The sequence below is a fragment of the Paenibacillus sp. S29 genome (assembly GCF_049319765.1).
In the GTDB taxonomy this organism is placed as follows: Bacteria; Bacillota; Bacilli; order Paenibacillales; family Paenibacillaceae; genus Paenibacillus; species Paenibacillus polymyxa_B.
Genome location: NZ_JBMOUI010000008.1, coordinates 230687 through 278651, shown reverse-complemented (window position 1 = coordinate 278651; position 47965 = coordinate 230687). Strand labels below are relative to the sequence as shown.

General features: G+C 41.8%; 39 protein-coding genes, 6 pseudogenes and 1 riboswitch (1 of these 46 only partly in view). Of the genes and pseudogenes, 35 read left to right on the top strand and 10 right to left on the bottom strand.

Going from position 1 to position 47965, the window contains the following annotated elements:
* Both ACL9RM_RS16150 and ACL9RM_RS16145 read right to left on the bottom strand, forming a co-directional pair.
* Positions 1–706, bottom strand: a pseudogene (locus ACL9RM_RS16150) (transposase); the annotation flags it as partial.
* Between the two features lie 116 nt (positions 707–822).
* Complete coding sequence (locus tag ACL9RM_RS16145; RefSeq protein WP_250261353.1) at positions 823–1467, bottom strand: YczE/YyaS/YitT family protein; 645 nt, start codon at positions 1465–1467, stop codon at positions 823–825.
* Between the two features lie 114 nt (positions 1468–1581).
* Between ACL9RM_RS16145 and ACL9RM_RS16140 the strand changes: the two genes are divergently transcribed.
* From ACL9RM_RS16140 to ACL9RM_RS16125, 4 genes are all read left to right on the top strand, one after another.
* The gene (locus ACL9RM_RS16140) at positions 1582–2034 is read left to right on the top strand and encodes a MarR family winged helix-turn-helix transcriptional regulator (protein WP_250261352.1); all 453 of its coding nucleotides are present in this window, start codon (positions 1582–1584) and stop codon (positions 2032–2034) included.
* A 25-nt stretch (positions 2035–2059) separates the two neighbouring features.
* Positions 2060–2578 carry a GNAT family N-acetyltransferase gene (locus tag ACL9RM_RS16135; RefSeq protein WP_250261351.1) on the top strand — a complete coding sequence of 173 codons (519 nt, stop codon included), beginning with the start codon at positions 2060–2062 and terminating at the stop codon, positions 2576–2578.
* 82 nt (positions 2579–2660) lie between these two features.
* Positions 2661–2759: riboswitch (guanidine-I (ykkC/yxkD leader) on the top strand.
* A gap of 93 nt (positions 2760–2852) precedes the next feature.
* Positions 2853–3194, top strand: coding sequence for a DMT family transporter (locus tag ACL9RM_RS16130; protein WP_250261350.1), 342 nt, complete (start codon positions 2853–2855; stop codon positions 3192–3194).
* 3 nt (positions 3195–3197) lie between these two features.
* The gene (locus ACL9RM_RS16125) at positions 3198–3512 is read left to right on the top strand and encodes a DMT family transporter (RefSeq protein ID WP_235309833.1); all 315 of its coding nucleotides are present in this window, start codon (positions 3198–3200) and stop codon (positions 3510–3512) included.
* Between the two features lie 102 nt (positions 3513–3614).
* Here ACL9RM_RS16125 and ACL9RM_RS16120 read toward each other — a convergent pair whose 3' ends face one another.
* Both ACL9RM_RS16120 and ACL9RM_RS16115 read right to left on the bottom strand, forming a co-directional pair.
* A complete protein-coding gene (locus ACL9RM_RS16120) occupies positions 3615–4796 on the bottom strand; it encodes a PucR family transcriptional regulator (RefSeq protein WP_250261349.1) in 1182 nt (393 codons plus the stop codon).
* 38 nt (positions 4797–4834) lie between these two features.
* A pseudogene (locus tag ACL9RM_RS16115) lies at positions 4835–5743 on the bottom strand (IS110 family transposase); the annotation flags it as partial.
* Between the two features lie 179 nt (positions 5744–5922).
* On the opposite strand from ACL9RM_RS16115, the gene ACL9RM_RS16110 reads away from it, so the two are divergent.
* The 4 genes and pseudogenes from ACL9RM_RS16110 to ACL9RM_RS16095 all read left to right on the top strand — a co-directional run.
* Positions 5923–7017, top strand: a complete 1095-nt coding sequence (locus ACL9RM_RS16110; RefSeq protein ID WP_250262075.1) for a major royal jelly family protein — start codon at positions 5923–5925, stop codon at positions 7015–7017.
* A 576-nt stretch (positions 7018–7593) separates the two neighbouring features.
* Positions 7594–8433 (top strand): alpha/beta fold hydrolase, encoded by an 840-nt coding sequence (locus ACL9RM_RS16105; RefSeq protein WP_250268353.1) that lies wholly within the window; start codon positions 7594–7596, stop codon positions 8431–8433.
* 1 nt (position 8434) lies between these two features.
* Positions 8435–8902 (top strand): PAS domain-containing protein, encoded by a 468-nt coding sequence (locus tag ACL9RM_RS16100; RefSeq protein WP_069291945.1) that lies wholly within the window; start codon positions 8435–8437, stop codon positions 8900–8902.
* A 1247-nt stretch (positions 8903–10149) separates the two neighbouring features.
* A pseudogene (locus ACL9RM_RS16095) lies at positions 10150–11154 on the top strand (glycosyl hydrolase); the annotation flags it as partial.
* Positions 11155–11630: 476 nt separating this feature from the next.
* Here ACL9RM_RS16095 and ACL9RM_RS16090 read toward each other — a convergent pair.
* The 3 genes and pseudogenes from ACL9RM_RS16090 to ACL9RM_RS16080 form a co-directional block, all read right to left on the bottom strand.
* Positions 11631–11876 carry a hypothetical protein gene (locus ACL9RM_RS16090; protein ID WP_250268354.1) on the bottom strand — a complete coding sequence of 82 codons (246 nt, stop codon included), beginning with the start codon at positions 11874–11876 and terminating at the stop codon, positions 11631–11633.
* Positions 11877–12255: 379 nt separating this feature from the next.
* Positions 12256–12799: pseudogene (locus ACL9RM_RS16085) on the bottom strand (AAA family ATPase).
* 554 nt (positions 12800–13353) lie between these two features.
* Positions 13354–14114, bottom strand: a pseudogene (locus tag ACL9RM_RS16080) (LysR family transcriptional regulator).
* Positions 14115–14251: 137 nt separating this feature from the next.
* Here ACL9RM_RS16080 and ACL9RM_RS16075 point away from each other — a divergent pair.
* Positions 14252–15400, top strand: coding sequence for an epoxide hydrolase family protein (locus ACL9RM_RS16075; RefSeq protein WP_250268355.1), 1149 nt, complete (start codon positions 14252–14254; stop codon positions 15398–15400).
* Between the two features lie 307 nt (positions 15401–15707).
* On the opposite strand, the gene ACL9RM_RS16070 is transcribed toward ACL9RM_RS16075, so the two are convergent.
* The gene (locus tag ACL9RM_RS16070; protein WP_069291950.1) at positions 15708–18557 is read right to left on the bottom strand and encodes an alpha-amylase family glycosyl hydrolase; all 2850 of its coding nucleotides are present in this window, start codon (positions 18555–18557) and stop codon (positions 15708–15710) included.
* A gap of 738 nt (positions 18558–19295) precedes the next feature.
* Between ACL9RM_RS16070 and ACL9RM_RS16065 the strand changes: the two genes are divergently transcribed.
* The 9 genes and pseudogenes from ACL9RM_RS16065 (at position 19296) to ACL9RM_RS16025 (ending at position 30785) form a co-directional block, all read left to right on the top strand.
* A complete protein-coding gene (locus ACL9RM_RS16065; RefSeq protein ID WP_250268357.1) occupies positions 19296–19487 on the top strand; it encodes a hypothetical protein in 192 nt (63 codons plus the stop codon).
* Between the two features lie 1020 nt (positions 19488–20507).
* A complete protein-coding gene (locus ACL9RM_RS16060) occupies positions 20508–20711 on the top strand; it encodes a hypothetical protein (RefSeq protein WP_422759381.1) in 204 nt (67 codons plus the stop codon).
* Between the two features lie 611 nt (positions 20712–21322).
* The gene (locus tag ACL9RM_RS16055; protein WP_061828417.1) at positions 21323–23029 is read left to right on the top strand and encodes a sensor histidine kinase; all 1707 of its coding nucleotides are present in this window, start codon (positions 21323–21325) and stop codon (positions 23027–23029) included.
* 2 nt (positions 23030–23031) lie between these two features.
* Positions 23032–24438 carry a response regulator transcription factor gene (locus ACL9RM_RS16050; protein ID WP_250268361.1) on the top strand — a complete coding sequence of 469 codons (1407 nt, stop codon included), beginning with the start codon at positions 23032–23034 and terminating at the stop codon, positions 24436–24438.
* A gap of 48 nt (positions 24439–24486) precedes the next feature.
* Positions 24487–26145: an extracellular solute-binding protein gene (locus ACL9RM_RS16045; protein WP_250268362.1), complete on the top strand. Its 1659-nt coding sequence runs from the start codon at positions 24487–24489 to the stop codon at positions 26143–26145.
* 324 nt (positions 26146–26469) lie between these two features.
* On the top strand, positions 26470–28206 hold the full coding sequence (locus tag ACL9RM_RS16040; protein WP_323873178.1) for a sugar ABC transporter substrate-binding protein: 1737 nt from the start codon (positions 26470–26472) through the stop codon (positions 28204–28206).
* A 32-nt stretch (positions 28207–28238) separates the two neighbouring features.
* On the top strand, positions 28239–29153 hold the full coding sequence (locus ACL9RM_RS16035) for an ABC transporter permease (RefSeq protein ID WP_250268366.1): 915 nt from the start codon (positions 28239–28241) through the stop codon (positions 29151–29153).
* Positions 29154–29166: 13 nt separating this feature from the next.
* Positions 29167–30060, top strand: coding sequence for a carbohydrate ABC transporter permease (locus ACL9RM_RS16030; protein ID WP_250268367.1), 894 nt, complete (start codon positions 29167–29169; stop codon positions 30058–30060).
* A gap of 65 nt (positions 30061–30125) precedes the next feature.
* Positions 30126–30785, top strand: a pseudogene (locus ACL9RM_RS16025) (alpha-amylase family glycosyl hydrolase).
* Positions 30786–31091: 306 nt separating this feature from the next.
* Here the strand turns inward: ACL9RM_RS16025 and ACL9RM_RS16020 are convergent.
* Positions 31092–31637, bottom strand: a complete 546-nt coding sequence (locus ACL9RM_RS16020; protein WP_165179876.1) for a TetR/AcrR family transcriptional regulator — start codon at positions 31635–31637, stop codon at positions 31092–31094.
* Between the two features lie 304 nt (positions 31638–31941).
* On the opposite strand from ACL9RM_RS16020, the gene ACL9RM_RS16015 reads away from it, so the two are divergent.
* The 6 genes from ACL9RM_RS16015 to ACL9RM_RS15990 all read left to right on the top strand — a co-directional run bounded on the left by ACL9RM_RS16015 (position 31942) and on the right by ACL9RM_RS15990 (position 37043).
* Positions 31942–32991 (top strand): NAD(P)-dependent alcohol dehydrogenase, encoded by a 1050-nt coding sequence (locus ACL9RM_RS16015; protein WP_250268368.1) that lies wholly within the window; start codon positions 31942–31944, stop codon positions 32989–32991.
* Positions 32992–33196: 205 nt separating this feature from the next.
* The gene (locus ACL9RM_RS16010; RefSeq protein WP_069291961.1) at positions 33197–34399 is read left to right on the top strand and encodes a multidrug effflux MFS transporter; all 1203 of its coding nucleotides are present in this window, start codon (positions 33197–33199) and stop codon (positions 34397–34399) included.
* Positions 34400–34577: 178 nt separating this feature from the next.
* Positions 34578–35366 carry a carboxymuconolactone decarboxylase family protein gene (locus ACL9RM_RS16005; protein ID WP_069291962.1) on the top strand — a complete coding sequence of 263 codons (789 nt, stop codon included), beginning with the start codon at positions 34578–34580 and terminating at the stop codon, positions 35364–35366.
* Positions 35367–35466: 100 nt separating this feature from the next.
* Positions 35467–35841, top strand: a complete 375-nt coding sequence (locus ACL9RM_RS16000) for a cyclophilin-like fold protein (protein WP_414126400.1) — start codon at positions 35467–35469, stop codon at positions 35839–35841.
* 80 nt (positions 35842–35921) lie between these two features.
* Positions 35922–36317 (top strand): cupin domain-containing protein, encoded by a 396-nt coding sequence (locus ACL9RM_RS15995; RefSeq protein ID WP_250261329.1) that lies wholly within the window; start codon positions 35922–35924, stop codon positions 36315–36317.
* 162 nt (positions 36318–36479) lie between these two features.
* The gene (locus ACL9RM_RS15990) at positions 36480–37043 is read left to right on the top strand and encodes a DUF3737 family protein (RefSeq protein ID WP_250268371.1); all 564 of its coding nucleotides are present in this window, start codon (positions 36480–36482) and stop codon (positions 37041–37043) included.
* A 362-nt stretch (positions 37044–37405) separates the two neighbouring features.
* On the opposite strand, the gene ACL9RM_RS15985 is transcribed toward ACL9RM_RS15990, so the two are convergent.
* Positions 37406–37618, bottom strand: a complete 213-nt coding sequence (locus tag ACL9RM_RS15985) for a hypothetical protein (protein ID WP_250268373.1) — start codon at positions 37616–37618, stop codon at positions 37406–37408.
* Positions 37619–37639: 21 nt separating this feature from the next.
* On the opposite strand from ACL9RM_RS15985, the gene ACL9RM_RS15980 reads away from it, so the two are divergent.
* The 11 genes from ACL9RM_RS15980 to ACL9RM_RS15930 form a co-directional block, all read left to right on the top strand.
* Positions 37640–37903, top strand: a complete 264-nt coding sequence (locus tag ACL9RM_RS15980; RefSeq protein WP_250268374.1) for an SDR family oxidoreductase — start codon at positions 37640–37642, stop codon at positions 37901–37903.
* A gap of 295 nt (positions 37904–38198) precedes the next feature.
* The gene (locus ACL9RM_RS15975) at positions 38199–38474 is read left to right on the top strand and encodes an alpha-amylase family glycosyl hydrolase (RefSeq protein WP_322161107.1); all 276 of its coding nucleotides are present in this window, start codon (positions 38199–38201) and stop codon (positions 38472–38474) included.
* Between the two features lie 100 nt (positions 38475–38574).
* A complete protein-coding gene (locus ACL9RM_RS15970) occupies positions 38575–39558 on the top strand; it encodes a LacI family DNA-binding transcriptional regulator (RefSeq protein WP_061828412.1) in 984 nt (327 codons plus the stop codon).
* Between the two features lie 199 nt (positions 39559–39757).
* Positions 39758–40993 carry an MFS transporter gene (locus tag ACL9RM_RS15965; protein ID WP_061828411.1) on the top strand — a complete coding sequence of 412 codons (1236 nt, stop codon included), beginning with the start codon at positions 39758–39760 and terminating at the stop codon, positions 40991–40993.
* 11 nt (positions 40994–41004) lie between these two features.
* Entirely contained in the window at positions 41005–42486 is a 1482-nt protein-coding gene (locus ACL9RM_RS15960) for a glycoside hydrolase family 32 protein (RefSeq protein WP_250268375.1), read from the top strand.
* Between the two features lie 913 nt (positions 42487–43399).
* Complete coding sequence (locus ACL9RM_RS15955) at positions 43400–43486, top strand: hypothetical protein (protein ID WP_322161105.1); 87 nt, start codon at positions 43400–43402, stop codon at positions 43484–43486.
* Positions 43467–43619 (top strand): hypothetical protein, encoded by a 153-nt coding sequence (locus ACL9RM_RS15950; protein WP_322161070.1) that lies wholly within the window; start codon positions 43467–43469, stop codon positions 43617–43619. The genes ACL9RM_RS15955 and ACL9RM_RS15950 overlap by 20 nt, the downstream gene beginning before the upstream one ends.
* Positions 43620–43630: 11 nt before the next feature.
* Positions 43631–43945: a hypothetical protein gene (locus ACL9RM_RS15945; protein WP_061828409.1), complete on the top strand. Its 315-nt coding sequence runs from the start codon at positions 43631–43633 to the stop codon at positions 43943–43945.
* Positions 43863–44042 carry a hypothetical protein gene (locus tag ACL9RM_RS15940; RefSeq protein WP_250262070.1) on the top strand — a complete coding sequence of 60 codons (180 nt, stop codon included), beginning with the start codon at positions 43863–43865 and terminating at the stop codon, positions 44040–44042. Before ACL9RM_RS15945 ends, ACL9RM_RS15940 begins: the two co-directional genes overlap by 83 nt.
* 131 nt (positions 44043–44173) lie before the next feature.
* On the top strand, positions 44174–47602 hold the full coding sequence (locus tag ACL9RM_RS15935; RefSeq protein WP_250268376.1) for a GH32 C-terminal domain-containing protein: 3429 nt from the start codon (positions 44174–44176) through the stop codon (positions 47600–47602).
* Positions 47603–47689: 87 nt separating this feature from the next.
* A protein-coding gene (locus ACL9RM_RS15930) for a hypothetical protein (RefSeq protein ID WP_061828408.1) crosses the window boundary here: on the top strand, positions 47690–47965 show its 5' portion. 195 nt of this gene lie beyond the right edge of the window; 276 of the gene's 471 nt are visible here — the first part of the coding sequence; it begins with the start codon at positions 47690–47692; the stop codon falls past the right edge of the window.

Here is a 47965-nt window from a genome sequence, read left to right as displayed (position 1 = left end):
TACTTCATATCCACTGTGCGGTGGTCCAGATAGAAGAAGCCTTCAGGCTTGCCATCACGGATCATATAGCCGCTGTCTGGGTCTGTTTTGCTCACTTTAATTTCTTTTTCTTCGTTCACTTCCTCTCGGGATTTTAAGGCTTTTTTCCGTGGCTTTTCCGGTCCTCCTTCACCGCTTCGTTAAGCTCGTCCATATAGTCTTTGGTATTCTGCAACACTTGTTCTTTGGTGTACTGGTGTCTGTTAGCATTGGCTTTGACGTGTGTGGAATCGGTGACGAGAACACGCCCACCCACCATTCGGTGAGAGATCGCCTGCAGCACAATTTCATCGAAGATATCTTGAAAGATCGTGGTGTCTTTAAAGCGAGTGCGACGATTCCAGCTAATCGTCGTATGGTCTGGAACCTTATCCGTTAAGCCCAGCCCCAGGAACCAGCGATAAGCCAGGTTCGTCTGAATTTCACGCTCGAGTTGTCGTTCTGAGCGAATGCCATAGAAATAACCGAGAAAGATCATTTTAAACAACACGGTAGGATCAATGGCAGGACGCCCGTTGTCTGCACAATACAGCGGGCTTACCTTCTCATGAATAAAGGAGAAGTCTATATATGTATCCACTTTACGAAGCAGATGATCTTGTGGTACCAGTTCTTCCAGAGAAACCAATTCAAAAGATTGTTGTTGGTCTCGATGAGGTCGCAGCATATCAACACCGTCCGTTCTACAATAGTTACCTATATTATACAACATTAACGCGGTGTCGTCTTAAATAAAATGAACATAAAAAAAGCTGTCGAGACTTTCTCGACAGCCTGAGCATTCTATATAGAATGCTTTTTATCTTTCTCATGATTTAGTGATGTATGAGAGTGTGTTAATATGCGGTCAAGTACTTTTTTAGTAAGTGGCATAAAGTAATTGAGTATTAGCCCCCCTAAACAAACGGTTAACAAAGTTCCAATGCCAATGGGTCCATTTAAAATGACTGCTATGATCAAGAATATAAGGTAGATGAATGTTCTCGAAAAAAATAGATTTGTTCTAGTAAATTCTTGTACGATCAATGTTAATCGGTCAACTGGAATTGGTGCAAAATTTGTCTGTAAATATGTTGCAGTTCCTAATCCTACAACGACTAAACCAATTCCAAAACAAACAACTTTGCTGTACCATAGTTCAGGTGTTATCAAATTGTGTAATAAAAAAAGCCACATATCAATTCCAATACCCGTTATAAATGCCGTTAACAACCCCAAAACTTCTGGTCTTTGTCTTTTTAAAAGCGAATTACAACATATCAATATTATAGCTATTATGATTTCCCAACTTCCCACAGTAAGCCCCACATTTATGGACAGTCCTACCAAAAGTGCATCAAAAGGTGAAGTCCCAAGGTCTGATTGTATAGTGAACGAAATTCCAAGGGATAATATAAAAATTCCTAATACGAAAAAAACATATCTCACTTTACTCGACCTCTTTAACATAATTTTATGTTGCAAATGCAATAAAAATAAGGTAAATTCAATATATATCATTTTTATTGCATTTGCAATAAAATAGGTGCGAAGGAGTTAACTATGAAGGAAGTACTTCGTGAAATTGGAATGATCGCAAGGGCATTAGATTCTATAAGTAATATAGAATTTAAAGATTATGACCTTACAAAAGGGCAGTATTTGTACCTTGTGCGAATATGTGAAAACCCAGGAATCATTCAAGAAAAGTTAGCTGAGATGATAAAAGTAGATCGAACAACTGCATCTCGTGCTATAAAAAAACTTGTAATTAATGGCTTTATTGAAAAGAAAGAAGATAACCATAACCAAAAAATTAAAAAACTCTTTCCAACAGATAAAGGGAACAATGTTTATCCTTTTATAAAAAGAGAAAATGATTATTCCAATAACGTTGCATTAGAGGGGTTTTCGGAAAGAGAAGTAGAAACCATTTTCAATCTTCTTCAAAGAGTGAGAGAAAATATAGGGAAAGACTGGGAATTTGTGAAAAAAGGGAACAAAAGAAATTATTGATTTACATGAAGGAGCGATACATTAAGTGACTGTAAAAATAATAAAGTGCAGCCGTGAAGATTTACAAATACTCCAAGAAATAAGTATTGAAACATTCAACGATACTTTTAAAGATCAGAATTCACCTGAAAATATGAAAGCCTATCTGGAAAGAGCATTTAATTTTCAACAGTTGGAGGATGAATTATCTAACGTCTCTTCAGAAATCTTTTTCATCTATTTCAATGAAGAACTTGCTGGATATTTAAAGGTAAATATGAATGACGCCCAATCTGAAAAAATGGGTGATGAATCGCTCGAAATTGAGAGGATTTATATAAAAAACAAATCTCAAAAACATGGGCTTGGTAAATATCTGTTAAATAAAGCTAAGGAAATTGCGATGGAGCATAATAAAAAGAAAATCTGGCTCGGCGTATGGGAAAAAAATGAAAACGCCATTGCTTTTTATAAGAAAATGGGGTTTGTTCAAACTGGCACACACTCTTTTTATATGGGTGATGAAGAACAAATTGATTTCATAATGACCAAAACAATGATATAAGTTTAGGATGATATACGGATTCTTATTATTTTATATTGTTATTTATTCACTAATGTGTATAATGTTAACTAAAATTGAATTCAAAAATGTTTTCTAGGGTTCCGCGATGTAATATCGGCTGGTCCGAGAGAAAACTCACAGTCGTCGTACTGTGCCACGGAGGGATAAAAGCCTGGGAGAAAAACTGCTATATGCAGTATTCTCTCAGGTTTTTTTATTGCTGCTATAAATCCATACTACATTTGCAGCATTATCAAAAAGGAGGAAGCACAAAATGAACAAGACATGGTTATCTGTTGTAGTTGCGGCATTATTCGAAGTTGGATGGGTCATCGGCCTGAAACATGCCAGCGGCTGGATAGAGTGGGGGGGCACTTTAGTTGCCATTTTAGTAAGTTTCATACTCATGATTATGGCTTCCCGTACGCTTCCGGTAGGTACGGTGTATGCAGTATTTGTCGGGTTGGGAACGGCCGGCACTGTATTAGCAGAAATTTTGTTGTTTGGTGCTGAGGTACAGGGATCTAAATTGTTGCTAATTGGGGTGCTTCTGCTCGGAGTTGTAGGGCTCAAAATACAGAGTAAAGAGAAGAAACAAGGAAAAGAGGTGGACTGACGTATGAACTGGGTATTTCTAATTTTGGCAGGCCTATTTGAGATGATGGGAGTTCTCATGATTAATAAGCTCCATAAAGACCAGAATTTCCTGTCTGCTTTTTACCTGCTTGCAGGCTTTGGATTGAGCTTCTTGTTTCTATCCCTGGCCATGGAAACACTACCAATGGGAACGGCCTATGCTGTCTGGACCGGTATTGGAGCTTCTGGCGGTGCCATATTGGGCATGATCTTTTACAGTGAACCGCGTAATACCGCGAGAATTCTGTTCATCGCGATGGTACTCGGTTCAGCAGTTGGCCTAAAGCTGGTAAGCTGAATAATGATAGAATTGGAAAAATTAAAGAAAATAGATAGAGAAGACCAGTATGCAGACAAAGTATCGATAAGAAATTTTGTCTGCATGTTTTTTTGCATTTTCTTACCCTTCTATACTCTGATCTTTAGGATCGTCGCGTTGTGTTTTCAGTTTTAGAAAATGAAGAGTCAATTGAAGTTTCAGGCGAATATCACCATCGCTTAGATCAATCTCAAAAAGCTCACGTATCCTGTTGATTCGATAGAACAAAGTATTTCTATGAATAAAAAGTGTTTTAGCAGCAATATTTGGAGTGTCCACATATTGAAGATAGGCTTCAAGGGTAGGCAGCAAACTTGTTTTGTGGGCATTGTCATAAACAATTAACTTTTGGATAACCGGATGGCAGAAGTCAGCGAGATCATTCTGTTCCGATATGATCTTTCCAATATGTTCGCAGAGATAGTCCTCATACATATACACTGGCTTGTTAGAATTAAGTTGGAAACCAATCTCGATGGCAGTTAGGCATTGCTTATAATATTTTCGCAAAAAAGTTAAATGACTAAAGCAGTCACTCAGCGAAGCAGTTAGTCCGTTTACTTGGAGAAATTCCAGAATTCGTTTGTCTTTAGCAATGATTTTACAGGATGAATCAACAAGGGAAATGAGAAATACAATACGTCCCTGATACACGATCCAACGGCTATCCGGCAGTAATTGGATCATATGCTGTGCAACCAGCTGAACTTTCCCGTCAAAAAAGCCGTTCTTCAAGTCTGTCAAGGTCCTCACTCTCAGGTAAGGTGTAAGCGTCCATTCCAGATGAGTCAGTCGCATTGCGATAATATTAGCATCATTGAGCTCGCCTGTAAGCAGTTCGGAAAGCAAAAAACTATGCATCATTCCTGGATTGCAATTATAAAAGTTGTTCTTTTGCAATTCTACCGAAACCAGCTCACAAAGAAATTGTACGAGTTCAAAATCAATATCTGTAAATTTGCGAAGCTCCATAACACTGACCTGCGCGAATTCTATACCATGTACGTACACAAAAGCTGTTATCCAACAGTCGTTGGTCTCGGGATCACGTGAATAATAAGGAATAAGAGCCATACGGGTCAGTTCGTACAGATTGGATTTCTTCATGCTCTCAATATTACTGTCAAGAATATAGCCCGAATTTCGCTGCTGTTCGATATCAGGTCGGCTGGGGATAGGGGCTTGACACATAGCGAGTAACTTATAGCCTGCGTCGACAATGATTACCGGATTACCATAGATGCGGGAGGCCTCGTTTGTCAAGTTCGTCCACCCTTATGGCTGCAGGAATGGTTCCTTGTATCGCTGCGCGTGAGGAGATGGTAAACAATAGTCATGATGGAGTGGGCGACCGCCACGGCCACTCGGTTTCTGCCTTTTCAGCCTCGGTACTGAACACCCGGGTAATTGTCGGATCTGCATACGGAATGGGCAACTTCAATGAGTGCCGAACAAAGGTATTTGTTGCCTTTGCGAGAGTCTTGGAGGATATTCGTTTACCACTTTCGTTCTGCCTTGGAACTAGACCTATCCACAAACAGAGATGAGTGTCGGAGGGGAAACGCGCACCAATGTCGGTCCCGACTTCGTGCAGAATTTGTTCCACGGTGGTGTTGCGATCCCCGGGATCGTATCTAGCCTTCTTCAGCGTTCTTCGGGCGAATGCAGCCAGCTTTTCCGTACCTTCTTCACCCTCGATCAGGGCATACCATCATGTCGCGGCTGCTCCCCCCATGATGTCGGAGACAACGGCAGCTAGTTTAATGTTGGCTCCTTCCAGCACTTTTTGGCCCGGTTGTGTTCGCGGGACCGTCTCTGACGGTAACGAACTAATTCGCGCAGTTCTCTTAGGTTCCGGTCTGGGATGTAACTGAGTTTCAGCAGACCGTAGCGGAGCAGATTACAAATCCATTCTGCATCTTTTACGTCCGTTTTCCTGCCGGGAACGGCTTTGATGTGCTGGGCGTTAACAACGAGGAACTGAATTTCTTCAGCTTCAAGCAAATTAACGATCGGTTTCCAGAACACACCGGTACTTTCCATGGCCACATGAGTGCAGCAATGTTGCTTGATCTAGTCGATCAAATCAAGCAGGAAAACCGTGTAGGTATGAAACGTCTTAATCGCTTTCCTTCGGGAGTTACGACACATGCGGTAATGGACTTCTTGTGAACATCCAAACCGCAAGCTCGCTCGATCAGGACATCCATAACATTCACCTTTCTACGGCAATTAAAATTGAGAACTGGCGCAACAACCAGCAAAGGGTTACTCTCCCCAGCGTGCTTCTATGTTTCGGTTAGAAAAGAATCATTAAGAGGCAGGCATTAGAAAAAGTTTTTAAACATATTATAGGTAATATCCGTTCAAATATGTTGGGGAGGATATCATAAAACCTATGTTACCTATGGAAGAATATTTCGGTAAGTTAGAACACGTTTATTCATTTTATAGGGCTATGCCTACAGGCGTTAGTGTATCAGAAACCGGGCGTATCTTCATTTGCTTTCCGAAATGGGGAGATGACGTTAGATTTACGGTAGCGGAAATTGTTGAGGGTCGGTTGCAGCCTTATCCTAATTTAGAAACGAATTTGGTAAATCCTTTGAATATCACTATGTCCTTCATCAGTGTCCAAAGTGTAATTGCTGATGGAAGGGGAACCCTGTGGGTACTGGATACAGCTGCACCAAATTTTTCTGAGCCTATTAAAGGAGGGGCAAAATTAGTCGCTGTAGATTTAAAAACAAATACAATAAGAAAAGTATACACGTTTGCAGAAGATGCAATCTTGCCGACAACGTATCTGAATGATGTCCGATTTGATTTTCGTGTTGGTAAATCAGGTTACGCATATATAACGGATTCTTCTTCCAAAGGTCCAGGCGCTATTATAGTCGTAAATTTAGAAAATGGAAATGCGTTTAGACGGTTAAATGGAGCAAATTCAACTTCACCCGATCCGTATTTTTTACCGAAAGTGGAAGGTGAAATTTTGATGAATCGAAACACAGATGGTTCGACATCTCCCTTACGATTGGCCTCTGATGGTATAGCCATTTCCCGTGATGGAAAAATGTTATTCTATTGTCCATTAACCAGTCGTCATCTATACTCGATCTCAACAGAAGCCCTAAGAGACAGAACGATACCGGATTTCAACTTACGTTATCATGTGCAGTATTGGGGAGAAAAAGGTGCGTCTGATGGATTGATAACCGATGCAAAAGGAAACGTTTACGCTGGTGACTATGAAAACGATAGTATTCGAAAGATATTTCCGAATGGAATAATGGAAACCATCGCACATGATCCGAGAATTTTATGGCCGGATACTTTTTCTATTGGTCCAGATCAATACTTATATGTTATTGTGAACCAATTACATCGGCAGGCAAGATTTCATTATGGAAAAGACCTGCGACAAAAACCTTATAGTTTACTTCGTATAAAAATTGATGAATTACCTGCTCCCACCTTTTAATAAATATTCACTTTACAAAGTTGACTTTATTTGAATAGAAAATGCATTTCATAACCAATGCATGCTGCCACACAATTAGTAGCGGCATGTATTATTAATTTGAGCAATTCCAGGGAAGCTCTACATATTCTTATGTATACTTAAATTAGAACGTTTACGTTTTTTGAGAAATTGGAAATCAAATAGTTTTAATCGGTATGCTAGCTGCTGTTATTTTTGATCTTAAGCACTACACTACATTGTAGACTATCGGTACTCTGTTAAGAGCTAACAGGCAGTTTAGTCCAACGAGTAATCCTAATTCCGAAAAAAACATAATGGATAATGGAGCTGCAAACTGGCGACGGTAACTCAACTGGTGTTAGTCTCTTTAATCCAGCTTAGGTTCTTCGATTATATAAATCAAACCGGTGAATCGGTGGATAGCCTTTAAGCCAATGATATGCGTAGCTTCTTGTGGAACCGCAGATAAGAGTCAAGCAGATGATTAGGCACGTCAGGAAAAATTTAAAAATCTTGATATAGTGGTATAATGATTTATTGAACAGAATTTATCGTTACCAGGAGGAAAAGTCGATGGATAGCCAACAAATTCTCATCCGAAACAACGTCAAAGTAAGGGGCTTTGGTTCCAAGACTCTTATATTCGTCCATGGCTTTGGCTGTGACCAGAACATGTGGCGCTTTGTCGCACCAGCTTTCGAAGAGAAGTACAAGCTGGTATTGTTTGACTTTGTAGGTTCGGGAAAGTCCGATATGCAGGCCTATAATCCTTATATTTATCATGATCTGAACGGGTATGCCCAGGATATCTTAGACATTTGTTCAGCGCTCGAATTGAAGAATGCCATTCTAGTGGGTCATTCCGTCGGTGCTACTATCGGTATGCTGGCCTCTATTCAAAGATCGGAATACTTTGATCGGCTTGTTCTGATTGGTCCTTCTGCACGATATTTGAACGATTTACCTGATTACATCGGCGGGTTTGAACGGGAAGATCTGATGGATTTATTGGACTTGATGGATCAAAACTTTCAAGGTTGGGCGAGCTATCTGGCTCCTGTCATTATGGGGAATACAGACCGACCGGAATTATCTCAAGATCTTGAGTTAAGTTTTTGCGCGACCGATCCTAAGGTAGCCCGTCGTTTTGCGGAAGCAACGTTTCTCTCTGATTACCGTAAGGAACTCGGCAAGGTAGTGGTGCCTTCGTTGATTTTGCAATGCTCCGATGATGTAATCGTTCCGATGGAAGCTGGAGCCTATATCCACCAGCAGATGAAGGAGAGCGAGTTCCGACTGATGGATGCAACCGGTCATTGTCCACACGTAAGCCATCCGGATGAAACCATTAGACTCATCAGCGAATATCTTGCCTCAATCGATTCAATACAGGAAAGCGAGTTGCACACATAATATGGACGAACGGTTGGATCATGCCCCCTGCGGTTATTTGTCGATGGATCAAAATCTGACAATACGCATCGTCAATGCAACGCTGTGTCGCTTGTTAGAATATGAAAAACAAGGGGTAAACGGTATCAGTTTTGAATCCCTGCTAAATCGGTCCAGCCAAATTTTCTTTCAGGTTTATTTTTTACCGTTGATTCGGCTTAATCATCACGTAGATGAGATATATTTAATGATGAAAACGGGTAGCGGCGGAACACTTCCCGTTCTTTTAAATGCTGTGATTCGAGAGCAGGGAGACGAATTGGTGTACGATTGTGTCTTAATTCCCATGCTGCGTAGGAAGGAATACGAGCAACAGATTGAAAAAGCTGAGAAAGCCTATCGGAAGGCGGAAGAGGAGCTACTAAGGATTGAGAAGCAGCTTGATAAAAAAAAGGAAGAACTTTCATCTTTACCTAATCCCAAGATATAGTTCAATGCTTCTTTGAGTAGTTATACTCTAAAAGCCCGAATCGTGGTATTATCCCCTTTTAGTAGACAAGAGAAAAAAGACATCTGTTTGAAATGACCCCTATCAAGTAAACAGTAATAAAAAAAGCAATATTTAAGCAACCTGAGTCCGATATTTATACGGTCTTAGGTTGTTTAATTTTATGCAGAGAATATTAGTTTTTATGGATAGACGTTAATTAGATAACATGTTCCACTTTTTCACCTGTCGAAAAGTGTAGCGTTTAAAACACTCTGATTTGAAAATGGTTAAAGAAATTTCAAGTCATTTCTACATGATCTAATAGGCGATAATCTCGTTGTTATACAGGTCTTTGATGGCAGATAGGTTTTATGTCCATTAAATATTAAATAGCGTAATAAGGATTTTTCTTACGTATAACAGCTTAACTCCTCATCTCGTTCATCAAGCGTATTCTCGATCCATACTTTGACCCGTCGATAATCGTAGATTCCTTTTACCTCTTTACAGCATCCGCTATCTTCATTTTGATCTGTTCATCCTCGAGCTGCGTGGAAGAAGTAAATTGATTCGTTTTCACCACTTATGTGTGTGAGTATGAATCCTCTATATAGTACAAGAATAACAATAATTTAAATCAAAATTCATAAGGGTGAATTAAAGATTCATAAAAATGAAACGGCAATATTTTCTTTATCACACACTTAGTCTCTACCATTCTTTGCAGAAATTGATAGTTTGTTGTTATATGAAATAATTTTCACTCCAATAGAACTATTTCAATTTTTTCCCTTAATGTCGATATAATTGAGGATTCGCCAAAAAGCCTTTTCATATAGGAAGATGGGATCAACTCGCTAAACAAAGAAATAATGTACGTTGCGATTGATGGTATCAGTTAACCAGCCGATCCTTAGGGAAGGAGGTAGTGTACTAGAAAAATGGATTATGTTATGCACAAAAAAAGGGGGCTAAAACAGAGTATAAATACTTGAGATCGTGGGATTAGGTTCTTTGATAACTTCTTGTTTCCTACATAACAGACCTTATCTTGCGATAACAGACAGCAAGATATAAACATTAGGAGGATAACCAATATGAATTCATTAAAAAAAACGAAGAGCTTGATCAGCACTCTGACCGGGGCAGCGTTATTATTCTCGCTACCAATGACGGCAGGCGCAGAGAGCAATATCAACTATTTTGCCCATGCATCCGAAGAACCGGTTACCGTGTCTGAAGCTGTGTATGAAGCAGGATCAGGCGTTCTGAACGGGGGGGTGGCCGAGTTTCAAAAATCGACGGTCACTGAGGAGCATCAGGTTAGGAAGACACTCGTTAATCCCAACGCCTCGCCTGAAGCCAAATCGTTGATGAGCTATCTGGTCGATCAATACGGCAAGAGTATACTATCCGGTCAGCAGAACAGTTCTAACATTAGCTGGATGCAGGACGCGATTGGTAAAAAGCCAGCCATTGTCGGATTCGACCTGATGGATTATTCACCGTCTCGAGTCGAGTACGGCGCTTCCTCCTCCGAGATCGAGAATGCGATCGATTGGCACAGCCAAGGCGGTATTGTCACCGTCGTATGGCATTGGAACGCGCCGAAGGGTTTAATTGACCAGCCCGGTAAAGAGTGGTACAAGGGATTCTTCGGGGATTCCACCACTTTCGACGTTGATTACGCCTTGGATCACCCGGAATCCGAGGATTATAAACTTATTTTGCGGGATATCGATGCCATTGCAGCACAGCTTCAAAAGCTAAAAGATGCGAAAATCCCCGTGCTCTTCCGGCCGTTGCATGAAGCGGAAGGAGGATGGTTCTGGTGGGGCGCGAAAGGTCCGGAGCCGTCAAAGAAACTTTACCACCTGGTGTACGACCGCTTAACGAACGTGCATGATCTGAACAATTTGATTTGGGTCTGGAACTCTAGCGCACCGGAGTGGTACCCGGGAAACGATGTTGTAGATATCGTGAGTACGGATCATTATCCGTCTGCGGGCGACTATAGTCCGGTCACTGACAAGTATGATGCACTCGTCTCGCTTGTGAACAACCAGAAGCTGGTCGCATTAACCGAGAACGGGGCGATCCCGGATCCGGATTTACTCTCCAGTGACGGAACGAACTGGAGCTGGTTCACTACCTGGACGGGAGAGTTCCTGACCGATGGCGTAAACAACAGCCGGGAGCATTTGAACAAAGTGTTTAACCATCCAAACGTGATCACGCTCGATGAGTTACCGGATGTAGATCATTACGGCCAAAACAATTAACGGTGTGTCGTAAGTGCACAATGAACAACCAAGGCCTCTTTTGCGGATACGGGTTACCTGATCTCCGACAAGATCATACCGACGCAGGGCAGTTTTACCTTGACGGTAACAAATAAGAGAAGTCTTTGTGAAAGATAAAGAGGGGAATTGGACAGAAGACTCCGTTAGGATTGAGGAGTACAAGTATTTAGACTCTATGCCAATGAACCTGCAATGATTGAATGAAATTTAAAAAAACGCTTATGCTGAAGTGATGCACTGGTATTATCCCCTTTTAGTAGACAAGAGAAAAAAGACATCTGGTAAGATGGATTTAATCTTGTTGAACGGAGGGGATTTTTTCATGGCCAAAAAGGGACAACCCTTTCGGCAGTCTCCTTGGAGTTAAAGATGGGGGCAGAACAACAGGTACGCGAGTATATTTCATTTTATAACCAAAGTAGATTTCAGAAAAAAATTAAACAACCTGTTAGTTCTGAACTAAATAACAATAAGCATCCTAGCAGGACAGCAAGTATAACCACAACAGCTGTAGCCGTAGCCCCCATTAGGGATTTCATTAACTTATCAGTCCCTACAAAATACGGAAATAGGTACACGATAAAAGCCATTTCGCTGAACAGGGCCACGACGATCATTGTACCATTCCATATTCCAGCTGGTTGCCCAGCTGGAACCAATGCAATGGCCATGTCTATATTCATCTCTTTCGAGGCGAATAGGGGGAATGCCAGAACTGAGATTTCATGAAGCACTGGCATAGACCGTTAACGTCAAAAGTTTTAATTGATAAAATTCTAACGAAATGTGATTCCGTATGTCGAACATTACTGTAAATAAGATGATTGTTGCACAATACCAAACGGGATAAAGATTAAAGTCGCTAATTCTCTCGTTACACATAAAAACCATTTCTTTTATAGAGAGGCCGATTTTACGAATACCTATATATTTTTCTTTTTCTAAGGCTATGTTAAATTCTAATGTTGATTTTTGACTATAAGAAAACCTCCTTGATGAAAAGGCGGTTTATTGAGCTATCGTATCCGTTTGTTTAACTTTTGTATCGCATCAAATAGTGAGTAAAGAAGATTTTTTTTCAATCACAGCTTTTATTGTTGAAACACTTTGTTCGATTGATTGATTTGTTGTGTCAATAATATTGGATTCATAGTGATCCAAATTGTTAAATGCTCCCACATTTTCTCTACCAACTCAATGTTGGCATCTTCGTCCAATTTGGAACGATTGCTCGTTTCATTGTTACTTCTTTAGTCGCTCTTAAGATAATGTAATGTACTTCATAATTATCTTGTACGGCTTTTAACCACGGTTCTAAGAACCAAGGACCAACAATTCCATCTATAATCACATCGAACCCACCACGTGCAAAACGTTTTGCAGCTTCCAAAAAGGCTTCAATAACAATTAAGTTTTGTTCTTGTGATTCCGGTAAAAATGGAGGGATTGCCCCCTTATGAATGTAGTGATAGAAATCATCAGTGTGCATATGTACCGACTTTGATAAATTAGACTCTTTAGCAACAATTGATGCCGTTGTGCTTTTACCAGTTCCTGGTGAACCAGTAATTATAATAATTCTGCCTTGTTTCATAAATATTCTCCTTAATTAAATGTAGGCTTAAAACAACCCCCTTCAATCAACTAACCTGCCACTTTTCTTCAAGCGGCTATGATAGCTGTTTACGTTTAGGATATGGTACACGCCTTTGACACGTTGTTTTCCTTCGGACTTGAATCGGTATTGAGCAAAAGATAAGCGGTTCTTTCCATGCGTAGACGATATAAATATTCCCAATGGTTTCACCTGAAACGGTTTTATATACCTTGAATAAATAAATTGAATGTAGCTTTTGGCTTTAGAAGCGATTTGCTGATGTGCATCTTCCAAATCATAAAACCAGGAGAGATTTGTAATGGTCAATCATAACAAACGGAGTTTGGCGAAAAGGGATCAGCGATGTTAACGCGAAAAAAACGGCCTCTTTTGAATGATCCAGCATGAAGGTCGTCTTTTTATTGTCCTCCGAATACCATTACTCAGATGTCATTTCATTACCTGATACGACATCTCATGCAGCTAGAGGCAAAAAGATTATTATGATTCGAGTAGACAATACGATAATACCAATTATCCAACAATGGTGCTCATCTTGATCTTTCGGTCTCGTTATCCGTTTCACGTATCGACTTTATAACAAGTTCAGAGAAAGCTTTCACTGTTGGAGATAGCCACTTTTTCTTTTTAATCAGCATATGGGAGTATATCGGATCGAACTTTTCGGAATGACTTACAATTTTAAGTTTTCCACTATCCACGTCTTCTTTAATTGTAATATAAGGCAAAAAAGAAAATCCAAGCCCACTCATAACGGTTTGTTTAATCGCCTCTATACTCCATAACTCCATGGTTTGAAATGGATGAATATCATGCTTTACAAGATATCTTTCAAACATGGTCCGATAACTACAGCCTTCTTCATTCGTTATAAAAAAATGGTTGGTGTTCTCTCGCTTATATTCATCGAAATGGTCTGGGCCAAAGAATAAGGATGAGTTTGACATGAGGATATTTCAAAGAGAATTCCCTTATAATCGGACTTAATCTAGAAATCGTTAAAGACTCTGGTGCAGCCACCTTAACAACACCTTTAACTTCCTGGTTGCTTCGTATATTTCTAATCTGGTCATGAGTAGCCAGTAGATCTTCTGCCAGAGGTATTAATTCTCTCCCTAATGGAGTAAGTTTCAAATGCCTTCTTTCGTAAGTGAAAAGCTCCCCGCCAATCTCTTCTTCAAGCGACTGTATATGGGCAGTGATCGTGAGTGTATCCCAATTGCGATGCAGCCCCTGTATAACTTCCGATTTCGATAATCGTCTGAAATGTAATAAGGTGTCTAATTTCCATCGGTGTTCTCCTTAGGTTTAATTTCTATCGATAAAAATGATAATGATTTTGAATATTTCAATTTTATTAATGAACAGATTCATCATACAATAGAACCCTTCTGATCGTAAATTAATCTACAAGGGAGGAAACAATGAATGGAACCGTTCAAAATTTCAATTCCAGAGCAACAATTGCACGATCTATCTATCAGACTAAAACAGGTTCGATGGTCTTCAAGTTTCTCTATAGAACCATGGGCTCTGGGGACAGACTATTCCTTTTTGAAGAGATTAGTTGATTATTGGGGCACGGAATACAACTGGCGTGAACAGGAAGCTTGGTTAAACCGTTTCCCACAGTTTATGGAACATGTGGATGGCTTCGATATACACTTTGTGCACGTCCGGGGTGAAGGAACATCCACACGACCACTGTTGTTGACTCATGGATGGCCAGGATCATTTGTAGAGATGTTAGAACTAATACCTTATCTAACAACCCCATCGCTATATGGTGGACATGCTGAAGAGGCATTTGACGTGATTATTCCCTCTTTGCCAGGATTTGCATTTTCGAGTAAACCTACACGGCCGGGAGGGGGGTCCAAATACGTAGCCACGCTGTGGGCAAAACTTATGGATCGTTTGGGTTATGAAAGTTATTTGGTTCAGGGAGGGGATATTGGGGCAGGGGTCTCAACATGGTTAGCATTCATGTACCCTGAACGGGTGAGGGGACTTCATCTCAATTATATTCCTGGAAGCTACAAGCCACCCCTCACTCCGAATACACCATCTGTTAGCGAAGAAGAGCAAGCTTACTTTGACATCGTAGCTGAGTGGTTGGAACGAGAAGGTGCTTATAGCGCCCTTCATAGAACGAAGCCGGAAACACTGGCTTTTGCACTAAGTGATTCCCCAACCGGTCTTGCCAGTTGGATGGTAGAAAAATTTCAAGGTTGGAGTGACTGTGACAGAGATATGGAAAGGTCTTTTTCACTTGATCATATCCTCACCAACATATCGATTTACTGGTTTACCAATTCGATTGCCTCTTCCATACGAATATATACTGAAGGCACCAAAATGCCACTGCATTTCACCGAAGGCCAGCGTGTTACTGTTCCTACAGGGGGTTCCTTATTTCCCAAGGAGCTACCCACGCCTCCTCGAAGCTGGGTAGAACGCGTCTATAATATTACGTACTGGGAGAAAGCGAATAAAGGCGGTCATTTCGCCGCTATGGAAAATCCTAAATTGTTTGCCGAACATCTAAATCATTTTTTTCATTCACTAAGCATCTGATAGTCTCTATCCTTGAGAGGGCTATGAACCACCAGTACAACTGGTTACCGTCTTCAGAATGCAACTCTTCAGGTGCTTCCAGAGAGCAGGGTAGAAGCGATAACCCGTTAATACTTGATGGTTGTTGGTCATTAAATATACGGAGGAATGTACGCACATAGAAGCTATCGTTGGTGCATCTTGTTGTTTAGAAATTTAGTCCAGAGCAATATCCGACTCTCTCTTGGATCTACTTTTTAAGGAAGCAACCTTAGCACGGTGCAATACCGAACTGCGGTTGCTTCAGTTAACTAAGACATACTGCCGTTTACTTCAGATAGGTTCCCGTTTCTCCAATTCCACCTCTGCCATTCAATACATATACCCTTGCATTTCCTTTGCCGGAGCATGTCAGGGTAATCTTGCCATCAGTAACGGTTTTGGAATCACCGGTCACCGCATCCACATAGGTTCCGTTCGGAATTCCGGTAAACGTGGCGTTTCCTGAAATCGTGACCAATGCAAAGCTGTCAATGCCTTTGGCACTGTCAGTATATCTTCTCTTAAACGCCAGATTGCCCGATACATTCTCTGTGGAATACTGGCCTTTTTGCAAGGCGGGTACAGCTCTTCTGATTAAATTAAGCTGTCTGATATGTTTCGCCAGAGGATGATTGAGCGATTCCGCAAGCGTGCCAGTAGCATTCGTGTATTTGCCGTAATCTTGTACCGTAACATTGCCTTCCATGTGATCGCCGAAATATGCCCGTCCTGTTTTGCTTAGCGGTGCGTTTGGACCTGTATCAATGGTTGCCCCTTTTTGAAACTCGATTTCGGAGCCATAGAAGATAGCGGGTATTCCGCGGAAGGTGAACATCAGATCGAGATTCTCGGCCCAAGTGTCCTGTGTGCCCGCAAATCTTTGATTTTCCGGAGCCTGGTCGGGCGCATAGTCATGCGAGTCGACATAGGTTACATTCCAGGTAGCATCATTATAGTATTGATCGCCACCTTTCATACTGAATGCTTCCTGTGCAGTCTTGAATGCCCAATGCATTGGAAAATCAATCACATCCATGCCCGATTTCATCGAATAGTCAGGCGTATGATAGGTATTTCCGTTTAAGAAAGCATTGTTCGAGGTTGGCTGTCCTGCTGTAGTAGAGTTGTCCGCCCACTCTTGTTCAACTGACGCTTTATTGGAGGCGTAGTCATTCTTTCCATCGCCCGGATACGATTTTGAGCTTTTCCAAGTATAGAATGGCGTCGAGATCGCTGGAATTCCACTGTTCCAGACATCTCTGTAACGAGTGGCTACTTCTCCAAAAATATAGAAATCCGAGCCGCCTCTTGTCTTCCAGGCAGGAATATAGTATTTATTGAAAATATACCGGCTTACATGCTTCACCGTATCGACACGGAAAGCGTCAACACCCATGTCTATATAGTGATTGTAGGTATCAATTAAATATTTGTTAACTGCAGGGTTTTCCGTGTTCAAATCCACGCAATCGCCCGCTATCTGACCGGTTTGAACAGTATAGGATTCCCAGGAGAGACTTTTCTCTGTATGGTAAATGTTATTGTTCGTCCCCTCTGACTTCATTAAGGCGAGCCTTGCCTGATACTGCTGATCGGGTGTCATGGAATCATAGTTTGGCGGCAACTTATCCGTAGTCTTCACCAAGTTGTTAGCGGTATCGGGTTTAGCTGGATCTTTCTTGAACATGGGATACAGATTCTCTTCACCGAAATTACCCGTATGATTGACGACGATGTCCTGAATAACCTTCAGCCCTTTGGCATGGGCCGCATTGATCAAATCCTGATAAGAAGCTCCTGCCGATTCATACCGTGGGTCTACTTTGGCAAAATTTAAAGCATGGTAACCATGGTAATCATAACCGCTGGCATTTTGCACAACAGGTGTAATCCAGATGGCGCTGAATCCGAGGGCTTTGATATAATCGAGCTTTTGAATCAAGCCCTTAAAGTCCCCTCTCCAAGCTGGGTCCGAATCTGGATTGCGCGCCTTTCCATCATCCCATGCGTGCACGTTATTGCTCGAATCACCGTCATAGAACCGGGAAGTAATCACGAAGTAAATAGTATCTTCCCGAAAATCCCCCTTAGTTCCAATATTATAAACAAAGCTCTGTTTGGTTTGATTACCAGCACCGTCTATAACGAGAAATTTTAATGTCGTGGTCTTGGAGATAAGAATAGACGGTCCAGTCACTCCGGCCAGCGCGTTGCCGAGGATATAGACTTTTGAGCTTGTGGTTGGTTCTGTACCATCCTCCGTATAGTATGCCTTGGTCGTTGCTGCCTTGTTATCTTTCAGGTTAAAGGATACAGTCACTGAGGAATCGGAATGCCCTGCAGGCAAATTCGCTGTGATTGTCGGAGCTTGCAGATCTGCATTCAGGTCAATCACATAAGCGAAAGAGGATGCATTTCCAGTTTGACCGATTGAATTAACACCGAAGGCCTTAATGGTCAAAGAGGACGCAACTTGGATTGGAGAGGTATACAAGATCGAGGATGTCGTAGGTGTCGAACCGTCTATCGTATAGTAAATCTTATCGTCACTGTTGGTGCTGGAAAGCGTCACCGTTTGGGACGAATCATAAGTTTTGGGTACAGGAGAGGCGGAAATCGCCGGAATTTTAGGCATTTCCGGGCTGGCATCATACCATGTGTTATCTGTGTAATACCAGCCCTCTTTCACACTGCGGGACAAGTCGGCGGTCTGTTTGCCGCTACTGTCATTGAAGATGAGACTTGAGCCTGTCGCCTCGGCAATGGTGTAGCTGTACCAGTCGTTTCCATCCGGCTTCATCAGGATTCCCGGCCACGCCCCGCTTATCGGAACGGTTGTCGGATTCAGATTCCAGTAATGGATTCGAATCGCTGAATTCCAGCTTGAAGGTTTCTTAAAGTGAACCGTTAACCCAGTTTGAGTTGATTTAGGTGTTGTGGTAGGTGCATACGTTGCGGTTACGGTAGACGTGATAGAAGCGGTTGTCGACGGAAAGGCAGTTGCTGTGGAATTCGTGTAGGTGGATGTATAATCGGTGTTACTGGCCGAAGCTACGCCGGGTAAACCGAAGAAGTTGAAGCAAAGTGATAAAATAATCAACCAAGAAATAAAACTCCTAGTTTTTTTCCTTAGCAAGTTAACAACCTCCTGATAATATTTAGTGGGGGACATAATGCAATCGGTTGCATTAAAAGTTAAAAAAAAGAAAGACATTTATTTTGATAAAATGGATTCATTTATCGCCTCCTCCACGGTATATATGGAAAATAATCATTGTACGCGCTTACAAAATAAACTATGAGAAAAGCCCATTAACACAGGGCTCTATATCAATGATTTTTTCCTTTTATGATTATATCATCCATACTTTTACTGGTCAATGCATTGCTAGGGACATATTTTTAAGGTTTTAAGAGTTTATATTTTAGTACTGAAAAGGGGATGATTTTTTCAACGTAATACTTATGTCTGACTTTCTTTTGCTGGATTTACGTTTTTCTTTCATTTCTTCATGATATTGTTTCGGCTTACTTTTACTTCTGTTTTTAAGGTCTTTGATGGCTTTGGCTAAAAACAGTGAAAAGATGGATTTCAGAAAAAAGCGTATGTTTAAACGAAGAAAGTGGAGTGAACGGATCAAGGAGCAGGTGGGGAAGCCGTTAGGAATTTATCTTTAATATAAGCATTGACAAATTTTTGAATAAGTGAAATCATGTCTCTAATTACAATTATGTGCAAACGATTGCCCCTTTAAAAGCTTATACATTTTGCTTTTTTAGCCTCTTTTATTTACTCCTAATCTCCCAAGAGAGGTTGGTCGTAAAATAAAATCAAAAAGGAGAGTTTAGTATGAGGAGGAGGGCAAGCCCCATCTTGAGACGAACCTGGAGTATCGTTCTCTTTGTCGCATTGTTGTTGCAAACGATTGGCTTTAATCCCGAAGCACAGGCGAATGCCAATGTTCGGCAGTTAGACGGTTCGGATGCGAAGCTATCGGCTGTCGCAAACTACGTACTCCCGGAAAGGACGAAGGATGGTATTATTTTTCATGAGTGGAACCTTTAATACGCTGTAGCTAGATTGCAGCAACGTGCAATCTTGATTTTTTTACAAACAGGAAAAATTGACTGTATTTTCAAAAAAAACGAAAATCATTTGAAATTCGTACTTAACCAGCCTGAGAAAGTTTTTTATATTATTTTGTGCTGCTATCCTTCCACTGAGAAAGCTATGACAGAATCAGGATTTTGAGGCTTCTTTAAGGATGTTATTACATAAAAGCGGATCTTAATACAATCTTAATGCTGTAGGCAAATTCGTAATACGGTACTGATTTTGCTCATGATATACTAAGGATTGAGAGAGATATAATAGAGGGTGGGCACAGGATGGCATTATGGCAACGCTGAGATAAAAATAGAAAAAACATCATCTCAAACAAAGTTTATTCAAACACATATCGGAGTTGGTTACCGTTTGGCTTCAGGTTGGAGATGATGGCTAGGTAACAATACCATTATGTAATTAGAGATCATGCTCTTATGGAGCATGATCTCTCAGGCTGTCGAGAAACCCCCTGTTTTTTTGCAGGGGGTTTAAAACTGTCTTAGTGGTCTAAAAACTAGGGTCCTCAGATCGTTTTAAATCGATTTTTGTTTTAAAATATGCGTCTCCCCATATAAAAATAGAAGTGTCGAAAAGTCCTCTGGACTTTCTCGACACTCTGTAGAGATCATGCTCTTATGGAGCATGATCTCTTTATTTTTCATCTGCCATCTATATCTTAAGATGATCTTTATACCTATATGAAAACCCTAATCCTAAACTAATGGTGAAAATGTTACGCTGAACTCAGAAGTAAGGAGGATAAGGAGGTTTAGCATGTGAGATGGGCACTACCTTGTTCGTCTGTTTCATCGGCTAAGCTGTCAACTGAGTGATAGGGAAAGAGGTGTGGGGATGAATGAAATTTTAACAATTGCGGGTCTGATCTCAATTGTGCTGCCGGTGCTGCATTCCGTAAAAAAATATATGATTTTACCGATTTGCAGAAGGTGACACGGAAGGATATCCATGAGAATTATGATGTCTAAAGCAGCTCAGAAGTTTGCTCTCGGTACACCCGTCGATGAGATCAGAGAAATCCTGACAAACAGCTATGAGTTAGACGAAAACCAGGTTGAAGAGACAATGCTTTTGGCACTTCCTCATCGGAACGATACCGATGGTAGATATCTTGCCTTTATCAAGGCTGTAAATCGGGTGCTGGGACAAGAGGTTTACAGCTAAACCTCAGAAAGAAGGAAAAATATGAATCGTCAGGCCGCGTTACTGGTGTCTGCTCCCAATCTAGCCGGAGAACAATTTTATTGAAATCGATATTAAGGAAAAACAATTGCCGACAAAGGAGTTCAGCAAGTATATATATTTGAAGAACAACGGAGGGAGCCTTTTTTTGTATGCAGAAAATCTAAGTAGAATGACAGACACTGGAAAAACAAGGACAGGTAGAGCCGAAAACAGAAGAAAACACATAAAGACAAGAAAAACCTTGGAATGATGTCGCTTCTTTTTTTGGTTCGTGATGAACGGAAGGACTACAATAAGCAATTAAACACGACAAATCGATGTCTGCAAAGAGGAAGAGAGAATAAGCTCTATGAATTCCATGAAAGCGTTTGACATATTTGAATATCAATCTATAATTATGAACAGAATTGGACCTCACAGAGATGGAAGTATTCTGATTTTTTCAATATGAAACGGATTGAGCTGTCACCAATTTTCAAATAGGTCGCTGCCTATGAGGAATACGATAATTGATAGAGCTGTTGTTCATAAACAGCAAGCTCCATAACCAGGGGCTTGCTGTTTCATTTACCTAAGGAGAATGGGTCGGAATGACACTTAAAAAAAGAATCTTTTTATTGTTTTTTCTCAGCGCGTTCATCCCCTTTATTAGTATATTTGTAATTTCTTACTATACCATTGATTCCATTTTTGCGAATAAAATCAATGATGGAATTCGGAGCAATCTACAGCAGGTAACTTCATCACTGGAGAATTCAATTAACAACCTGAATCATGTTACTCAGCAATTGTCATATAGAGGTACATTAGGTAAGAAACTGGATGAAGTCTTGAAGCCTTCCTCTAATATATTTGAATTGATTGAGGCTAGAGATGAATTAAAGAATGAGTTAAATGTCGTAACGTTTACTAATCCGAATATAGGTCTGACCTTATACTATTTCCAGAAAGAAGGCACTACACAGTTCGCTAACTTTCCCATCAAAGATCGTTTTTCCCCCGAGTCTTTGCCTGTGCTATTCAAATCATATGGCATTGCGTACTATGGTCCCCATATCAGTATGAACCGATTTGATGATCAGCTCGTTTTATCTGCTATGCGAAAGGTACAACTGCCTCAAAGGGACGATGTATATATTTACGTCGAATCCGGCTTTCGACTTACACAGGATATACTGGATTACAATCAATACAAAGGAGCTTTATCGCATTTGATCCTGAATGGTGAGGGCAACATTGTTTACAGTGAAATTCCAGAAACGATGAAGGTCGGGGAGAATTTCTCCAGCTTATCGAAAGGTACTGCAAAAGATGGAATATCCCGTGATTACCATTGGTTTAAGGAGGACTCCTCTCAGAATTGGAGCGTCATATCGGTAATTTCGCAGGCTAAGTATCAACAGGAGAAAAACCAGTGGCTGCTTCAAATATTACTGGTCGCTTTATTTTTTTTCGGCTTTACCGTATTTCTTGCTTGGCTTCTGTGGAAGACCGTCTACAAACCACTCGGTCTGTTCCATTCGGAAATTAACGGAATGTCTCAGAATCCACAAAAGGCAGGCAGCCAGATCCGCACTCAAATTCCCGAATTTGACTTTCTGCTGGGGGAATTCTCAAATATGCAGCATCAAATCGGCGACCTGTTCAAGGAAGTGCAGCAGAAAGAGAAGATCCGTGCAGATTTGGAAGTGGAAAAATTGTTATATCAGATCAATCCTCACTTTCTGATGAATACGCTGGATACTGTGCACTGGCTGGCCGTTATGAACGGACAAGGGGAGATTGACAAGTTGGTGCAATCCTTGAACAAGCTGTTGTATTACAATTTGGGTAAATTAGGGCAAGTATCCACGATGGAAGAGGAAATTGATGCGCTAAGACAGTACCTAATCCTGCAACAAATTCGATATGACTTTGAATTTGACGTGCGTATTTCAGCGGATGATCAAGTGCTACAAATACCTGTGCCTCGTTTTATTCTGCAACCGTTGGTTGAAAATTCACTTTATCATGGACTGAGTGACGAAGGTTTTATACAAATTGAAGTTACACTCGCCAAAACGCTGAATATTTTAATACAGGATAATGGTGCAGGTATGACCGAGGAAGCGATTCAAAGACTTCTGAACAATCGTATAGCTGAACATAAAAAAGTAGGGATGGGCATCGGACTCAATTATGTCCACCGCATGTTGAGGGCACAGTACGGAGATCAAGCACAACTGGTGATCGAAAGTGAATTGGGTACAGGGACAAGTATACTGCTCATACTTCCTATCAAAGGAGAAGATGTCTGAGGATGATTAAGGTGTTGATTGTGGATGACGATAAATTGGTACGAAAAGGAATAAGCTCCGCGATGCCGTGGAACGAGTTCAATATGGAGGTTGTAGGAGAAGCAAGTAACGGGTTGAAAGCACTGGATTTTCTGAAATCCCAACCGGTCGATCTGATGTTGACGGATCTCGCGATGCCGGTAATGTCAGGTATTGAACTGATGCGAGCTGCCAGGCAGCTCTATCCAGAACTACATATTGTCGTATTAACACTGCATCAAGATTTCGATTATATCCAGGAAGCGCTCAGGCTGGGAGCCATCGATTATATAGCCAAAGTTCAGCTCGAGAAAGAGCAATTCGAACACGTGCTGCATCGAATACATACCCGGATTGACGAGCTGGCGAATACAAGACGAAAGCTGCCGCTGCTAAGTGAGACCAATGTCCTTTATCGCCATGTGTATGCACTTGTTTCACTGGATCGCAAGTCAGGACAGAACTGGCCGATTGAACTGACATCCAATGTAGATGAGATCCGTTGGGAGGTTGAACGGAACAGTTGGATGTGGACGGCACCCATGGACGTAGAGGATCAGCTGTTCCGTAAACTGAAGGAATACCTGGATCAAGTTCCCCAAGGCGCCTTGCTGGTTCTGTCCGATGTACAAGAGCGAACATGGTCGCAAATCCAAAACTGGATTATGAACTATACAGAAACGTCCTTATTCTATGCATACAATCCTTGTGATCCTGTCATTTCCGTTTCGATGAATGTGGAGGACTCATTTCCAATAGAACCGCAGGATGAAGACATGGATCGTATTAAACAAAGTTGGTTCCTATCACCATGGACCCACAACGACAGTTACTACAACCAACTGATTGAACAGTTCAAATCACTAAGACTGCATAAAGGCCAGCTGATGGGTTTGCTATACTCTATAGTTATGGAATGGAATCACCTTTTTGCTCAGACCACGCTGGGTAGAATCTCAATGATCCATTCTTTTCAATCCTGGTACGAGGTAGAAGATTGGATCAAGCAGACCTCTGTGGGCATTCGTAAGGCAGATGAACAGACTTCGTATTCACAAGAAATTGTAGACGCCGTGAAAAAAGCGATTATGATCATGCAAAATGATTTGGACCAAGCTTTTACAGCTTCAGGTCTGTCCCAACAACTGAACATCAGCCGAAGCTATTTCAGTCAATGCTTCAAGGATTTGATGGGGAAAACCTTTAATGAGTACTCCCGATTTATACGAATAGAGAAGTCTAAAGAGTATTTATTGAATACAACCAACACGATTTTCTGGATTGCGGAGCGAGTGGGTTATACGGATGAAAAATATTTCAGCCGAATTTTTCGCGAATTGACAGGTCTGCTGCCAAGCGAATATCGACAGCTCGGCAGAGGGGATAAATAGCGTATTCTCCCAGATGAGTCAATAATCCGGGCGAAAGAAGGGAAAGCGATGATTAAGAAGATGGCTGCGTGTGTTCTTGTCGTCAGCTTAATTACAGGGACAGTATATTTCAGCAGCCCATACTTCCGGGAATCACCAATGGGATCAACGAAAACAATCTCGGACACTGCTACTGCCGATCCATTGGGGAAATATGAACATCCCGTTTCCATCCGGCTGGGATATGTGGTAGACCCAACAGGCGCGGATCTATCCGGAGGAGAAACACTTGAGAAGAATATGTGGAAAACGATGATTAAACAATACCTCAACATTGATGTCCAGGTATTATGGCAGGTGTCGAAGGAAAATCTGGGTCAGAAAATCGATCTGGCTATCGCCAGCAATGATCTGCCGGATGCCATGATTGTAAATCAGGTGCAGCTGAACGAGATGATCAAGGCTGGAGAAATTGAAGATCTAACCGAGGCATACAATAGCAGCGTATCACCGGAAATAAAAAAAATCATCGATAGCACAAACGGATTGGCTATGGAACAAGTGACCTTCGATGGCAAGATGATGGCTGTTCCTTCTATGACAGCGGAAGACTTCAGCATGCTCTGGATTCGACAGGATTGGCTGGATCGTCTTGGACTGAAGCCGCCGAAAACGGTCGATGACCTGGAAGCTATCGCCAAGGCCTTTGTGGAGAATGACCCGGATGGAAACAGTAAGCGGGATACGATTGGCCTTGCTTCAAGCACTGGACTGTATAACGATTTCAACAACAGTGCTTTTGCTTTTGATCTAACGCCGATCTTCGCAGCATATGGATCTTTCCCGGGATATTGGCTGAGCAAAGATGGAAAACCTGTATACGGTTCGGTTCTACCGGAAACGAAGGACGCCTTGGTCAAGCTGCGTGAAATGTACGCCAAAGGTCTTCTCGATCCAGAAATGGGCATCCGCAAAGAAGCGGAGGAAACAGTCATTAACGGTCAGGCGGGGATGTTCTTTCAAGGTTTCTATGCTGGGTACTGGCCCCTTCCGAGCGCTTGGCAGAACGAGCCGAAGGCGAACTGGCAAGCATATGCACTCCCGCTGGATGCAAACGGAGCATACCATGTGAAGGTGGATAATCCGTCAAGTTCATTCTTGGTGGTACGAAAAGGATATGCTCATCCCGAAGCGATCATTAAAATTAACAATCTGTACCTTCGTGATGAGTTCAAGTACGGTACGCGTTTTATGCTGAGCCGCAATTTCTTTGCTCCGGCAGATGAGGCACGATATGAATCGAAGGCCGCGCAGGATATTCTGATGGGAACCAAAACACCCGCCGATTTCAAGGGCAAGTCTGAATACAAATTACTGGAAAACTTGGTTTCGACGATGAAACAAACCAAATTGAAGCCTTATGATCAACATGGTATTTCCTATTGGAATAAACAGAGCGACAGCTTTATGCGGAGTTATTCGCTTCTTGTAGGCGGAAGAAATTTCTTCGATCCAAACATCCATAAAGTTCGAAGCCTTACCTACATACGAACTCCAACGATGGAGAAGGCTTGGGGTGAACTATCGAAACTGGAACATGATACATTTTTGAAAATTATTTTAGGCGCTGAACCAATCGATTCATTTGATCAATTTGTCGAGGAATGGAAGGAACAAGGGGGCGATCAAGTGACTGTGGAGGTGACCGTAGCCCATAATCATCGCTGAAGACCATCATGAATGTGATACGATAAATTCTACACGACACTTTTATAATTACATTAATCAAGCCGACAGATTCCTGTTTCAGGAGCTGCCGGTTTTTTTGTTCTTCACTTTGATTAGTAAGTAAGGATAGACAAATGTATGTCGGTAGGTAGGATAAATGCTTACAAGCCAACTACGGCTTCATGATCCCGAATGAAACCGTATACATTTCTCTATCCAAACAGACGTTCAATCCCTATCTCGATTTGTCTTCTCCTAGTCTTATAATGAAAGCGCAAACAACAACGATAGAGAAATATTCAGAACGAAGGGGAATCGAATGTGATGAGAACTAAATGGTTCATAAAAAGAAACATGTTGACGAGACGTCTGGCCGTGCTGTCGATGTCTGCCCTGATGATTTCAACCCTTGCAGCCTGTGGGGGTTCCTCCAACCCTCCCACTGCGGAGGAAGCGGGCAAGTATGAGGAAACACCGGGAGACCCATTCAGTGCCTATAAAGACGAAATAACCGTAACGATGGGTCGTGTGACTACAGCCAACCCGAAACTGCCGGCTGGAGATACGTATGAGAACAACGCGTATACTCGGCTGGTCAAAGAAACGTTTAACGCTCAGATTAAAGACCAATTTGAAGCCAACGGAGAAGATTACAGCCGTCAGGTTTCTCTCGCCATCGCCTCTGGGGAACTGCCTGACATGATGCGTGTCGATTCCAAGGATGAACTCAAAGAACTGGTTGATAATGATCTGATTGAAGATATGACGGAAATTTACAAACAGTATGCCACAGATAACATCAAGAACATTTACGAATCTTATGAGGGCCGTGCATTAGATAATGCGACGATAGATGGACGTTTAATGGGACTTCCGGCTACTTCCCTAGATTCCGCGCCAACCATGGTCTGGGTTCGTCAGGATTGGCTGGATTTACTGGGTATCCAACTTGACGCAGACGGAGACGGGGCCATCAAGCTGGATGATGTGGAGAAAACGGCCGAGGAATTCCTGAAAAGAGATCCTGGCCAATCCGGGAAACCGGTAGGTATTCCCTTTGTGAACACCCTGAATACAAGTGACTATAATGGTTCCGCCTATACCATGCTGGGAGTTGCCTCCACCAAGGGTGCATTCCCTCAATACTGGATGAAGGGAAAGGATGGCAGCATTGTTTATGGCTCGACAACAAAGGAAACCAAGCAGATGTTAGGCGTCATGGCAGATTGGTTCAAGAGAGGCATCATCGACCCGCAATTTGGAACACGCACATTTGATGATATTACGGCACTGTACACCAACGGCCAAAGCGGTATTGCTTTTGGACCATGGCATATTCCCGACTGGGGTCTGAGCAGCGTGAAGCAGATGGATAAGAATGCGAAATTCACGGCTTACACTTTGGAGGATGCAGACGGAAAGGTACACGTGGCACACGCCAATCCAGCCAATCAGTTTATCGTTGTGAGAAAAGGATATGAACACCCGGAACTCGCCGTTAAAATAGTAAACCTTTTCTACGATAAACTGGCAAATGATAAAAATGTGAAAACATCTATGCCAGAAGCCGCCAAGTATCAAGAGAACGGCGTAGACGGTTCTACCAGACCTTTTAATATTGAAGTCAACTCGGCTACCTCGCTGCTGGATGATTACTCTGACGTTGTTCGCGGGATTAAAGGGGAGATTAGTCTGGATCAGGTCCGGACAACCGAATCAAAGAACAATATTGAAAGTATCCAAACCTACTTGAGCGATATGGATACGGATAACGTAACAGCCTGGTCGAAATATCACTCGCGTATCAACGGAGTGGGACTCATCGACAAACTGACACAGGAAAACAAATTCGTTTGGATGACACCCGCTTTCTCTGGAACTACACCAAGCATGAAACAGACATGGGCTAATCTGACCAAGATGGAGCAGGAATCTTTCATCAAAATCGTGACTGGTGCAGAATCTCTGGATTACTTCGATACTTTCGTTAGCAATTGGAAGAAACAAGGCGGTGACCAGGTAATTCAGGAAATTGAAGACGAGGCCGCATCCAATAAATAAATAATCATGAACTGCTAGAAAGGGGTCCATCCATGAAACAGGGAAATGATAAAGCAAAAGGTCGGTTGGGCACGGGTGCCATGTATCATCTGATGATGCTTCCGGGAATTTTATTTTTGCTGGTATTCAGCTATGTTCCGATGGTCGGTGTCATTACGGCGTTTCAGGATTATATACCAGCCAAGGGGATGTTTGGCTCCGAATTTGTAGGGCTGAAGCATTTTATTTATATGTTTAAGCTGCCGGACATCGCACAGGTTTTTAGTAATACGTTGGTGATTGCCATTGCCAAGATTCTATTGGGAACCATGATGGCTATCATTTTTTCCATTTTGTTAAATGAGATTCGCATCAAATTCGTTAAAAAATCCGTTCAGACAATTGTTTATCTGCCACACTTTCTATCCTGGGTAGTTCTAGCGTCCGTGGTTGTTAACATGTTCAGTTTGGATGGAATTGTGAATCAAATTTTGGCTTTCTTCGGTCTGGAGAATATTAATTTTCTCAGCAGCAACACCTGGTTCCAGCCGCTGATTATTGGGACAGACGTGTGGAAGGAGTTCGGTTACAGTTCCATCGTCTATTTGGCTGCAATTACTTCGATTGATCCGGGTCTGTACGAAGCGGCAGGAATGGATGGAGCCAGCTGGTGGAGAAAAGTATGGCATATTACGTTGCCAGGTATGCTGCCTATTATCCTGCTCATGGGAGTGATGAGTCTGACCAATATTTTGAGTGCCGGCTTCGATCAAATTTATAATCTGTATAATCCGGTTGTCTATGAGTCGGGAGATATTCTAGATACTTATGTATATCGGATTGGGCTCGTTGGGCGACAGTATAGCTTCGGTACGGCTGTTGGCCTGTTCAAGTCAGTGATCGGTATTGTTTTGCTATTGTCCGCCAACCATTTGGCCAAAAAATACACCGACCGAAAAATATTCTAAGGAGGCACAGCCCATGTCATATTCTGTAAGCCTAAAAGATCGAATTAGCCGGTTTGTCATCAATGCCATCGTCATATTGCTGGCATTGATCTGCCTTCTTCCGTTATGGAATATCGTTGCGATTTCATTTAGCAGCAGCGAGGCCGTGTCAGCTAATGCTGTAGGTCTCGTACCGGTCAATTTTACAACAGCAGCGTATACGAAAATTATTGATGATGCTCAGTTCTGGCGTTCCTTTGGCATTTCTGTTCTACGTGTTGTGCTCACACTTCTTCTCAACATGATTCTTATTATTTTAATGGCATACCCGCTCTCCAAGTCGAAAAGGGAATTTAGGGGCAGAAACATTTATATGAATGTCATGATTTTTGCCATGCTGTTCAGCGGCGGGATGATCCCGAGTTATCTACTGATTAAAAACCTCGATATGCTTAATACAATTTGGTCGCTTGTTCTACCGGGAGCTGTCCCTATATTTAGTGTCATCCTTGTCATGAACTTCTTCTCTGCTGTACCTAAGGCGCTAGAAGAAGCAGCATTCATCGATGGGGCGAATCCGCTCCAGGTCCTGTTCAAAGTGTATGTTCCCGTGTCCATCCCTGCGCTGGCGACGGTAGCACTATTCAGTATCGTGGGAACGTGGAATGATTTCTTCAGCGGTTTGATCTATATGACCCAAGTCAGCAATTATCCGCTAATGACTTATATTCAGTCTCTTAACGTGGATATTGCGGAACTTCTTCAATCCGGCACCAACTCAGCACAACTCAGCAACCTGACTGAAATTTCAAACAAAAATCTAAATGCGGCCAAAATCGTAGTCGCTGTCATCCCGCTGCTGCTGATTTATCCGCTGCTTCAAAAATATTTTGTGACTGGAATTGTTGTAGGATCGGTAAAAGAGTAATTGTATGCTGTGACTTGATTGAGATAAAAACACCTATTCGTGTATTGGAAGGGTTGTAATGAACAATGAAAAATAAAAATTGGTGGAAAGAAATCGTTGTATACCAGATATATCCACGTAGTTTTCAAGATAGTAATGGTGATGGAATCGGCGATTTGAAAGGAATTGTTTCCCGTCTAGACTATTTGCAGCAACTCGGTGTCGGAGCAATTTGGCTATCACCAGTTTGTAAATTCCCTCAGGATGATTTTGGTTATGATATTTCGGACTATCGGGATATCGATCCGATGTTCGGATCTTTGGATGATATGATGAGCATCCCTGGTTTCAAGAAGCAAAAAAAGTAAAGAAAATCCGTACCATGACTATTATGTCTGGAGAGATGGCATTGGAGAAATGCCACCAAACGACTTGGGTTCCATATGGGTGGTTCAGCTTGGGAATGGGTACCCGAGATAGGACAATATTATTTACATCTTTTTTCTGTAAAACAGCCGGATCTCAACTGGGAAAACCCAAAAGTCCGACAAGAGATTTACGAAATGATCAATTGGTGGATAAGCAAGGGTGTAGGCGGTTTTCGGCTTGACGTAATTGACTTAATCGGAAAAGAACCAGATTTGAAAATTACCAGCAACGGGCCGAATCTGCATAAGTATATCAGGGAACTCAGCAAGGAGACGTTTCAAAAAGCTGGAGATCTGCTGACGGTTGGAGAAACATAGGGCGCTACGCCAGAGAGCGCCAAATTGTATAGCAACCCGGACGGCAGTGAGTTTTCAATGGTATTTCAATTTGAACATATTAGATTAACAAGGCTTGAGCTACGAAAATATTGTGCATTATGGTATAAATGGATAATTTAGGGGAATGGGCGAAGTGATTACTAATATATCATTGAGCAAACGAGAAACGTTAGTTGAAAATAGCATGGAGCAGTTTGCCGGTTGGTTGCTGCTCCATTTTTGATAAACTAACGGGCAGTTATCTTCAATCAGTATAGACTCTATTTAAACCTATTATTTAACCCTCTATAGACTTCTCTCCAATAAGGCTCCAACTTGTTCAGCCATGATTTGTGGCGGATACGGCATTTCATTTCTAATCCACCATTCTATTACCCCTACATAAGCGGTACCAGCATATTGCAACATAACGTCTTCATTTAAATCCACATTTCTTCCACTTTCTCTATCAATCTCACCTCTGAATCCTCCCATAACATAATCAAGAAGACGAGTTCTAAAAGAGGGGGCTCCTTTACTGGCTAACATAGTCGAAAAAAATAAATAATTTTTCTCAAAATACTCAAAAAAAGGTACAAGTCCATTGCTCCAATCCAGCTTACATGCCCATTCATCCATTTCGCCTAATTCATTCATGTGTGATTCGATCAGTTTATCCAACAAATCATATTTGTCCTGATAATGAAGATAAATCGTACCACGGTTTACGTTTGCCTGGTCTGCAATGTCTTGAATGGTAATGTCATCGAAGTTTTTTACAGCCATCAGTTCAATAACGGCTTTTTTCAAGGATTCTTGCGTTTTTAGAATTCTCCGATCTACTTTTATCATTTAGTCTTTTCCCCCTGACCAACTCAAAATAATGAACACTTTTCGTGATGTTGTTGTTATTTCAACAAATTGCGCTTTTTTAACCATTGAACTTAGGCTTCTTTTTTATAATAATAGACGTGAGTTGATAAAACAACAAGTTTTGTTTATCCGCTCTTTGTGGTTCACTAATATTACCTAAAAGGAGAACTTAAATTTAGAAAGGAGGGATGTTCACTTGGTAGTTAATAAAAAAATGTGAATAATCATTACTAATTTCTAAAAAAGGACTAACAGATAAAATTGTATTCACTGGAGGTTATATATGATTAATGCTAATGCACGTGCTGTGTTCGGTCCGGAAGGTCCGTTCATACTAACTACAATTGAGCGCAGAGATCTTAAGCCGCATGATGTTCTCATTGAGATCAAGTATGCGGGTATTTGCCACTCTGACATCCATACCGCTCGTGGGGATTGGGGGCCAGTCCAATACCCTATCGTTCCAGGACATGAGATCGCCGGTGTTGTCGCCCAGGTTGGCTCGGAAGTCACAAAGTATACTGTTGGTGACCGAGTAGGAGTTGGCTGCATGGTTGATTCCTGTCGAGAGTGCGAGAGTTGCCGTAGAGGAGAGGAGCAATATTGTCTTAATGGACATACGGGTACCTACGCAGCTATCGACAGATATGGACAATATACACAAGGGGGTTATTCCACCCACATCGTCGTAACGGAAGATTTCGTGGTTCGAATTCCTGACGGCATTGATCTTGATGTCGCCGCTCCGCTTTTATGTGCTGGGATCACAACGTACTCTCCGCTGCGCCATTGGGGTGCTGCTTCCGGCAAGAAGGTAGCAGTTGTTGGACTTGGCGGACTCGGACACATGGCTGTGAAGCTCGCTCATGCTATGGAAGCAGAAGTAACGGTTTTATCTCAAACCTTGAAGAAAAAAGAAGATGGTTTGAAACTAGGAGCGGACCATTATTATGCCACCAGCGATGCGGAGACATTTAAGAAGCTGGCCGGCACGTTTGATCTCATCGTGAATACGGTGAGCGCGAAAATTGATTTGAATGCCTACCTATCACTGCTGGCAGTGGACGGTACCTTGGTTAATGTCGGTGCGCCGCCGGAGGCATTGCCAGTTCAAGTATTCTCTCTTATCCCGCATCGTCGGTCGTTTGCTGGATCGGCAATCGGCGGTATTCGGGAAACACAGGAAATGCTTGATTTCTGCGCTGAACACCACATTACGCCTGAGATCGAGGTTATCTCCGCTAATCAGATTGATGAGGCATGGGAACGCGTACTTGCTTCGGATGTCCGGTATCGATTTGTCATCGACATCAGCACGATGGAGAACGAATAGGGATTCATTGCAGCAAAAAAATATCAAGGGCACGCCGGGTGGTGTGCCCTTGAGTTGGATAAGGAAAAGACATATCTCCGAAATTTATCTAAGACCCTTTGTATATCGGAGGGGTATACTGTCACAGGGTAATAAAACGACAAAACCTAAAGCAAATGCGTTGGCTTAAAGAATGTGCATTTAATCAATCATAGGAGTTAAAGGAATGAAATATAAGACCCAAAAAAATTCTCTCGGTTTTGCTCTAATATTGGCCACATTCTCGGCGCTGGGGCCGTTTACTGTCGATATGTATCTTGCATCACTTCCGCAAATCGCTGTTTTTTTTGGAACAAGTGCAACTGCCGTTCAAGCGAGTTTAACCACTAGCCTGTTAGGATTAGGGTTAGGACAGTTGATAATGGGGCCTTTAAGCGACATTTATGGAAGACGCCGGCCTTTGTTGATTTCCATGATATTATTTATCCTTTCCTCGATTGGATGCGCTTTTGCACCAAGCATAGAATGGTTTATATTTTTAAGATTTATTCAAGGGGTTGCTGCGTCCGCCGGACTCGTTATTTCGCGCGCTATTGTTCGAGATCGGTTTAGTGGGATTGAAATGACTAAGTTTATATCGTTGCTAACGATGATAAGCAATGTCGCTCCGTTAATTTCCCCTACGGCCGGAAGTACGGTCATGTCATACAGCTCTTGGTTAGGTGTATTTATATTTTTAGGGGTGCTAGGTATAGGATTAACTGGGATAACCATATGGGGGTTAAAGGAAAGCTTACCTGTACAGCAACGTGCTCCAAGCAGTCTCCGTTCGTTGATGAAAAATTATAACAGCTTGTTCCAAAAGAGGTCTTTTATGGGATATGCTCTCGTCAATGGCATATTGTTCGCAGGTGTTTTTGCCTATGTTGCAGGTACCCCATTTATTTATCAAAACATATACGGCGTGTCGCCGCAACTGTTTTCGATCCTGTTTGCGTTGAATGGCCTTGCTATTATCTTGGGATCTCAATTCGTCAAGCTGCTTGCAGGCCGGGTAACGGAAAGTCGACTATTTTTGATCGGATTAATACTGTCTTTTATATCTTCCGCTGCGGTCTTATTTATAGTACTAGTACATGGAGCATTATCAGCTATGTTTATTTCGATCTTCTTATTCGCCTTATCCATTGGGATCATTGGACCCATCTCTTTTACATTAGCAATGGAGTCGCAAGGGCATATTGCAGGGAGCGCTTCTGCCGTGCTCGGCACCTTACAATTCGCGTTAGGTGCCGTTACGTCTCCGCTTGTGGGAATTGCAGGCGAAAATTCTGCCATACCTTTTGGAATTATTATTTTTTCTACCAGTTTATTATCTATAATTACCTATATCATTCTGGTTAAAGGGATAAAAAAATTATCCGTTTGATGCACTCCATATCAAAGGAGTATTGGCGCTCACTCTATGTATGCACCTACTAAGAGCATAACTCCCATTGGTACTAGGCGACAGTCAAGGATCCACCGCGTGAAACCAACACCTAATGTACATCAATAAAGGCGCTCATTGGACTATTTTTAAGGAAAAGAAAGGGAGGAAGCATGAAATGGATTATACGAAACTTGGAAATAGAGGGAAATGTACGAATCGAATTGAAAAGAATCAAGTGACGTATAAAAAGCTATTTGGCGATGGAGTGCCAGCGGCATACGCTACCGATCCTGATTTTCAGGACATCCTGAGCCGCTTCATTTTTGGAGAAGTTTTTTATCAAGGTGAATTGGACGATAAACAACGTGAGCTTATTACTCTGGTGGTGCTTGCAACGAACCAAACGTTGCCACAGCTCAAGGCCCATACTCAGGCTGCACTGAACGTTGGGCTGACACCGGTAGAAATCAAAGAGGCCATTTACCAATGTGCGCCTTATTTAGGATTCCCCAAAACGCTAATTGCCATCGCGGAGATTAATGAAGTTTTCAAGGCCCAAAATATAGTGTTACCTCTCGAAAGCCAAAAGCAGGTTGAAGAAGAGAATCGGTTAGATAAAGGGCTTGCAGTGCAGGTAGAGATTTTTGGCGATATCATTGAAAAAAATAGGGATAATGCTCCATCCAATCAAAAGCATATACAGGACTATCTTTCTGCCTTCTGTTTTGGCGACTTCTATACTCGTAGAGGTCTTGATCTGAAGACACGGGAGCTGCTGACCCTCTGTATCTTAAGCAGCCTGGGCGGTTGTGAAAGTCAAGTCAAGGCACATGTGCGGGGCAATCTGAATGCGGGCAATGACAAGGATATGATGATCACTGCCATCACTCACTGCCTTCCATATATGGGTTTTCCGAGAACATTAAACGCTTTAAGTTGCTTAAATGAAATCATTCCGGAATAGCTGGAGAGAATTTAGTGAAGAAACAGATTTCTCTATCTCTTGTTTTTTGATGACCCTTACCCTCATGGCTTGTGGCGGTAATACCAATGGAGGAAAAACTGTGGCCAATCAAACAACTAATATAAAAATAAAATTGATATTTAACAACGAGGAAGTAATGGTAAGCATGTACGATAATCCGACCAGCCAAGATTTTTTACAGCGACTTCCAATGACTATAACCTTCGAGGATTATGCTGGTACCGAAAAAATCAGCAGGCTAGAGAAAAGATTGTCCATTAAAGCTGCGCCGTCAGGCATCGATCCTTCCGTTGGAGATTTTACTTATTATTCTCCTTGGGGCAATTTGGCTATATTTTATCAAGATTTTGGTTATTCAAGTCGACTTGTAAAGCTAGGTCATATTGAGGTCGGAGTTGAAAAGCTTGTAAAAATGAACGGCAGTTTCACGATGACGATTGAGCAAGCCCAATAGCGTTAATGATTCCTAAAAAGTAGGAAGTCGATAGCATCTCGTTGGATAATAATAAAAATATAAGAAAGTAGGGATAAAAAATGAAGAATGAGCACTTAAGCAATAGCACACTCTTCCCATTGGGTCAAAAAGTCGAAAAAAATTTTATCGGTGACGCATACTTACAAATGGTGTTTACCGATCCAGCACCACTCAATACAGCAATTGGGAATGTAACCTTTGCTCCCGGTGCCCGCAATAACTGGCACTCTCATCATGCTGGGCAAGTGTTGTTGGTTACTGGCGGTGAAGGATGGTATCAAGAAGATGGAAAGCCAGCCCAATTACTCAAAACAGGCGATGTGGTAAACATTCCACCAAACGTAAAACATTGGCATGGTGCTACGAAGGACAGCTGGTTTGTTCACTTAGCTCTTACACCAGGACAAACAGATTGGTTAGAACCCGTAATGGATGAAGATTATACTAAACTTTAATAAATGAAGTAACACACAGAAACGGCAGACATCAGTGCTGCCGTTTCTATTGAAGCTTCTCATAAACCAGGAACCCACTGTTTCTAGTCTGCGGATATTCATCAAACGAATATGAGGTCAGGGAATATTTGAAGCTAGTACTGAGTGATTGGAGACAGTATTATGCAAACGATCGATCAACAAATACTTACTGGAGAACGAGCACTTTTCAAATGGAAGTATCCCTTATGGTATTGCAATAATATTCGTATTAGTAGCAGCACTTTCCTTGAAATGGCCCGATCAGGAATATGGTATACACATCAAATTGCCATCAGTGACACCGTAATAGAGGCACCAAAGATATTTCGGCGTTCGAGCGGGATCCGACTGACAAATGTCGATCTACCCAACGCGCAAGAAACCTTATGGAATTGCGCAGATATTCACTTGAATCATGTGACCGCAAAAGGCGATTATTTTGGAATGAATAGCGCAAATATCACCATCGACGATTTCACATTGGCAGGGAACTACGCATTCGACGGAGCAAAGAATATGGAGATTCGCAATGCAAAGCTTATTTCAAAGGACGCTTTCTGGAATTGTGTGAATATCACCGTTTATGATTCATTGATCATCGGAGAATATTTAGGCTGGAATTCGAAGAACATCACGTTTATCAACTGCACCATCGAAAGCAATCAGGGAATGTGCTACATGGACCGTCAAAGATTGGACGATTGATTCAATAACGGTTACCGGACACTCCTCCACGAAACGAATGGAAAATCTGCTTTAGAGATGCGTAAAAAATTCGTTTAGTTAGCGATCGAGAAGTTATATATTATGATCAAACTGAAATCGATTTGACCTCTTTGGCGGCCACAATGCGTTCATCGTTATTAAGCGTTTTGAGCCATAAGTGAAATATAAATGATTAAACCCCAGGGACCTTATCCATCTGGAAGAAGCCCTGAGGTTTTTTGTTAATGAGCAGGTAGGCCTTGTCTGTAGTAATACGAAGCGGTCTCAAAATCTTTTTGGTGATAATAAGCTTCAGCTATAAGGATATACAATTCGTTTATTTTTTTGTGCGCTTGCTTTTGTTAATATATGGTGCGAGCTAAAAAGAAGTGATCCAGAGCTTGTGCTAGATTTCCATAGCGGGAGTTGATTTGTCCTATTAAAATATTGAGCTGGGCTTTTAAATCCAGATTCATATTTACATGCAAAAAATTATCACAGATCCTTTGTGAAGAAGGCAGAATTATTAATATTTCCTCTGTAGCGGCTTTACGAGAGGAAGCTTCGGCCCTCATTATGGTGCTTCCAAGGCCGGATTGATTGGATTAACCAAATCCTCAGCCCGTGAGCTGGCAAAATACAATATTAGTGTGAATGTGATCGCGCCGGGCCTGATCGCCTCGGAAATGACAGGTTCATTAAATGACGCTGTGATGGAAGGGATTATCGGGAATACGCCGCTGGGTCGCCTGGGTAAAAAATCCGAGGTTGGGGAGCTTGTGCCCCAACTTGCCAATCCGAAAATTGGTTATCTCACGGGACAAACCATTGTCATGGATGGAGGACGCTATATGCAATAATCATATTCGCTTTTTGTTGTATACTACCAGTTTCTACATGTAAAGCATGCCGCCCAAAAGCGGTAACACAGCCCCATCTTCTTCTACGAAATCACACATGAGATTCATTCCATTATGGTACGTTCATATATTAGTCCATATAAAATGGCAAAAATCTCGGGATGTATACACTTAAATGGATACATTTATCCATACTCCACAAGATAATAATTCAACCAAGTATATTCACAAGACGGACACAGTGATTTGAAAGGAATTACACAAAAACTTGATTACTTAAACGAGGGCAAACCCCATTCGGGGTGGATTTGGAGGTCAACTGCCTCTGGCTTATGCCCCTAATCCGTCTCCAAGTTACCATAAATATGATGTAACTGATTACTATCAGGTATACCCGCTGTGTGGGAGTCTAAATGATTTTCGCACCTTGATGGAAGAAGCGGACCGAAAGGGAGTAAGATGTCATGGACCTTGTTATCAATCATTCAAGCCGCGAATATCCATGGTTCAAGGAGGCAGTAGCAACCTACAAAACAAATACCACTGTATATGGATGATATTACAGATTTGAATGAAAAGGGCTCGTAGGGTCAGATGTTTTTTCACGTTTAACCATGTTAAAATAATAGAATAATTGGAGACTTGGCATGGAGAGAAGGCAGGTTGAATCAATGAAACCAAAACTTAACGATGTTGCACAATTAGCTGGAGTTTCACCGACTACGGTTTCTCGCGTACTTAATAATCGTGGCTATATCAGTCAAGAAACGAAGGATCAAGTTCATAAAGCGATGCAGGAACTGAATTATTTACCAAATGATGTGGCTCGGTCATTATTTAGTAAACGAACAAATCTAATTGGATTAATCATTCCAACTACAAGCAACCCATTTTTCGGAGAGCTGACTTTTCATATAGAGAATATTTCTGCGTCATTAGGCTATAAGCTGTTGCTTTGTAACAGTTTGAATCAGCTGGATAAAGAAGAATCTTATGTGGATATGCTTATGCGAAATCAAGTTGACGGTATTATCGTTGGTACACACAACCGAGGTATCGTAAATTATGAACAGAAGAATATTGCCGTCATTGCGATCGATCATTTTCTATCCGATTCAATCCCAGTTGTAGGATCGGATAATTATTTGGGTGGAAAACTGGCGTCAGAACTGCTTATTGAAAAGGGGTGCAAGCATATCTTACACATCAATGGCCCTGTTGAATTGGAAACACCGGCAAGCTTGAGAAGAAAAGCATATGAAGATGTGATGGAGCAGTATGGTCGAAAGGCAATTACCTATGAAGTACATGATCCCTTCCACCAACAGAATCACGATGAACCGATTAAACGCTTGCTCGATGAACATCCTGAAGTAGATGGATTGTTTGCGAGTAATGACTTGGTGGCTGCGTCTTTTATTGCTAAAGCAAGAAGTAGAGGAAAACGTGTTCCTGAAGATATTCGCGTAATTGGATATGACGGAACAGAAACAACCCGCAATCTTCTCCCAGAATTAACGACAATTCAGCAACCAATACAGGAGATCGCGAGATCTTCCATAGAGTTACTTATTAAAGAAATTGAAGGTGGATTCAGTGATGTCCCGCGAGAAACCTATCTACCAGTGAAACTTATTGAAGCTAGTACAGCTTAATACAATTTCCATAGTTTCAGCATTGTGATATAAGGTGGAGCTATCCTTATTAGAGTAATTGAAATCAAAGAGGAGAGCTCTTTTCCTTTTAGAAATATGTCAAGCGGTTGACATATGAAAGCGGTTGACATATAATCGATCTGTAAATACGGAAGTGCTTTCATTTACATTAAATGTTTAACTTAGAGGAGCGTTCGATATGAGAAAGTCAAAGAGCTTGTACTGGAAACTAAGTGCCTATTTCTTCTTTTTCTTCTTTACTTGGTCAGCAAGTTACTCATTGTTCTCCATCTGGCTAGGGCAAGAAATCAGTCTGAATGGTGCTGAAACAGGTGTTATCTTTACTGTAAACGCTATCTTTGCGCTATGTATGCAACCGCTTTATGGCTATATATCAGATAAAATTGGATTGAAGAAGCATATTTTATTTCTAATCAGTTCTTTACTCTTATTTGTTGGTCCTTTCTATATCTATATCTATGGGCCGTTACTTCAATACAATGTATTTCTCGGCGCCATTGTAGGTGGATTATACTTGGGTATTTCTTTTTTGGCAGGAATCGGAGCCATCGAATCTTATGTCGAGAAAGTCAGCCGAAAATATGGCTTTGAATACGGAAAATCTCGTATGTGGGGCTCGCTAGGTTGGGCAGCAGCAACATTTTTCGCTGGTCAGCTCTTCAATATCAACCCTAACATTAACTTCTGGATTGGATCCGTATCTGCTGTCATTCTGTTTATCATTATGATGACAATTAAAGTTGAAATGACAGATTCTGAGATGGAGCGAGCAGAATCTGTTAACTTTAAGCAAATCGTCCATTTGTTTGCAAACAAGCATTTATGGTTCTTCATTTTATATGTTCTTGGTGTTACCTGTGTTTACAATGTGTATGACCAGCAGTTCCCGAATTACTTTTCATCGACGTTCTCAACGGTTGCTTTAGGCAATCAAGTTTACGGTTACTTAAATTCCCTACAAGTATTCTTGGAAGCAGGCATGATGTTCTTAGCGCCTTTCATTGTCAACAAAATTGGAGCAAAAAAGGGTCTGATATTGGCAGGGTTCTTGATGGCGTTCCGGATCATGGGTTCAGGCTTAGTTATTGGACCTTATGGTATCTCAGCTATGAAATTGATTCACGCATTGGAACTGCCAATCATGCTGATCTCCGTATTTAAGTACTTGGCTGCTAATTTCGATACGCGTCTGTCTTCGATCCTATATCTGGTGGGATACCAGTTTATGAGTCAGGTAGGAGCTTCGATCTTCTCGCCAATCGCGGGTATGTCTTATGACATTAGAGGCTTTGCAAATACGTACGTGATTATGGGTGTTTTCGTATTTGCCTTTACAACAATCTCAATCTTTACCTTAAAGAAAGAACCGAAAAAGCTGAATCCCAAGCCTAACAAGCTTTTTGAAACAGCATAGGAGGAAGACAGATGAACACATATAATAACAATACGAAGCAAGCTGAGGAAGCATTGAAACAGGCAGAAGCGAAAATGAACAAGCGGTACCGATTAGGTTATCATATTATGGCACCAGCAAACTGGATTAACGACCCAAATGGATTAATTCAATTTAAAGGTGAATATCACGCCTTCTATCAGCATCATCCTTATGATGAGAACTGGGGTCCAATGCATTGGGGTCACGTGAAGAGTAAAGACCTTGTACATTGGGAGCATTGTCCGATTGCATTAGTACCTGGAGATGCGTGTGATCTTGATGGCTGCTTCTCAGGAAGCGCAGTAGATAATAACGGCGAACTGACATTGATCTATACTGGCCATCACTATATTGATCAACCAAACAATATCTTTTTCCAAAATCAAAATGTGGCAGTAAGCACAGATGGTATTCATTTTACAAAAATAAGGCAGAATCCCGTAATCGCTGAACCTCCGATAGATAGCTCCCAGCATTTCCGTGATCCGAAGGTATGGAAGCATGAGGATACATGGTACATGATCCTAGGTAACAGCACGAAAGAAGATCTGCCGCGTGTTATTCTATATACATCTCCTGACCTTAGAACTTGGACCTATCATGGTGTGCTTCTGCAGGGAGATAAGAATATGGGCTTCATGTGGGAGTGCCCTGATTTCTTTGAACTGAACGGTAAGCATATATTTATGTTCTCCCCACAAGGTATTGATGCGCAGGGAGATAAGTACAATAACTTGTTCCAGACGGGATATTATGTTGGCGATTATAATTATGATAGTAATGAATATAAGCATGGAGAGTTCATCGAGTTGGATAATGGTCATGACTTCTATGCGGTTCAAACTTTTCTAGATGATCAAGGTCGCCGCATTGCGATTGGTTGGATGGATATGTGGGAATCGGATATGCCGACGAAAGCAGACGGCTGGTGTGGAGCAATGACGATCCCGCGTTTAGTTACGTTGGGTGACAATAATAAAGTACTGATGAATCCAGTAGAAGAAATGAAGTTGCTTCGTCAAAGTAAACATATTTTGTGTCAATATGGCGCCATTTCTGGAAGTTACTTCAAGGAAGTTGAAGCCGACCTGCTTGAACTTAAGGTAGTGTTCGACCTCACGAAGTCAAGTGCAGACATGGTAGGCTTGAAGTTTCGTGGAACAGGTCGAGAAGAAACGGTTATCACATATTCTATTCCGGAGCAGAAACTTATGCTTAATTGTTCTAAATCAGGTAAGAAGACAGATGGAGTACGTCAAACAGCCTTCAATGCTGGGGGGCAGCTGACATTGCATGTATATCTGGATCGCTCATCCATTGAAATGTTTGCGAATGAAGGACAAGCTACGATGACAAGTCGCATCTATCCGAGTGAGAAATTGCTAGGCATAGAAATCATAACGGAGGGTGGAGAGGCTCTAGTAAATGAATTGACCTATTGGAAATTGAAAGATATATGGCAAGCTGAATAACTCGATGAAAAGATTGCAGTTCATATTTGCAAAAGAAAAGTAAGATTTTATCTCGCTTAATTACTTAAGATAATCGGATTAAAAACGACACTGCAGAAAATATGTAGTGTCGTTTTTTTTAAGGCGATAGAATTAATATTTTTTAAAAGCAAATGAGTGGATATTTAGTCTTGAATGAAGGAGCATAAAATTGTAAAAATCAGAGGTGAATAATAAAATAAACATGAGCATCTTAGTCACCCTTTATCAAAATAAGGTGACTAAGGTGTCAAATAAAGTTGTGAGTTCTGAAGCAAGGGCGTTCGTGGATTAATGAGCGTCCTTTTTTCGTTCCTGGTTGCACTCTAGGCTTGGTTTAAACCAAGCTTGGATTAAGGGAGGGTTCGAGATAGGGAAGAAATCGGACCGTCTGCAGGAGGATCGGACGTGTTGCAGCTGCCGCGGCCAGACCAAGAGCTTGGTTCCTTTGCCGGAAAGAACAAGAACTTGTGAACATTTGTAGATACATTTAGTTTACAAAATAAAGAAGGACGATTAGATAAAATTAAATAAAAGTTGCCATTTTCGAGTGATTTAATATATTTTTGTGCAAATGTAAAATCAACAAGCTCATTCATCCAAAAATATTTGGAATGAAGTAAAAAAAAATTGACAAATGCACGCTATTGGATTATTTTGGTTCATAAGAGATGCATTTTTCAGGTACACTAAGCAGTTATTTGCACGCATTCCAATTTAGTTGCCAAGCTAGTTGAATCACTTCTATTAAGATCCTAAATAACCTAAAAGGAGGGTGAGTAACATTAAAGAAATACATTTATCTGGTGAGATGAGTAGCAGAAAAGGAACCAGTGAATATTTTTTATAAAAATAAATACAGTCCCAATTACACTATTAGCCGAAGGAAAATTAGATGAATGATCCCAACGGCATGGGTTACCATGAAGGAGAGTACCACCTGTTCTACCAACATACCCCTTATGATACACAGGCAAGGTAATCCTGTTTTGTTCCCAACGAAAATGCTAGACTTTCGTGATCCGAAGTTGTTTTGGTATGACGAATCGTCAATGTGGGTAATGGTTCTTGCCGTAAGAGACCATGTAAAATTTTTATACGTATTCCAATCTTAAGGCATGGTTTTTTGCAAGCGATTTCAGCTCTGATATTCCGGGTATCCATCGAGGATATTTTTGAATGTTCTGAGGCATTTAAAATCCAAGTGGATGAAGATCCCAATATCACTAAGTGGATTCTTATGCTAAGTGTCGGGGATAGAAATGGTGTGAATCCAAACGATTCAGAACCACCGGCAGGCGGCCGTGACCTGGGATGGCATTCCGAACGAGGACGTACGAAAGATTTGGGTCGGCTGGATGAACAATTGGCGTTATGCTTCCACTCTTCCTTCAGAAGAATGGCGTGGTCACATGTCAATCCCCCGAGAGATACAGCTTAGGACGTATTCGGAGGGAATTTGCTTAATCCAAACACCCATAAGTGAATTAAGTCAGCTAAGAGCTGTTCCCGTTGATTCGAAAGGCTGTGCTACATAACCTGAACGGCTATGTCAGCTCTAGTGTCATACTGGATCACATTGTTGATTATATTGTGCTGCCAGGACTCGTCCAGTTAAGCTCGAGTTGCTGACCGCTACTTTCAATTCCATTAGAAAAGAGGGTAAGGAATGAAAGATAAATCTAAATTCGCAATATGTCTTCTGATGGCAACGGGGTTAGCTCTGACTTCAATGGGCGTTTTTACATCTAATCCGGCTACGGGTTGGGCTGTGTTCGCTGATCAGGAAGCAAGTAAACAGGCAAAGGAGGAGCTTTCTATTTTTGAAAACGCTACCAAATTAAACACCAATTTGACAGGCTGGCAAGTGAAAGGGAAAGGGTTATTAGAGTATACTTCAGAAGGAATCTTGCTGACTTCGCAGCCTAAAGAAAATGTAACGGCCATCTCCGAGACGGTGTCCGATGATTTTATCTATGAAGCTGATGTCATGATCAGGGATACGAAGGCAGTCGCAACGTTGTTGTTCCGTTCTAATGAGGATGGCTTTAGCTCGTACAAACTCCAAATCATTCCGGATACAGGTCTGATTCGGTTAAGAGATGCAAGGAATGGAGATGGGAAATTAAAGGAGGAGCGTAAAGTTTCTGTTGAAGCGGGTCAGATTTATCATCTCAAAGTGAAGGCAGTGGGTTCCTCGCTAAAAGTATATTGGGGCAATCAATATAAACCTTTGATTGATGTTCAGGACATTACGTATCGAAGCGGAAAGCTGGGACTTCATGTATGGGATGGATCCGCCTTGTTTTCGAACATCGTGGTGAGCGATCTGAAAGGTAATTTGGGTACAGTGGTTGCAAGTAAGGGAAAATGGCAGCCTGATATCAGCGGCAAAAGAGGGACGATAGCACATGAGAGCAAGGCACAGCAAATCTATAACAAACAGGCGGCTGATATTGTGTATGAAGGGAATATTACCCTTCTTCCTGATTCTGTTGCGGCTCTCGCATTTCGTTCCTCCGCCGATGGAGCTGATGGATATGAAGCTACTCTTACGAAGGAAGGAGATCAGGTCCGTGTAAGTTTGACGAATACGAAAGGAACAGTAATTGCAAGTTCACTGCGTACTTATCCGAGTCAGATGGGAGCCAAACATCATGTGGAGATCAAGGCAAAGGGAAATCGAATTCAGGTCTTCCTGGACGGATACACTACGGCCGCGATTGACGTGAAAGATTCAACCTACACGAATGGAAATACCGGAATCGTCGTCAAACAGGGGACGGCTTACTTCCAGGATACTTATGTGACGGAATCGAGCCAATATTATAACGAAATATATCGTCCTCAGTATCACTACACGCCAATACGTGGTTCAGCAAGTGATCCGAATGGACTTGTCTACTTCGAAGGAGAATATCATCTCTTCCATCAGGATGGAGGCACATGGGCGCATGCTGTCAGTAAAGATTTGCTGAACTGGAAGCGGCTTCCGATTGCACTTCCGTGGAATGATCACGGACATGTCTGGTCTGGATCGGCTGTTGCGGATATGACGAATGCATCCGGTTTATTCGGGGATTCAGGAGGCAAGGGCCTTATTGCATATTATACTTCCTTTAATCCGGATGGCCCGAATGGGAACCAGCGTATAGGTCTGGCATACAGCAAGGACCAAGGTCGCACTTGGGAATATTCGAAGGACCGCCCGATCGTGATCGAGAACCCAGGTAAGAGCGGAGAAGACCCTGGGGGATGGGATTTCCGCGATCCGAAAGTGATCTATGATGACGAGAATAACCGATGGGTTATGGTTGTGTCCGGAGGAGATAATATTCGTTTCTATACGTCAACGAATTTACTTGACTGGACATTGACAGATAATTGGGGATACGGGGATTACGTCCGCGGAGGTGTATGGGAATGCCCTGATTTGTTCCAGCTTCCGGTAGACGGAACGTCACAGAAGAAGTGGGTTATGATGATCAGTACGGGAGCGAATCCAAAAACTGGTGGATCAGATGCCGAGTATTTTATTGGTCATTTAACAGCTGATGGTAAATTCGTGAATGATAATCCGGCGGGTAAGGTGCTAAGAACAGATTTTGGTAAAGAATTTTACGCTTCGATGTCTTTTGCTAACATGCCTGATCATCGCAGAGTGATGATGGCGTGGATGACGAATTGGGACTATCCGTTCGCTTTCCCAACGACGAATTGGAAAGGTGAACTAACCATTCCGAGAGAAGTATCATTGGTAACGACCGAAGATGGAATTCGGATGGCACAAAGTCCAATTAAAGAATTGGAATCATTGCGTAAACCATTGTACTCTGCTTCTAACAAAGGGGTGAGTCCTTCTTCCGGGAACCTGCTAAAAGGCATTATTTCAGGTGCTTACGAAATTGAAGCTGAAATTGAAATCCCTGAAGCCAGCACAGTGACCGAGTTCGGCTTTAACCTTCGTGAGGGTGCAAATCAGAAGACGGTTGTGGGTTATACCGCAAGCGAGAGTAAAATGTTTGTGGACCGAACTGCATCTGGAGTAACGGACTTTTCCAGCCTTTTCAATAAAAAGCATGAAGCGCCGATGCAAATGGAGAATAATCGGGTCAAGATGCGTATTCTTGTGGATGAGTCTTCCGTTGAAGCCTTTGGTAACGGCGGCAACGTCGTCTTTTCAGATGTTATATTTCCGAATCCAGCCAGTAGAGCGATGAGTTTTTACGTGAAAGGCGGGAATGTGAACGTTGTTTCCTTGAAAGTGCATCAACTTCAATCCGTCTGGAATGAGGACATTAATTCAAAAGCTCAGATAAAGATGGATACGAGGGTTCGGGAACTGGGTATAGGGGAATCGGACACACTGCAGGCAATGGTCGAGTACAGACCAGGTTTTGGCGTTCAACCGCTTAAGTGGGAGTCCAGCAATAAAGAAGTAATAGCCTTAGACGTGGTAGACAATTCACAGGCGGTTATTGAGGCGAAAAAAGAGGGGGAGTCCACGATCACCGTATCTACTCCGAATGGTAAAGCATCCGCTAGTGTGCTCGTTAAAGTCACAGGTGGTGAGTTCCGGACAAACCTGAGTGGATGGACCAAAGATCTGTCTGCTGCTTCATGGTTAGTTAGCGAGAATGGGATTCGTGGTAATTATTTCAGCGATGCGAATTATATCGCTAAAGAGAAGGCTGGGAATTTTACGTATGAAGCAGACATGATGCTTGGTGAAACAGGAGGAGCAGGTTCTATTTTGTTCAGGGCTAGCGAGGATGGGCGCAGTGGTTACTATCTGAATCTAGACCCTAACATGAAGGCGATCCGTCTGTTCTATAAAATTAATGGAGGATTTGAAGAACGGCAGGTTCTTGCGAAAGTACCGACTTTCATTCAGCCATGTCAAACTTATAAGGTGAAAATAGAAGCGAATGGGCCGCATATTGTAGTTTATGTGGATAGACAAAAAGTCATAGATGTAATGGATGGCACTTTTGCAGAAGGCCACTTTGGACTTCATGTATTTGGCGGCTACGCATCTTATCAAAACGTCAATGTGAGCAACGATGAACCTGCAAACATCATCATGTCAGCCTTGTAAATGCCGCAGCACAGAAATCGATTTATACAGTAAATTACTTCTTCTATCGTTGAATAATTAGGGTCGAATATAGATAGGAGGGTTTATATGAAGAATACAGTCTTGTTATTCGTTATGGCACTAACTCTTATATGTATAGTTGGTTGCATGGGTGTTCAGCCAAAAAACAAGGACCTTGAGGGAGAGAAACCACCAAAGGTTCAAATTCAGATTGATAAACGAATGTACAAAACAAAACTCGGCACATATTGCTGGACAACATCATGTGTGGATTCAGCTGGTCCAGTTGAACTTTTAAAAGGAAAAGAACCGATTCCAGTAAAGCCTGGTGATGTTGTAAAATTCCTTATGAATTATGAGCCC

Excerpts from the sequence above, each read along its gene's own strand:
- ACL9RM_RS16140 (WP_250261352.1), top strand. The coding sequence starts at position 1,582 with ATGAAGGAAGTACTTCGTGAAATTGGAATGATCGCAAGGGCATTAGAT.
- ACL9RM_RS16130 (WP_250261350.1), top strand. The coding sequence starts at position 2,853 with ATGAACAAGACATGGTTATCTGTTGTAGTTGCGGCATTATTCGAAGTT.
- ACL9RM_RS16125 (WP_235309833.1), top strand. The coding sequence starts at position 3,198 with ATGAACTGGGTATTTCTAATTTTGGCAGGCCTATTTGAGATGATGGGA.
- ACL9RM_RS16105 (WP_250268353.1), top strand. The coding sequence starts at position 7,594 with ATGGATAGCCAACAAATTCTCATCCGAAACAACGTCAAAGTAAGGGGC.
- ACL9RM_RS16100 (WP_069291945.1), top strand. The coding sequence starts at position 8,435 with ATGGACGAACGGTTGGATCATGCCCCCTGCGGTTATTTGTCGATGGAT.
- ACL9RM_RS16090 (WP_250268354.1), bottom strand. The coding sequence starts at position 11,876 with ATGGCCATTGCATTGGTTCCAGCTGGGCAACCAGCTGGAATATGGAAT.
- ACL9RM_RS16075 (WP_250268355.1), top strand. The coding sequence starts at position 14,252 with ATGGAACCGTTCAAAATTTCAATTCCAGAGCAACAATTGCACGATCTA.
- ACL9RM_RS16060 (WP_422759381.1), top strand. The coding sequence starts at position 20,508 with ATGTCTAAAGCAGCTCAGAAGTTTGCTCTCGGTACACCCGTCGATGAG.
- ACL9RM_RS16055 (WP_061828417.1), top strand. The coding sequence starts at position 21,323 with ATGACACTTAAAAAAAGAATCTTTTTATTGTTTTTTCTCAGCGCGTTC.
- ACL9RM_RS16050 (WP_250268361.1), top strand. The coding sequence starts at position 23,032 with ATGATTAAGGTGTTGATTGTGGATGACGATAAATTGGTACGAAAAGGA.
- ACL9RM_RS16045 (WP_250268362.1), top strand. The coding sequence starts at position 24,487 with ATGATTAAGAAGATGGCTGCGTGTGTTCTTGTCGTCAGCTTAATTACA.
- ACL9RM_RS16040 (WP_323873178.1), top strand. The coding sequence starts at position 26,470 with ATGAGAACTAAATGGTTCATAAAAAGAAACATGTTGACGAGACGTCTG.
- ACL9RM_RS16035 (WP_250268366.1), top strand. The coding sequence starts at position 28,239 with ATGAAACAGGGAAATGATAAAGCAAAAGGTCGGTTGGGCACGGGTGCC.
- ACL9RM_RS16030 (WP_250268367.1), top strand. The coding sequence starts at position 29,167 with ATGTCATATTCTGTAAGCCTAAAAGATCGAATTAGCCGGTTTGTCATC.
- ACL9RM_RS16020 (WP_165179876.1), bottom strand. The coding sequence starts at position 31,637 with ATGATAAAAGTAGATCGGAGAATTCTAAAAACGCAAGAATCCTTGAAA.
- ACL9RM_RS16015 (WP_250268368.1), top strand. The coding sequence starts at position 31,942 with ATGATTAATGCTAATGCACGTGCTGTGTTCGGTCCGGAAGGTCCGTTC.
- ACL9RM_RS16010 (WP_069291961.1), top strand. The coding sequence starts at position 33,197 with ATGAAATATAAGACCCAAAAAAATTCTCTCGGTTTTGCTCTAATATTG.
- ACL9RM_RS16005 (WP_069291962.1), top strand. The coding sequence starts at position 34,578 with ATGGATTATACGAAACTTGGAAATAGAGGGAAATGTACGAATCGAATT.
- ACL9RM_RS15995 (WP_250261329.1), top strand. The coding sequence starts at position 35,922 with ATGAAGAATGAGCACTTAAGCAATAGCACACTCTTCCCATTGGGTCAA.
- ACL9RM_RS15990 (WP_250268371.1), top strand. The coding sequence starts at position 36,480 with ATGCAAACGATCGATCAACAAATACTTACTGGAGAACGAGCACTTTTC.
- ACL9RM_RS15985 (WP_250268373.1), bottom strand. The coding sequence starts at position 37,618 with ATGAGGGCCGAAGCTTCCTCTCGTAAAGCCGCTACAGAGGAAATATTA.
- ACL9RM_RS15970 (WP_061828412.1), top strand. The coding sequence starts at position 38,575 with ATGAAACCAAAACTTAACGATGTTGCACAATTAGCTGGAGTTTCACCG.
- ACL9RM_RS15965 (WP_061828411.1), top strand. The coding sequence starts at position 39,758 with ATGAGAAAGTCAAAGAGCTTGTACTGGAAACTAAGTGCCTATTTCTTC.
- ACL9RM_RS15960 (WP_250268375.1), top strand. The coding sequence starts at position 41,005 with ATGAACACATATAATAACAATACGAAGCAAGCTGAGGAAGCATTGAAA.
- ACL9RM_RS15955 (WP_322161105.1), top strand. The coding sequence starts at position 43,400 with ATGAATGATCCCAACGGCATGGGTTACCATGAAGGAGAGTACCACCTG.
- ACL9RM_RS15950 (WP_322161070.1), top strand. The coding sequence starts at position 43,467 with ATGATACACAGGCAAGGTAATCCTGTTTTGTTCCCAACGAAAATGCTA.
- ACL9RM_RS15940 (WP_250262070.1), top strand. The coding sequence starts at position 43,863 with ATGAACAATTGGCGTTATGCTTCCACTCTTCCTTCAGAAGAATGGCGT.
- ACL9RM_RS15935 (WP_250268376.1), top strand. The coding sequence starts at position 44,174 with ATGAAAGATAAATCTAAATTCGCAATATGTCTTCTGATGGCAACGGGG.